The 41,948-nt window shown below is 71.3% G+C and carries 45 protein-coding genes and 1 pseudogene (1 of these 46 running past the window's edge); 27 read left to right on the forward strand and 19 right to left on the reverse strand.

What is annotated here, in order from left to right; translation table 11 throughout:
• Positions 1 to 306, forward strand: the 3' end of a protein-coding gene (locus ACFVWW_RS13265; protein ID WP_386878403.1) for a hypothetical protein. It extends 1,752 nt beyond the left edge of the window; the window shows 306 of its 2,058 coding nt (coding positions 1,753-2,058); its start codon lies off the left edge, out of view; it ends in the stop codon at positions 304 to 306.
• 109 nt (positions 307 to 415) lie between these two features.
• Here the strand turns inward: ACFVWW_RS13265 and ACFVWW_RS13270 are convergent, their stop codons facing one another.
• Positions 416 to 1,246 carry a transglutaminase-like domain-containing protein gene (locus tag ACFVWW_RS13270; protein ID WP_386878402.1) on the reverse strand — a complete coding sequence of 277 codons (831 nt, stop codon included), beginning with the start codon at positions 1,244 to 1,246 and terminating at the stop codon, positions 416 to 418.
• A 17-nt stretch (positions 1,247 to 1,263) separates the two neighbouring features.
• Entirely contained in the window at positions 1,264 to 2,271 is a 1,008-nt protein-coding gene (locus tag ACFVWW_RS13275) for a GNAT family N-acetyltransferase (RefSeq protein ID WP_386878401.1), read from the reverse strand.
• Between the two features lie 140 nt (positions 2,272 to 2,411).
• Between ACFVWW_RS13275 and fdxA the strand changes: the two genes are divergently transcribed.
• A complete protein-coding gene (gene fdxA / locus ACFVWW_RS13280) occupies positions 2,412 to 2,732 on the forward strand; it encodes a ferredoxin (RefSeq protein ID WP_003985062.1) in 321 nt (106 codons plus the stop codon).
• Between the two features lie 79 nt (positions 2,733 to 2,811).
• A complete protein-coding gene (gene dapC, locus ACFVWW_RS13285; protein WP_386878400.1) occupies positions 2,812 to 3,930 on the forward strand; it encodes a succinyldiaminopimelate transaminase in 1,119 nt (372 codons plus the stop codon).
• A 104-nt stretch (positions 3,931 to 4,034) separates the two neighbouring features.
• On the opposite strand, the gene ACFVWW_RS13290 is transcribed toward dapC, so the two are convergent.
• Complete coding sequence (locus ACFVWW_RS13290) at positions 4,035 to 4,397, reverse strand: ATP-binding protein (protein WP_384189919.1); 363 nt, start codon at positions 4,395 to 4,397, stop codon at positions 4,035 to 4,037.
• Between the two features lie 286 nt (positions 4,398 to 4,683).
• Positions 4,684 to 5,628, reverse strand: a complete 945-nt coding sequence (locus ACFVWW_RS13295; RefSeq protein WP_386878399.1) for a hypothetical protein — start codon at positions 5,626 to 5,628, stop codon at positions 4,684 to 4,686.
• A gap of 82 nt (positions 5,629 to 5,710) precedes the next feature.
• Between ACFVWW_RS13295 and dapE the strand changes: the two genes are divergently transcribed.
• The gene (gene dapE, locus ACFVWW_RS13300; RefSeq protein ID WP_384189913.1) at positions 5,711 to 6,790 is read left to right on the forward strand and encodes a succinyl-diaminopimelate desuccinylase; all 1,080 of its coding nucleotides are present in this window, start codon (positions 5,711 to 5,713) and stop codon (positions 6,788 to 6,790) included.
• A gap of 91 nt (positions 6,791 to 6,881) precedes the next feature.
• A complete protein-coding gene (locus tag ACFVWW_RS13305) occupies positions 6,882 to 7,631 on the forward strand; it encodes a TIGR00730 family Rossman fold protein (RefSeq protein ID WP_384189910.1) in 750 nt (249 codons plus the stop codon).
• Positions 7,632 to 7,666: 35 nt separating this feature from the next.
• Here the strand turns inward: ACFVWW_RS13305 and folP are convergent, their stop codons facing one another.
• A complete protein-coding gene (gene folP, locus ACFVWW_RS13310) occupies positions 7,667 to 8,539 on the reverse strand; it encodes a dihydropteroate synthase (RefSeq protein ID WP_384189907.1) in 873 nt (290 codons plus the stop codon).
• A 139-nt stretch (positions 8,540 to 8,678) separates the two neighbouring features.
• Here folP and ACFVWW_RS13315 point away from each other — a divergent pair, with 139 nt between their 5' ends.
• Positions 8,679 to 9,032 (forward strand): hypothetical protein, encoded by a 354-nt coding sequence (locus ACFVWW_RS13315; protein ID WP_384189904.1) that lies wholly within the window; start codon positions 8,679 to 8,681, stop codon positions 9,030 to 9,032.
• On the forward strand, positions 9,029 to 9,613 hold the full coding sequence (locus ACFVWW_RS13320) for a DNA-3-methyladenine glycosylase I (protein WP_386878398.1): 585 nt from the start codon (positions 9,029 to 9,031) through the stop codon (positions 9,611 to 9,613). Before ACFVWW_RS13315 ends, ACFVWW_RS13320 begins: the two co-directional genes overlap by 4 nt.
• A gap of 70 nt (positions 9,614 to 9,683) precedes the next feature.
• Here ACFVWW_RS13320 and ACFVWW_RS13325 read toward each other — a convergent pair whose 3' ends face one another.
• Positions 9,684 to 10,487: an enoyl-CoA hydratase/isomerase family protein gene (locus ACFVWW_RS13325; protein ID WP_386878397.1), complete on the reverse strand. Its 804-nt coding sequence runs from the start codon at positions 10,485 to 10,487 to the stop codon at positions 9,684 to 9,686.
• A gap of 310 nt (positions 10,488 to 10,797) precedes the next feature.
• On the opposite strand from ACFVWW_RS13325, the gene ACFVWW_RS13330 reads away from it, so the two are divergent.
• Positions 10,798 to 10,965 carry a DUF3117 domain-containing protein gene (locus tag ACFVWW_RS13330; RefSeq protein ID WP_003966491.1) on the forward strand — a complete coding sequence of 56 codons (168 nt, stop codon included), beginning with the start codon at positions 10,798 to 10,800 and terminating at the stop codon, positions 10,963 to 10,965.
• A 124-nt stretch (positions 10,966 to 11,089) separates the two neighbouring features.
• On the opposite strand, the pseudogene ACFVWW_RS13335 reads toward ACFVWW_RS13330, so the two are convergent.
• Positions 11,090 to 11,756, reverse strand: a pseudogene (locus ACFVWW_RS13335) (O-methyltransferase).
• 141 nt (positions 11,757 to 11,897) lie between these two features.
• On the opposite strand from ACFVWW_RS13335, the gene sigE reads away from it, so the two are divergent.
• The 5 genes from sigE to ACFVWW_RS13360 all read left to right on the forward strand — a co-directional run bounded on the left by sigE (position 11,898) and on the right by ACFVWW_RS13360 (position 16,707).
• Positions 11,898 to 12,656 carry an RNA polymerase sigma factor SigE gene (gene sigE / locus ACFVWW_RS13340; RefSeq protein ID WP_384189896.1) on the forward strand — a complete coding sequence of 253 codons (759 nt, stop codon included), beginning with the start codon at positions 11,898 to 11,900 and terminating at the stop codon, positions 12,654 to 12,656.
• Complete coding sequence (locus tag ACFVWW_RS13345; protein WP_384189893.1) at positions 12,653 to 13,531, forward strand: zf-HC2 domain-containing protein; 879 nt, start codon at positions 12,653 to 12,655, stop codon at positions 13,529 to 13,531. The genes sigE and ACFVWW_RS13345 overlap by 4 nt, the downstream gene beginning before the upstream one ends.
• A gap of 89 nt (positions 13,532 to 13,620) precedes the next feature.
• Entirely contained in the window at positions 13,621 to 15,309 is a 1,689-nt protein-coding gene (locus ACFVWW_RS13350; protein ID WP_386878396.1) for a S1C family serine protease, read from the forward strand.
• 151 nt (positions 15,310 to 15,460) lie between these two features.
• A complete protein-coding gene (locus tag ACFVWW_RS13355) occupies positions 15,461 to 15,925 on the forward strand; it encodes a sec-independent translocase (RefSeq protein WP_384189888.1) in 465 nt (154 codons plus the stop codon).
• A gap of 116 nt (positions 15,926 to 16,041) precedes the next feature.
• On the forward strand, positions 16,042 to 16,707 hold the full coding sequence (locus ACFVWW_RS13360) for a hypothetical protein (RefSeq protein WP_384189885.1): 666 nt from the start codon (positions 16,042 to 16,044) through the stop codon (positions 16,705 to 16,707).
• A gap of 88 nt (positions 16,708 to 16,795) precedes the next feature.
• Here ACFVWW_RS13360 and ACFVWW_RS13365 read toward each other — a convergent pair whose 3' ends face one another.
• From ACFVWW_RS13365 to ACFVWW_RS13375, 3 genes are read right to left on the reverse strand one after another with little or no spacing between them, the layout of a single operon-like run.
• Entirely contained in the window at positions 16,796 to 17,956 is a 1,161-nt protein-coding gene (locus ACFVWW_RS13365) for an Mrp/NBP35 family ATP-binding protein (RefSeq protein ID WP_386878395.1), read from the reverse strand.
• Positions 17,957 to 17,998: 42 nt separating this feature from the next.
• Positions 17,999 to 18,598: a DUF1003 domain-containing protein gene (locus tag ACFVWW_RS13370; protein ID WP_384189880.1), complete on the reverse strand. Its 600-nt coding sequence runs from the start codon at positions 18,596 to 18,598 to the stop codon at positions 17,999 to 18,001.
• The gene (locus tag ACFVWW_RS13375; RefSeq protein ID WP_386878394.1) at positions 18,588 to 19,865 is read right to left on the reverse strand and encodes a magnesium transporter MgtE N-terminal domain-containing protein; all 1,278 of its coding nucleotides are present in this window, start codon (positions 19,863 to 19,865) and stop codon (positions 18,588 to 18,590) included. The genes ACFVWW_RS13370 and ACFVWW_RS13375 overlap by 11 nt, the downstream gene beginning before the upstream one ends.
• Positions 19,866 to 20,029: 164 nt before the next feature.
• On the opposite strand from ACFVWW_RS13375, the gene ACFVWW_RS13380 reads away from it, so the two are divergent.
• Positions 20,030 to 20,818, forward strand: coding sequence for a hypothetical protein (locus ACFVWW_RS13380; protein ID WP_389679593.1), 789 nt, complete (start codon positions 20,030 to 20,032; stop codon positions 20,816 to 20,818).
• Between the two features lie 14 nt (positions 20,819 to 20,832).
• Here the strand turns inward: ACFVWW_RS13380 and ACFVWW_RS13385 are convergent, their stop codons facing one another.
• Together ACFVWW_RS13385 and ACFVWW_RS13390 are read right to left on the reverse strand one after the other, a co-directional pair.
• The gene (locus ACFVWW_RS13385) at positions 20,833 to 21,339 is read right to left on the reverse strand and encodes a hypothetical protein (protein ID WP_386878393.1); all 507 of its coding nucleotides are present in this window, start codon (positions 21,337 to 21,339) and stop codon (positions 20,833 to 20,835) included.
• Positions 21,340 to 21,374: 35 nt separating this feature from the next.
• Positions 21,375 to 22,499, reverse strand: a complete 1,125-nt coding sequence (locus ACFVWW_RS13390; RefSeq protein WP_384189868.1) for a magnesium and cobalt transport protein CorA — start codon at positions 22,497 to 22,499, stop codon at positions 21,375 to 21,377.
• Positions 22,500 to 22,929: 430 nt separating this feature from the next.
• On the opposite strand from ACFVWW_RS13390, the gene ACFVWW_RS13395 reads away from it, so the two are divergent.
• From ACFVWW_RS13395 to ACFVWW_RS13410, 4 genes are all read left to right on the forward strand, one after another.
• Entirely contained in the window at positions 22,930 to 23,526 is a 597-nt protein-coding gene (locus ACFVWW_RS13395) for a suppressor of fused domain protein (protein ID WP_384337088.1), read from the forward strand.
• Positions 23,527 to 23,647: 121 nt separating this feature from the next.
• Positions 23,648 to 24,286, forward strand: coding sequence for a DUF6758 family protein (locus tag ACFVWW_RS13400; protein ID WP_384189863.1), 639 nt, complete (start codon positions 23,648 to 23,650; stop codon positions 24,284 to 24,286).
• A 90-nt stretch (positions 24,287 to 24,376) separates the two neighbouring features.
• Positions 24,377 to 25,246, forward strand: a complete 870-nt coding sequence (locus ACFVWW_RS13405; RefSeq protein ID WP_386878392.1) for a PHP domain-containing protein — start codon at positions 24,377 to 24,379, stop codon at positions 25,244 to 25,246.
• A 92-nt stretch (positions 25,247 to 25,338) separates the two neighbouring features.
• Positions 25,339 to 25,944 (forward strand): MarC family protein, encoded by a 606-nt coding sequence (locus tag ACFVWW_RS13410; RefSeq protein WP_384337084.1) that lies wholly within the window; start codon positions 25,339 to 25,341, stop codon positions 25,942 to 25,944.
• Positions 25,945 to 26,013: 69 nt separating this feature from the next.
• On the opposite strand, the gene ACFVWW_RS13415 is transcribed toward ACFVWW_RS13410, so the two are convergent.
• Complete coding sequence (locus ACFVWW_RS13415) at positions 26,014 to 26,166, reverse strand: hypothetical protein (protein WP_327234611.1); 153 nt, start codon at positions 26,164 to 26,166, stop codon at positions 26,014 to 26,016.
• Positions 26,167 to 26,341: 175 nt separating this feature from the next.
• Here ACFVWW_RS13415 and ACFVWW_RS13420 point away from each other — a divergent pair, with 175 nt between their 5' ends.
• Positions 26,342 to 27,253, forward strand: coding sequence for an NYN domain-containing protein (locus ACFVWW_RS13420; RefSeq protein ID WP_384189853.1), 912 nt, complete (start codon positions 26,342 to 26,344; stop codon positions 27,251 to 27,253).
• Positions 27,254 to 27,443: 190 nt separating this feature from the next.
• Here ACFVWW_RS13420 and ACFVWW_RS13425 read toward each other — a convergent pair whose 3' ends face one another.
• Together ACFVWW_RS13425 and ACFVWW_RS13430 are read right to left on the reverse strand one after the other, a co-directional pair.
• Positions 27,444 to 28,286: an alpha/beta fold hydrolase gene (locus tag ACFVWW_RS13425; RefSeq protein WP_386878391.1), complete on the reverse strand. Its 843-nt coding sequence runs from the start codon at positions 28,284 to 28,286 to the stop codon at positions 27,444 to 27,446.
• 124 nt (positions 28,287 to 28,410) lie between these two features.
• Complete coding sequence (locus ACFVWW_RS13430; RefSeq protein ID WP_386878390.1) at positions 28,411 to 30,384, reverse strand: DEAD/DEAH box helicase; 1,974 nt, start codon at positions 30,382 to 30,384, stop codon at positions 28,411 to 28,413.
• Positions 30,385 to 30,890: 506 nt separating this feature from the next.
• On the opposite strand from ACFVWW_RS13430, the gene ACFVWW_RS13435 reads away from it, so the two are divergent.
• Complete coding sequence (locus tag ACFVWW_RS13435) at positions 30,891 to 31,637, forward strand: ferritin-like fold-containing protein (protein WP_384189845.1); 747 nt, start codon at positions 30,891 to 30,893, stop codon at positions 31,635 to 31,637.
• A 52-nt stretch (positions 31,638 to 31,689) separates the two neighbouring features.
• On the opposite strand, the gene ACFVWW_RS13440 is transcribed toward ACFVWW_RS13435, so the two are convergent.
• From ACFVWW_RS13440 to ACFVWW_RS13455, 4 genes are all read right to left on the reverse strand, one after another.
• Positions 31,690 to 31,956, reverse strand: coding sequence for a hypothetical protein (locus tag ACFVWW_RS13440; RefSeq protein ID WP_384189842.1), 267 nt, complete (start codon positions 31,954 to 31,956; stop codon positions 31,690 to 31,692).
• Positions 31,957 to 32,154: 198 nt separating this feature from the next.
• Complete coding sequence (locus tag ACFVWW_RS13445) at positions 32,155 to 32,382, reverse strand: DUF3107 domain-containing protein (protein WP_046500385.1); 228 nt, start codon at positions 32,380 to 32,382, stop codon at positions 32,155 to 32,157.
• Between the two features lie 144 nt (positions 32,383 to 32,526).
• The gene (locus tag ACFVWW_RS13450) at positions 32,527 to 33,168 is read right to left on the reverse strand and encodes a TetR/AcrR family transcriptional regulator (protein ID WP_384189838.1); all 642 of its coding nucleotides are present in this window, start codon (positions 33,166 to 33,168) and stop codon (positions 32,527 to 32,529) included.
• A 135-nt stretch (positions 33,169 to 33,303) separates the two neighbouring features.
• Complete coding sequence (locus ACFVWW_RS13455; RefSeq protein ID WP_384189835.1) at positions 33,304 to 33,528, reverse strand: hypothetical protein; 225 nt, start codon at positions 33,526 to 33,528, stop codon at positions 33,304 to 33,306.
• Between the two features lie 145 nt (positions 33,529 to 33,673).
• On the opposite strand from ACFVWW_RS13455, the gene ACFVWW_RS13460 reads away from it, so the two are divergent.
• From ACFVWW_RS13460 to ACFVWW_RS13490, 7 genes are all read left to right on the forward strand, one after another.
• Positions 33,674 to 34,633, forward strand: coding sequence for an alpha/beta fold hydrolase (locus ACFVWW_RS13460; protein ID WP_384189832.1), 960 nt, complete (start codon positions 33,674 to 33,676; stop codon positions 34,631 to 34,633).
• Positions 34,634 to 34,641: 8 nt separating this feature from the next.
• A complete protein-coding gene (locus ACFVWW_RS13465; RefSeq protein ID WP_386878389.1) occupies positions 34,642 to 35,967 on the forward strand; it encodes a DUF3152 domain-containing protein in 1,326 nt (441 codons plus the stop codon).
• A 75-nt stretch (positions 35,968 to 36,042) separates the two neighbouring features.
• Positions 36,043 to 36,141 carry an Ms4533A family Cys-rich leader peptide gene (locus ACFVWW_RS13470; protein ID WP_384189827.1) on the forward strand — a complete coding sequence of 33 codons (99 nt, stop codon included), beginning with the start codon at positions 36,043 to 36,045 and terminating at the stop codon, positions 36,139 to 36,141.
• A gap of 199 nt (positions 36,142 to 36,340) precedes the next feature.
• Positions 36,341 to 38,065 carry an ABC transporter substrate-binding protein gene (locus tag ACFVWW_RS13475; protein ID WP_386878388.1) on the forward strand — a complete coding sequence of 575 codons (1,725 nt, stop codon included), beginning with the start codon at positions 36,341 to 36,343 and terminating at the stop codon, positions 38,063 to 38,065.
• 14 nt (positions 38,066 to 38,079) lie between these two features.
• Positions 38,080 to 39,081 (forward strand): ABC transporter permease, encoded by a 1,002-nt coding sequence (locus ACFVWW_RS13480; protein WP_386878497.1) that lies wholly within the window; start codon positions 38,080 to 38,082, stop codon positions 39,079 to 39,081.
• Positions 39,078 to 40,067 carry an ABC transporter permease gene (locus ACFVWW_RS13485; RefSeq protein WP_384189612.1) on the forward strand — a complete coding sequence of 330 codons (990 nt, stop codon included), beginning with the start codon at positions 39,078 to 39,080 and terminating at the stop codon, positions 40,065 to 40,067. The genes ACFVWW_RS13480 and ACFVWW_RS13485 overlap by 4 nt, the downstream gene beginning before the upstream one ends.
• 26 nt (positions 40,068 to 40,093) lie before the next feature.
• Positions 40,094 to 41,812, forward strand: a complete 1,719-nt coding sequence (locus ACFVWW_RS13490) for a dipeptide ABC transporter ATP-binding protein (protein ID WP_386878387.1) — start codon at positions 40,094 to 40,096, stop codon at positions 41,810 to 41,812.
• The last annotated feature ends 136 nt before the right edge of the window (positions 41,813 to 41,948 follow it).

Below are 41,948 nucleotides of genomic sequence, written 5' to 3' on the forward strand. Positions count from 1 at the left end.
GCCAAGCCCGCGATGTCCGGCCTGATCACGATCAAGGCGGGGGACAAGCAGATCCAGTTCGGCCCCGCGAAGTCGCTGCCGAAGATCCTCTCCATGAAGGCGGTCGACGGAAAGCTCATCGACGTCTACGACAGGAACGCCATCGACCAGCTGCTCGAAGGCGTCTTCGACGGCATCACGATCACCAAGGGCGACGGCAAGCAGTACCCCGTCTCCTCCGCCGACGTGGCGCAGGCGATGCGCACGGCACTGCTCGGCAAGACCCCCGCCGAGCGCACTCAGGTGATCGAACTCAATCCCAGCTAAGAGACGCGTCTCGGAGCCCCCGCCCTCACCGGGCGGGGGCTCTGTCATGTCCCGGGGCATGTCCCGGGGCCAGCTGTGGGCCCGAGGCCCGTGCGCGACGGGGAGCCGCTCAGTTCAGCCTGGCCCGTGCCGCACGGGCCTTCCGGCGGATCGCCTCCGCCGTCGACGGTTCGACCGCCTCGACCACCCGTGCGTACTCCTCCATCTCCGCCGCCCCGTGCAGGAACTCCCCGCGCTGGACGAGCAGCTGGGCGCGGTCGTAGCGCAGCCTGGCCGGATGGGCGGGCAGCAGCAGGGACAGCTCGACCGCCCACAGCGAGACATCGGTGCGTTCCGGGCGGGCGGCGGCCCAGGCGCGGATGTTGTTCAGGACACGCAGGACGATGTCGAGGGGGTCGGCCGGCGCGAACATGGCGGGCTCCGGCGGCCCGCCCGTCGCGCCGGTGACGAGCAGCTCCGCCTCCGGGGCCGTCAGCAGCCGGCCGCCGTCGAACGGGTCCGCGAGGATCCGTTCGCCCGGATCCCCGAAGCCGACCACGAAGTGGCCGGGCAGGGCCACCCCGTACACCGGCGCTCCCGCCCGCCGGGCGACCTCGATCCAGACCACCGAGAGCAGAATGGGCAGCCCGCGTCTGCGCCGCAGCACCTCGGGAAGCAGCGAGGACTCCAGCCGTTGGTAGTCGGCGGCGTGGCCGCGGAAGCCGTGGCGCGTCCCGAGCAGTTCGCCGAGCGCGGCCGCCCAGGCACGCGCTCCCATGATGCCGAAGGGCAGCAGCCCGGCCAGCCGGTCCAGCTCGGCCTGGGCGGCGTCGAGACCGGCCTCGCCCAGGGAGGGGTCGGCCTCCGCCCCGACGAGCAGACAGAGCGTCGCCAGGTCGGGCCGCTCCGCGCGGGCTTCCTCGGCGAAGCGCCGGTGCCGGTCGCTGTTTTCCGGGAACATACGCGCCTCGTACCCGCTCAGGAGGATCGGAAGTGGTGGTAGCGGTGATGGACGGCGAAGCCCATGCCCTCGTACAGCGCGCGCGCCGCGTCGTTGTCCGACTCGACCTGGAGCCAGGCGGCGGACGCGCCCTCCTCCAGCGCGCGGCGGGCGAGGGCGGTCATCACGGCCGTGGCCAGGCCCTGGCGCCGGTGGGCGGGGTCGACCTCCACCGCCATGAACCCCGCCCAGCGTCCGTCGACCACACAGCGGCCGATCGCCGCCGGGACGCCCGTCTCCCCGGGCACCGAGGCGAACCACACCGAAGGGCCGCTGCTCAGTACGTGGAGCACATGGGGCCCGGGCACACCGGACCGCTGGTAACGCTGGAGCCATGGGGGGTCACAGCTCCGGTCGAGCCGCACCCGGGAGACGGCGCTCTCGCCGGGGCCTTCCTGGTCCCCGAGCCGCGCGAGCGCGCCGACGCGCAGCTCCGCGGTCACCTCCGGCCACCAGTCGCGCTTCTCCAGCTCCGCGCACAGCTGCTCCTGGGTGCCCTCGGCCCCGGTCGCGGTCTGGACGTACGGGGGCAGGCCCCGCTCCCCGTACCACCGCCGTACCCGGGCCAGCGCCTCGTCGAGCGGCACTCCGGGATCGCCGAGGGGCAGGACGGAATTGGCCCGCCGGGTGAATCCGGACGAGGCCCTGAGCCGCCACTGCCCGAGCGGCTCGCTCTCCACCGGCTGCCAGGCGCGGGCGCAGACCCGCGTCAGCTCCTCGAATGTCGCCGCGGGGCCCCGCCGTCTGGCCGGTGCGGCCGGCACCACCTTGCCCGCGACGACCGCCGCCTCGGGGATGCGGACGCTCTCACCGGTGCGTCGTGTGATCAGCAGCACACCGTTGTCCCAGGATGTGAGAACACCCACCGTGTCGGTGAACTTCTCGCTGCCGGGACCGCCCCCCGTCAACTGTCTGACTGATACACGTTTGCCCACGTCAGCCCGTGTCATTCGGACCTCGAACCGTCCGCCGGCAGTGAATTCCACAGCTCTGTACGCCCCTCCTGTTCGGATCGTGCCCAAGAACGGAGATACTAGGTGCGGGCATCGACGACGCCGCGCTCCCGCGCGCCCGTGGACGGAGCCGCAGATCGGCCCGCCGCGCCCTATCGAGGAGGAACGACAGCGTGACCTACGTCATCGCGCAGCCTTGTGTCGACGTCAAGGACAAGGCGTGCATCGAGGAGTGCCCGGTCGACTGCATCTACGAGGGCTCCCGGTCCTTGTACATCCACCCGGACGAATGCGTCGACTGTGGGGCTTGTGAGCCGGTATGCCCGGTCGAGGCCATCTTCTACGAGGACGACACCCCGGAGGAGTGGAAGGACTACTACAAGGCGAATGTCGAGTTCTTCGACGAGCTCGGTTCGCCCGGTGGTGCTTCCAAGCTCGGCCTGATCGAGCGTGACCATCCCTTCATCGCCGCGCTGCCGCCCCAGAACGGCTGACAGTGCGCCCCCGGTCCCGTACGGCTTCCCCGCCGTGCGGGACCGTGGTGTTTCATCCGCACGAGAAAGAGTGAGCACCGTGTCCGCAGTCTCTTCGCGCCTTCCCGACTTCCCCTGGGACAAGCTGGAGCCGTACAAGGCGACGGCCGCGGCCCATCCGGACGGGATCGTCGACCTGTCCGTGGGCACTCCGGTCGACCCGGTCCCCGCCCTGATCCAGCGAGCCCTGGTCGCGGCCGCGGACTCGCCCGGCTATCCGACGGTGTGGGGGACGGCCGCGCTGCGCGACGCGCTGACCGGCTGGACCGAGCGGCGGCTCGGCGCGCGTGGGGTGACGCACGCGAACGTGCTGCCGGTGGTCGGCTCGAAGGAGCTGGTGGCGTGGCTGCCGACGCAGCTCGGCCTCGGCGCCGGCGACCGGGTCGCGCACCCGCGGCTCGCGTACCCGACGTACGAGGTGGGCGCGCGGCTCTGCGGCGCCGAGCCGGTCCCGTACGACACGGACACATTTGCGGCTGACGCCGCGGGCACCGAGCTGGACCCCGCCGGTCTGAAGCTCCTCTGGCTCAACTCGCCCTCCAACCCCACCGGACAGGTGCTGGACCGGGACGAGCTGACGCGGATCGTCGCCTGGGCGCGTGAGCACGGCGTGCTGGTCTTCAGCGACGAGTGCTACCTGGAGCTGGGCTGGGAGGCCGAGCCCGTCTCCGTACTGCACCCGGACATCTGCGGGGGTACGTACGAGGGGATCGTCGCCGTCCACTCGCTCTCCAAGCGCTCCAACCTGGCCGGGTACCGCTCGGCCTTCCTGGCGGGTGACGCGGCCGTCCTGGCGGAGCTGCGGCACATCCGCAGGCACAGCGGGATGATGACGCCGGCGCCGGTGCAGGCGGCGACGGTCGCGGCGCTCGGTGACGACGCGCACGTACAGGAGCAGCGGGAGCGGTACGCGGCCCGCCGCGCGGCGCTGCGGGGCGCGCTGGAGGCGCACGGCTTCCGCATCGAGCACAGCGAGGCGAGCCTGTATCTGTGGTCGACACGCGACGAGCCGTGCTGGGACACGGTGGCGCACCTCGCGGAGCTGGGCATTCTGGTCGCGCCGGGCGATGTCTACGGTCCGGCGGGCGAGCGGCATGTGCGGGTGGCGCTGACGGCCACCGATGAGCGGATCGGGGCGGCGGTCAAGCGGCTGCGCTGAGGCCGGTTCCGTACGGCGCTCCACAGGAAGGGGCCCGGGGGCATGTGCGCCCCGGGCCCCTTCCGTGTGCGTCCTTCCGCGTGCTTCGTGGGTCGGCTCGTGGGTCAGCCGAGCGGCAGGCCCTTGCCGGGCAGCTGGCCGGTCGGCAGACCGCCACCGAGCGCGTCGGCCGGCGCGGCGGCCTTCTTGGCGCCCTTCGTCGCGGTCGAGGCCGTCTTGCTCAGCACCTCACCGGCGCTGCCCGCGGTGTCGCCGGCCATCTTCTGCGCGACGGGCGTCGTGGTCCTGCCGGCCGTGCCGACGGTGTCGCTCACGGCGGCGCCGTCGAGCGCGGTGACCGCGCTCAGGTCGGTGGCCTGCGGAAGCGCCGCCGCGTGCGCGAAGCCGGCCGCACCGACCACGGGGGCTGCGCCCGCCGCGACGATCAGCGCGGCACGGGCGATCCGACGGGTCAGGGGGAGGGACATGGTGCTCCTTTGACGGGAGAGAAACAGTGCTTGTCCGTCGATCGGACGCAGTGACAACCCCTCGAAGGGCGGTGAAGGATGCGGTGGGCCAGGGTAAAGACTTTGCAACGCGTCGCATTATCAACTACGGATAAAAGCGGACAAACGCTGCCGTTCGGGAAGTCCCGGTGAACCGTCACTTCGCCTGATGCGCAGGGGATTCGGCGCCTCGGACCGCCATGTCGAATCATCGGAAGAAATGCTGTTCCGGACGGGCGGAACTCCCCCGTCCGGGCGATGCGTCGTACTACTGCGCGGTGCGCATGCGGACTTCTCCCGCACCCTGTTTCGTGATCCCGCCGCCGGCCTTCCGCCAGCCCCTGTGCGCTTCCTTCGCGCTCCACACCCGGCCCGCGTAGGAAACCTCGTCGATCCGCAGCGCGTCCGCCTGGGCCACCGCCCAGTGCGCCAGTTCCCAGCCGCGCCGCGCCCCCGGACCGCCGCCGTCCGCGCCCGTCATGGCCGCCACCGGTACGGACACCTCGGCGGTCGCGCCCGGCGCCCCCGCGCCGTCGGCCGCCGGGTCCGCGGGCAGCACCTCGGAGCCGAAGGCCCGTACCAGCGCGGCCCGTACCTTCGCCGGGTCACCCGGCACGCTGCCGCCGTTCGGCGCCGAACAGGTGAGTGAGGCGCTGGACCGGCCGGTCAGCGCCGCGGCCAGCAGCGTGGCGTCCGGCTCGTGCTTCGCGTACGCCTGCGGGAAACCGCTGCGCTGGACGCGCTGCGCCGCCACCGTGAGCGGCAGCCGTGAATAGCCGGGGACCTTGGCGAGATGGTCGTAGAACTGGCCCGCCGAGTAGACCGGGTCCTGGATCTGGGCCGCGGTGCCCCACCCCTTCGAGGGACGCTGCTGGAAGAGACCGAGCGAATCCCGGTCGCCATGGTCCAGATTGCGCAGCGTGGACTCCTGGAGGGCGGTCGCCAGCGCGATCGTGACCGCACGCTCGGGCAGCCCGCGGGTGGTGCCGACCGCGGAGATCGTCGCCGCGTTCGCGGCCTGCTCAGGGCTCATCTCGTACGTCGGGCTGTCGCCGCCCCGCCCGTCTGCGGCCTTGACCACACAGCGGGGAGCGCCTCTGCCGCCGGTCTCGTACTGCATGAGGACATACGCGCCCAGGGCCAGCAGCACGACGAAGGCGGCCGCGGTACGCAGGAGGCGGCCGTGACGGGAGGGAGAGGCGGTCTCGGACACGAGGCCACCGTACTGGAGACGGACCGCACCGGCGCGAGGGTGCGGACGCCGCGACGCACTGGGCAGGACCTAGAGTCGGATCATGTCTGAGACCCTGCTCGACCTCACCCTGGATGGCCCGGCGCTCACTGCCCGTCTGGTCGACTTCCCGTCGGTCAGCGGCGAGGAGAAGCCGCTCGCCGACGCGATCGAGCAGGCGCTGCGCACCCTGCCGCATCTCACCGTCGACCGGTACGGCAACAATGTCGTGGCCCGTACGCACCTGGGGCGCGGTGAGCGGATCATCCTGGCCGGGCATATCGACACCGTCCCGATCGCCGACAACGTGCCCTCCCGGCTGGACTCCGACGGGGTGCTGTGGGGCTGTGGCACGAGTGACATGAAGTCCGGGGTCGCCGTACAGCTGCGGATCGCCGCGACGGTCCCGGAGCCCAACCGCGACCTCACCTTCGTCTTCTACGACAACGAGGAAGTCGCCGCACATCTCAACGGACTGGGCCATCTGGCCGAAGCCCGTCCGGACTGGCTGGAGGGTGACTTCGCCGTCCTGCTGGAGCCGTCCGACGCCCAGGTCGAGGGCGGCTGTCAGGGCACCCTGCGGGTCTTCCTCCAGCTGGCGGGGGAGCGGGCACACTCCGCGCGCAGTTGGATGGGTTCCAACGCCATTCACGCCGCCGCGCCGATCCTGAACCGCCTCGCCGCGTACGAGCCGCGGCGGCCGGTCATCGACGGTCTGGAGTACCGGGAGGGCCTCAACGCCGTACGGATCGAGGGCGGCGTCGCCAACAACGTCATCCCCGACGCGTGCACGGTCGTCGTCAACTACCGCTACGCGCCGGACCGCAGCGAGGAGGAGGCCCTCGCCCATGTCCACGAGGTCTTCGCGGACTGCGGGGTCGTGGAGTTCGTCGTGGACGACCACTCGGGTGCGGCCCTGCCGGGCCTCTCGCACCCCGCCGCGGCCGCGTTCATGGCCGCCGTGGGCGGTACGGCGCAGCCCAAGTTCGGCTGGACGGATGTCTCACGGTTCGGCGGGCTGGGGGTGCCCGCGGTCAATTACGGCCCCGGTGACGCGCTGCTCGCCCACAAGCGCGACGAGCACGTGGCCGTCGAGCGGATCACCCACTGCGAGAACCGGCTTCGTCAGTGGCTCACCAAGTGAGGGCCTGACGGACTGCCGCAATTTCGCCTTTTGTCACGTCCGTGGACCTACCCTTGCCGAGAATGAGGCACAGCAGCGGAGGGAGCAGGTCATGGGCATGCCTGACGGGGCGCAGAGGCCGGAGGAACAGAGGATCGGACCGGTGATCCGCCGCCGGGAGCAGGTGCAGCCCGGTACGACCGATCAGCGGCTGCTGGACACCGAGGGTGACTCGGAATGGGTGCACACCGATCCCTGGCGGGTGATGCGCATCCAGTCGGAGTTCGTGGAGGGCTTCGGTGCCCTCGCCGAACTTCCCAGCGCCATCAGCGTCTTCGGTTCCGCCCGTACGCCGGTCGGTTCCCCGGAGTACGAGGCAGCGACCCGTATCGGCGGGGCGCTCGTCGACGCGGGATTCGCGGTGATCACGGGCGGCGGTCCCGGCGCGATGGAGGCCGCGAACAAGGGGGCGCGGGAGGCGGAGGGCGTCTCCGTGGGCCTCGGGATCGAGCTGCCCTTCGAACAGGGGCTCAACCCGCATGTCGACATCGGCGTGAACTTCCGCTACTTCTTCGTCCGCAAGACGATGTTCGTGAAGTACGCGCAGGGCTTCGTGGTCCTGCCGGGCGGCCTCGGCACGCTCGACGAACTGTTCGAGGCGCTCACGCTGGTCCAGACCCGCAAGGTCACCCGCTTCCCGATCGTCCTGTTCGGCACGGCGTACTGGGGCGGCCTCGTCGACTGGCTGCGCGACACGGTCGTGGCGCAGGGCAAGGCGTCCGAGAAGGACCTGCTGCTCTTCCATGTCACGGACGATGTGGACGAGGCGGTCGCGCTGGTCACGAAGGAGACGGGCAAGTAGCGGCCGGGGCGGCCGCTCCGGCGACGGAGCGGCCGTCAGGCCAGGCCCCGGCGGGCCACCGCCGGGGGGCGGTGGCCCGCGAGGCTGGCGACCATGTCCAGCACCTGCTTCGTCTCCGCGACCTCATGGACGCGGTAGACCCGGGCCCCGAGCCACGCCGACACCGCGGTCGTGGCGAGCGTGCCGATCACCCGCTCCTTGACCGGCTTGTCGAGCGTCTCGCCGACGAAGTCCTTGTTGGACAGGGAGACCAGCACCGGCCAGCCGGTCTCCGCCATCTCGCCCAGCCTGCGGGTCGCCTCCAGCGAGTGCCGGGTGTTCTTCCCGAAGTCATGACCGGGGTCGATCATGATCCCGTCCCTGCGGACGCCCAGCTCCAGCGCGCGCTCGGCCAGTCCGAGCGTCACCCGCAGGATGTCCTCCATCACGTCGTCGTACGCGATCCGGTGCGGCCGGGTCCTCGGCTCGGCCCCGCCGGCGTGCGTACACACCAGTCCCGCGCCGTACCGCGCTGCGACCTCGGCGAGCCGGGGATCCACCCCGCCCCACGCGTCGTTGAGCAGATCGGCGCCCGCCGCGCAGACCGCCTCGCCCACGTCGTGCCGCCAGGTGTCCACGCTGATCACCACGTCCGGGTGGCGACGGCGCACCTCGGCCACGAAGCCGACCGTACGGCGGGCCTCCTCCTCGGCCGTGACCTCGTCGCCGGGGCCCGCCTTCACCCCGCCGATGTCGATGATGGCGGCCCCCTCGGACACCGCGCGCTCGACGCGGTCGAGGGCCGGTTCGTCGCGGAAGGTCGCGCCCTGGTCGTAGAAGGAATCCGGAGTGCGGTTGACGATCGCCATGATCACCGGCTCGTGCGCGGCGAATTCCTGACGGCCCAGCCGCAACGTCCCGCTGCGCATCCCCTGTGTCCTCCTCGCGATGGCCCGCCTGCGACCTTAACCGTCTTCACCAACCGTCTTCACCGCCGGCGAGCGTCCGCACGGCCGGCAGCTCATGGCACGATCGGCACCGGACGTTTTCCTGCCCGGGGAGAAGCTCGTGTTCTTGTTCTTGCTCATCGCGATGGTCGTGGTCGTCGCCGCGGTCACGCTCGCGGTCGTCGGCGGCGGCGACAACGCGGTCCTGCCGGAGACCGCTCCGGAACAGCTGGTGGACCCCCTGCCCGTGAACCGCCCGGTCGGCCGCGCCGATGTCGAGGCGCTCCGGCTGCCGGTCGGCGCGCGCGGCTACCGGATGGCGGATGTCGACGATGTGCTCGGCCGGCTCGGCGTGGAGCTCGCGGAGCGGGACGCGCGGATCGCGGAGCTGGAGGCGGCGCTGGCCGGCGCCCAGGCGACGGCGATGTCCTCCCGCGACCTCTTCAAGAAGCCGGGAGAGGAGACGGGCCGGTGACCGACGGGACCGCTGTGGCGGGTCCTGACGGGCGGCTGCGCTGCCCCTGGGGCCTGTCGACCGAGGACTATCTCGCCTACCACGACTCCGAATGGGGCCGTCCGGTCCGGGGCGACGACGCCCTCTTCGAACGGCTGTGCCTGGAAGCCTTCCAGTCCGGTCTGTCGTGGATCACGATCCTGCGCCGGCGGGAGGGCTTCCGCGCTGCCTTCGCCTCGTTCAAGATCGCGTCCGTGGCGGAGTTCACCGACGCGGACCGGGAGCGGCTGCTCGCCGACCCGGGCATCATCCGCAACCGTGCCAAGATCGACGCCACGCTCGCCAACGCGCGCGTCCTCGCCGACTGGTCCCCCGGCGACCTGGACACCCTGATCTGGTCGTACGCCCCCGACGCGGCGAAGCGCCCGGCACCCAGGACCACCAAGGACGTCCCGGCGGTCACCGACGAGTCCACGGCGCTGTCCAAGGCCCTCAAAGCGCGTGGCATCCGCTTCGTGGGCCCCACCACGGCCTACGCCCTCATGCAGGCCTGCGGCCTGGTCAACGACCATCTGGCCGACTGCGCCTCGCGCGACGTCTGAGGACGGCCCACGCAGGCCGCGCCGGGGGGCAGGGGGCCGAACCCCCGGCCCCCTGCCCCTGGTGGAACCCTCAGCGGCCCACGTACCGCGGCTTCTCCTTCGCCAGGAACGCACGCACCGCGATCGTGTGATCCTCCGACCCGCCGGCCCTCGACTGGAGTTCGTCCTCCTTCTCCAGCGTCTGCGCCAGCGAGTGCTCCGCGCCGTACGCCAGGGACTCCTTGAGCGCCGCGTACGCCAGCGTCGGGCCCTCGGCCAGGGACCGGGCCACGGCGAGGGCCTCGGCCGGCAGGTCGGCCGTGGGGACGAGGCGGTTCACCAGCCCCAGTTCGTACGCCTCCGGCGCGGCCACCGAGCGCGGGAACAGCAGCAGATCCGTGGCGCGGCCGCGCCCGACCAGCCGGGGCAGCGTCCACGAGACCCCGGAGTCCGCGGTCAGCGCCACCCCCGCGAAGGACGTGTTGAACGCGGCCGTCTCCGCCACGATCCGGTAGTCCGCGGCGAGGGCGAAGCCGAATCCCGCGCCCGCCGCGACCCCGTTGACCCCCGCCACGACCGGCTTCGGCATCTGCGTGATCGCCCGGAGAATCGGGTTGTAGTGCTCGCGCACCGTGCTCATCGTGTCGCCGGAGCCCGACTCCCGGTCCGCTTCGAGCAGGGCCGTGTGCTCCTTGAGGTCCTGTCCCACACAGAAGGCCCGGTCGCCCGCCGCGGTCAGCAGTACGGCCCGCACGGCGGAGTCGGCCGCCGCGTCCGTGAGCGCGTCCCGGAGCGCGACCTTGGCCTCGGTATTCATCGCGTTCATGGCCTCGGGCCGATTGATCGTGATCGTTGCGAGTCCGTCACTCACCTCGTACAGCACGGTGTCGGCCATGATCGGTCCCTTCGCGGCTCGGGCAGTCTGTCCGGCCCCAGCATGGCGGAGATCCCCGGCGCCGGGCATGTGACCTGCGTCTAAGAAAGTGGGGCCCTCGCGGAGCGTACGGCGGCGAAGTATCGCAGGCGGATCGCCGAATTGAGTGGTTTTGCGAGAGCGCGTTGCGCAAGCGATGCCGGCCGATGTTGGTCATCGGGTCCAGCCATGCGGGATAATGGGCTTGAAGCAACGTGTTCGATGCCGGTGACACAGCGCCTGTCATGGGGCCGCCGGCTGCGATGAGCTGGTTTCAGGAAGGGGAACGAGCATGGCGGCCATGAAGCCGCGGACGGGCGACGGCCCGCTCGAGGTGACCAAGGAGGGGCGGGGCATCGTCATGCGCGTTCCGCTCGAAGGCGGCGGTCGGCTTGTCGTCGAGTTGACTCCGGACGAGGCGGACGCACTCGGCGACGCGCTGAAGAAGGTCGTCGGCTGAGCGGAACGCTCACAGTCTTCGGGGTCGAGGGTCACCCCCGGATCGACACCGACGCTGCCCCGGTACGGACCAGTCCGTACCGGGGCAGCGTTCTGTTTTCAGGGGGGCCGGGGCCGGGTACGACTCAGCCGCGCCGGACCGCGCAGAGCAGCCCGTCGCCCACCGGCAGCAGGGACGCCAGCAGCTCCTGGCTCTCCCGTACCGTCCGCAGCAGCTCCCGCAGCCGGAGGACCTCCGCGGGCTGGGCCGAGGAATCCACCGTCCGGCCGTCCGCGAACACGCCTTCGAAGCAGACGAGACCGCCGGGCCGGAGCAGACGCAACGATTCAGCGAGGTAGTCGAGGCACTCCAGCCGGTCGCCGTCGCAGAAGACGAGGTCGTACCCGCCGTCCGCCAGCCGGGGCAGCACATCCAGGGCGCGGCCGGGGATGAAGCGCGCGCGGTTCCCGGTGAAGCCGGCGGCCCGGAAGGCCTGCCGGGCGAACTGCTGGCGCTCCGGTTCGGTGTCGACCGTGGTCAGGACGCCGTCCGCGCGCATGCCCTGCAGCAGATACGTCCCCGAGACGCCGGTGCCCGTTCCGATCTCCGCGACCGCTTTCGCACCCAGCGTGGCGGCGAGCAGACGCAGCGCGGCACCGGTGCCTGGTGACACCGGGCGAAGACCTGTCTCCCGGGCCCGGTCACGGGCCCAGCGCTGTGCTTCGTCCTCGGCGACAAAGGCGTCGGCGAACGCCCAGCTCGTCTGCCGGTTGGCGGTAATGACCCTCTCCTTGTCCCCGTTGGCGGCGCAACGGTGACTGTATCCGCTGCACCCGGGAACCCGCAGATGGGACCAGGCGTTATCCCGGCACGGGGAACACAGGGATCACGACCTGGGACCGGCCCCAAACTCGCGTAAAGATTCTTATCCGGAGCTAACGGGCGGAGTGGCTATGGTAAGGGCTCCACTGGACACCACCAGAGCCGATAGGGGAGGTGCGGCTGCGCCTGCGGACCGGGGAGGAGTGCTCAGGCGCTGTCTCAGGTCCTTTGGTGAGCCGAAATCCGTGACCAACACTGCTGACCGTTCTCGCTCCATCGACTCCGCAGTTACGGCGACCTTCGCATCGGATGCGGAATCGCAGGCGTGGACGCCTCCCACCTGGGAGGAGATCGTCAGCACGCACAGCGGACGCGTCTACCGCCTCGCCTACCGGCTGACGGGCAACCAGCACGACGCCGAGGACCTGACCCAAGAGGTCTTCGTCCGGGTCTTCCGCTCGCTGTCGACCTACACCCCCGGCACCTTCGAGGGCTGGCTGCACCGCATCACCACCAACCTCTTCCTCGACATGGTCCGGCGCAAGCAGCGGATCCGGTTCGACGCGCTCGGCGACGACGCGGCGGAGCGGCTGCCAAGCCGTGAGCCGTCGCCGCAGCAGGTCTTCCACGACACGCACTTCGACGCGGACGTCCAGCAGGCGCTGGACACCCTCGCCCCCGAGTTCCGGGCCGCCGTGGTGCTCTGCGACATCGAGGGACTCTCCTACGAGGAGATCGCGGCCACGCTCGGTGTGAAGCTCGGCACCGTACGCAGCCGGATCCACCGCGGCCGCTCTCATCTGCGCAAGGCCCTGCAGCACCGTTCGCCCGAGGCCCGGGCCGAGCAGCGCGCCTTCGTGAGCGTGGCCGGGGAGGGCGGACCGGCGTGAGTGGCTCAAGCCCGACCCCTGCCGAGCAGCATCTGGGGGACCGACTCGCCGCCTTGGTCGACGGGGAGCTGGACCATGACGCGCGCGAGCGTGTGCTGGCCCATCTGGCGACCTGCGCCAAGTGCAAGGCCGAGGCCGACGCCCAGCGCCGGCTGAAGAGCGTTTTCGCGAAATCCTGTCCGCCACCGCCCTCCGCGGGGCTCCTCGCCAGACTGCAGGGGCTGCCCGGGGGACCACCCGGCGACGACGACAACGGCCGAGGGCTGTTCGACGCGGGACACTTCGGTGACGGCGTCTTCGGAGTGCGCACGGACGGCTTCGGTTACGTGCCGGCCATCGCCCATGGCGGGGTGCTTCCCGGTGGTTCCGGCTTCCGGATCCATGAGGTCGGCCGCCAGGAGGCCGAGCGCTCGCCCTGGCGCGGCAAGCGGTTCGCCTTCGCGGCCGCCAGCGCGGTGTCGTTCGCCGCGATGGCCCTGGGCGGCACGATGCCGCTCGGTACGGCGGCCGATGCCCTGCCCCGCGGCGCGGGCAGCAATGTCACCCCCATGCGGGCCCCGGCCGGCACCTCGGCCCAGGCCTCCGCCGGTACGGAGTCCACCCGCCGCCACGGCGGGGCGAGCGGAATCCTGCCGCAGTCCGTCGACCGCCCGGCCGCCGCCGCTCCTCCCGGCCTGCTCCAGGCGCAGACGCTCACCGAGTGCCCGTTCGCGCCCGGCGCGCTCAGCGGCTCGTCGCTGGCGCCGTTCATCCGGCCCACGGGCACGGCGCTCCAGATCGACGCGGTGTCCGGGACCGGTCCCACGGCCACCCCCGACCCCACTCAGCTCGCGGCTCCCACGCTGCCCGCCGCGCCGCTTTCGTACCGTCGCTGACCAGGTCCCTGCGCGGACATTCGTAAACCTGGTTGAATCCCCTGCAGGGGTGCCCCAGCGGGGCGCGGAGCAGCAGTTGCGGGGAGAGCATGGACGACGGGAAGCCCAGCGGGTCCAAGGCGAAGTGGTGGAGCCGTCCCACGACGGGACGCGCGGTGCCGCAGGAGTCCGAGGTACCGCCGTCCCGCAGCGGCGAGGCGACGGCGGAGCTGTCCCCCGTCGTTGACGGCCCGTCAGGCTTCCCCGGCCCGGCTCCGCTGCCCGCTGATCCGGCGCCGCCGCTCGCCGACGAGGTTTCCGTACCGCAGGGGCGGCCGCAGCCGCTGCACGAGCCCGACGCCTACAGCACCCCGCCCTACGGCGGTCCTGGCCCCTGGGCGCCCGCGCCTCCCGTACAGCGCCCGACCCCGGCGCACGGCACCCTCCTGCCGCCGCAGTACGCCGGGCCGCACGGTCCGAACGGCGGCCATGTCCCGCCTCCCGGCTATCCGGCCCCGCCGCAGGCCCAGGTGGACCCCCAGCCCCTTCCGCAGCCCCTCGCCCAGCTCCCGCACCAGTCGCTGCCGCCGACGCCGCCCCAGCCCCTTCCGCAGCCCTCGCAGTGGCTCCAGTACGACCCGTGGAACGCCCCGGGCCGGCAGCCCCTGACCCAGTACGCGGAGCCGCGGCGCACGCGACGGCGGGCCGGTCTCGCCGCGGCCGTGGTGCTGGCGCTCGCCACCGGCGTGCTGGGTGGCGCGGTCGGCGCGTACGTGGAACGCAACGGCGGGCTCACCACCGTGGAACTTCCGCAGGCCGGCCAGGACGCCGGCGGCCGCGCGCCCGACAGTGTCGCGGGCATCGCCGCCAGCGCCCTGCCCAGCGTGGTCACCCTGCATGTCAGCGGCGGTGGCGAGCAGGGCACCGGCACCGGGTTCGTCCTGGACCGCCAGGGCCACATCCTGACGAACAACCATGTCGTCCAGCCGGCGGGCTCCTCCGGCGAGATATCCGTCACGTTCAGCGGCGGCCAGACCGCCCGGGCGAAGCTCGTGGGCAAGGACAGCGGCTACGACCTCGCCGTCGTCAAGGTTACCGGAGTCTCCGGGCTCAAGCCGCTGCCGCTGGGAAACTCCGACAATGTCCGGGTCGGCGACCCCGTCGTGGCCATCGGCGCCCCCTTCGACCTGTCCAACACGGTGACCTCCGGGATCATCAGCGCCAAGGAGCGCCCCATCACCGCCGGCGGCGAGAAGGGCGACGGCAGCGATGTCAGCTACGTGGACGCGCTGCAGACCGACGCCCCCATCAACCCCGGCAACTCGGGCGGCCCGCTGGTGGACGCCAGGGCCCGGGTCATCGGCATCAACAGCGCGATCCGCGCCGCAGACAGCGGCGACGGTGTCGACGGCGGACAGGCGGGGTCCATCGGGCTCGGCTTCGCCATCCCCATCAACCAGGGCAAGCGGGTCGCCGAGGAGCTGATCAACACGGGCAAGGCCACCCATCCCGTGATCGGGGTCAGCCTCGACATGGAGTACGCGGGCGACGGCGCCCGGGTCGGCGAGAAGGCGGCCGACGGCGGTCCCGCGGTGACCGTCGGCGGCCCCGGCGCCACGGCCGGTATCAAGCCGGGGGACGTGATCACCGAGGTGAACGGACAGCGGGTGCACGGCGGGGAGGAACTGATCGTCAAGATCCGTGCCCACCGGCCGGGTGACCGACTGGAGCTGACCGTGGTCCGCTCGGGCAAAGAGCGGACCATGACGGTGACCCTGGGCTCTGCGGACGGCACCTGACGTCCACCGGAAGGTACCCCCAGGACAGTTACGGCAGGTACCGTGGAGCGGCCCGGGCCTCGGCCCGTCTCGGGCCAGGATGACGTCGTCCGGTCCGCGGGCACGGAGAACGCAACCGGAGAACGTAACCGGAGAACACAAGGAGCAGCAGGTGTTCAATGACATTGGCGCACTCGAGCTGGTCACGCTCGTGGTCCTCGCCATACTTGTCTTCGGCCCGGAAAAGCTGCCCAAGGTCATCCAGGACGTCTCCCGCTTCGTCCGGAAGATCCGCGAGTTCTCCGAGAGTGCCAAGGAAGACATCCGCTCCGAGCTGGGCCCCGAGTTCAAGGACTTCGAGTTCGAGGACCTCAACCCCAAGGCGTTCATCCGCAAGCAGCTGGCGGACAACGACGATCTGGGGCTGAAGGAGATCCGCAGCAGCTTCGATCTCCGCAAGGAGATGTCCGACGTCGCGGACGCGGTGAACGGCCATGAGAGTGGCTCCGCCGTGTCGGACACACCGGTGGCTCCCGTCAGTTCCGCGAAGGGCTCCTCCGGTACTCCCGACCTGCTCAAGAAGGGCGAGAAGCCCGATCAGGGTGCCCGCGCGCCCTTCGACGCAGACGCCACCTGAACACGATCAATCCCTACGAGTCGGGACTGGGTGGCTATCCTCCATCTGTCCGGCAGTGAGGCGCCCGTCGGGGGCGGGCCGCTCCGGACACTCGAGATCGAGGAGGCGCCGGCCAGATGGAGACCACGAGTCCGGTAGGGACACGGAGCGCTGACAGCTCATCCGGCGACCAGGGTGCGCGGGTGGCCCGGCGCAGCGTCGAAGGCTATCTGCGGGCGCCGTTCCCCTGGTACGGACTGGATGAGGCGTTCACCGGGCCACGCTGGCTGATGAAGGTCGGCGCCACGGCCGACGGCGCGGTGCAGCACGGCGCGACGGGCCACGGCGACGAGCCGTCGATAAGACCGGACGCGTCAGGCGCGGACAGAGAACGCTTCGCGGTGGTCGTGACCGTGGCCACCAGCCCCGTACGCCGCAGCGGTGACGGCACGGGGCATCTGGACGCCACCACGGCCTCCTCGGCGGCCTGGCTGGCCGGGTCGGGGCTGCTGACCTCCACCTGGCCCGCGCAGCTGGACCACACCCTGCGCGACGAATGGCTGGGCCAGCAGATCGAGACCGCGTTCGAGCTGGCCGACGATCTGCACGGGTCCGCCTGGTCGGCGCTCTCGCTGCCGGTCGACGGGGTGCCGACGCCCTTCCACTACCGCGAGTCCGAGTTCGGCTGGGTGCTGGCCGGCTCGCCGAAGGGCAGGGTGCACCTGGGGGCGTACGGCCGCGGGATGAGCGCCTACGGCCTCGGGTTCTCGGTGATCGACGACATCGCCTCGTACGCCTCGTAGCAGCGCGTACGCCGGCGCACGGCGCATCTCGCGCGGGTCAGGGGCGACCGCGGCAGCGGCCGCCCCTTCATGGACCTCGGAGCGGACCTCAGAACTTGTTGCGCGGGGTGATCCCCAGCGACATGCCCGACAGACCGCGCTGCCGGCCGCCCAGCTTGCTCGCCACCTCGCGCAGCGCGATGGCCGCCGGCGAGTCCGGGTCGGACAGCACGATGGGCTTGCCCTCGTCGCCGCCCTCCCGCAGCCGTACGTCGATCGGGATCGAGCCCAGCACCGGCACCGTCGCGCCGGTCGTCTTCGTCAGCCCCTCGGCGACCAGCTTGCCGCCGCCCGTGCCGAAGACGTCGATCATCTCGTCGCAGTGCGGACACGGCAGGCCCGACATGTTCTCGACGACGCCGACGATCTTCTGATGCGTCTGTACCGCGATCGAGCCGGCCCGCTCCGCGACCTCGGCCGCCGCCTGCTGCGGGGTGGTGACCACCAGGATCTCGGCGTTCGGCACGAGCTGCGCCACCGAGATCGCGATGTCGCCGGTGCCCGGCGGCAGGTCCAGCAGCAGTACGTCCAGATCGCCCCAGTAGACGTCCGCGAGGAACTGCTGGAGCGCGCGGTGCAGCATCGGCCCGCGCCACACCACCGGCGCGTTGCCCGGGGTGAACATGCCGATGGAGATCACCTTCACGCCGTGCGCCGACGGCGGCATGATCATGTTCTCGACCTGGGTGGGCCGGCCGTCCGCGCCGAGCATCCGCGGCACGCTGTGCCCGTAGATGTCCGCGTCGACGACACCGACCTTCAGCCCGTCGGCCGCCATCGCCGCCGCCAGGTTGACCGTCACCGACGACTTGCCGACGCCGCCCTTGCCCGAGGCCACCGCGTACACCCGGGTCAGCGAGCCGGGCTTGGCGAACGGCACCTCGCGCTCGGCGGTGCCGCCGCGCAGCGAGGACGCCAGCTCGCGCCTCTGCTCGTCGCTCATCACATCCAGCGTCACGTCCACCCGGGTGACGCCCGCGACCCGCGCGACCGCCTCCGTCACGGTCCGCGTGATGGTGTCGCGCATCGGGCAGCCGGACACCGTGAGATACACCGTGACGGCCACCGCGCCGTCCGCCCCGATATCAACCGATTTGACCATGCCGAGTTCGGTGATCGGCCGGTGGATCTCGGGGTCGTTCACCGTCGCCAGCGCATCGCGCACCGCGTCTTCCGCGGGAACGGCGGTTCCGTACGTATCGGTAGCCATACCGAGATGGTACGGCGCTCCGTGCCGCCTCCGGAAAGCCCGTCAGTGGTCGGCTTCCTCGCGTCCGTGCCCGCTCTCCAGGGGAAGCACCAGGTGGTGGTCCGCCATGTCCCTCACCAGGTCCTGGAGCTCCGAGCGCAGCCAGTCGCGCGTGGCGACCTCGCCCAGGCCGATCCGCAGCGCCGCGATCTCCCGTGTCAGGTACTCGGTGTCCGCAATCGCGCGCTCGTTCTGCTTGCGCTCCTGCTCCTGGGTCACCCGGTCACGGTCGTCCTGGCGGTTCTGCGCCAGCAGGATGAGCGGCGCGGCGTACGAGGCCTGGAGGGACAGCACCAGCGTCAGGAAGATGAACGGGTACGGGTCGAAGCGCAGCTCGCTGGGGGCGGTGACGTTCCAGATGAGCCAGACGATGATGATCAGGGTCATCCAGACGATGAAGCGGCCCGTCCCCAGGAAGCGCGCGATCCGCTCCGAGAGCACCCCGAAGGCCTCGGGGTCGTAGTCGGGCAGCAGCTTGCGGCGCGGGGCCAGCGGCTGGTCCAGCCTGGCGCGGCCGCCGCGGGCCAGCGCGGTCGACCCGGCCGGGAAGCCGGTCCGCTGACGCTCCCGACCGCCGTCCCTGTCCGGGCGGTCAGCTGCCACCGGCCGCCTCCTCCACGTCGTGGAACCCGCTCTCCCGCCAGTCGTCGGGCAGCATGTGGTCGAGCACGTCATCGACCGTGACCGCGCCGAGCAGTGAGCCGCGGTCGTCCACGACCGGCGCCGAGACCATGTTGTACGCCGCGAGATGGCCGGTGATCGCCGTCAGCGGGGTGTCCGGGGCGAGCGGCGGCAGATCGCTGTCCACGATCGAGCTGACCAGGGTGAACGGCGGATCCCGCAGCAGCCGCTGGAAGTGGACCGTGCCCAGGTACTTGCCGGTCGGCGTCTCGTCCGGCGGCCGGCACACATAGACCTGCGCCGCGAGCGCGGGGGAGAGGTCCTGCTGCCGTACCCGGGCCAGCGCGTCCGCCACCGTCGCGTCCGGGCGCAGCACGATCGGCTCGGTCGTCATCAGACCGCCGGCGGTCCGCTCCTCGTACGACATCAGCCGCCGTACGTCCGCCGCGTCGTCGGGCCGCATCAGCGTCAGCAGCCGCTCCTTGTCCGCCTCGGGCAGCTCGGAGAGCAGATCGGCCGCGTCGTCCGGGTCCATCGCCTCCAGCACGTCGGCCGCGCGCTCCTCCTTGAGCTTGCCGAGGATCTCCACCTGGTGGTCCTCGGGCAGCTCCTCCAGGACATCCGCGAGCCGGTCGTCGTCGAGGGCCGCGGCGACCTCCGCCCGCCGTTTCGGCGTCAGATGGTGCAGTGCGTTGGCGAGATCGACCGGGCGCAGCCGCTCGAACGTGGCGACGAGATTCTCCGCGCCCTGTCCCTCCTCCTCCAGGGAGAAGCCGGTGACCGCCGACCAGTCGACGGTCAGCGCCTCGCCCCGCCGGCGCAGCGCGCCGCCCTTCCTGCCTCGCCGTACGAAGACCTTGGCGATCTCCCAGTCGCGGCGGGCGGGCAGCTGCTGGATGGCGACATCGAGGACCGTCACCTCCTCGTCGCTCTCCACGAGCCGCACCCGGCGGTCGAGCAGCTCGCCGAGCACGAGGCGTTCGGTGGGCCGCTGTTCGAAGCGCCGTACGTTGACCACACCCGTGGTGATGACCTGACCCGACTCGATGCCGGTGACCCGCGTCATGGGCAGGAAGATCCGGCGCCTGCTGAGCACTTCGACGACCAGGCCGAGCAGCCGCGGCGGGCGGCTGCCGACACGCAGCATCGCGACCAGGTCGCGGACCCGCCCGACCTGGTCGCCGACGGGATCGAAGACCGGCGCACCGGCCAGATGCGAGACAAAGACCCGTGGGGCGCCTGCTGCCATGCCGAGCGCCTCCTTGCCCTTGATTGTCCATTTATCCGGCGGGATAACGGGTTCAGGCTAGCCCGTACCGCTGCGGTACGCCCTGGCGGATCCGTCCGTCCGGCTCTCTGTCGAGCGGTGCCTCCGGCCCGGGTACGCTGCGGTCTGCCACCCCCCATCCTCGTATGAGAGGCAGTGCGTCTGTGACCCTTTTCCTGTCGTCCGACCGTGCCCGCCGGGCCGCTCTTCCTGTCGCGATCTGCGCCGGACTGGCCACGGTACTCACGGCGTGCGGCGAGGATCCGGACGAGGGGACGAACATGGTGGGCAAGCTCTCCGCCACCGAGATCGAGAGAAAGGCGCAGACGGCCGCGGGCAGCGCGGACGCGGTACGCCTCTCCGGCTCCCTGGTCAGCAAGGGACAGACGTACAAGCTCAATATGCGGCTCAAGGAGAACGGCGGCATAGGGTCCGTCACCTCGAAGAACACCACCTTCCAGCTGCTGCGCATCGAGGACGCGCTCTTCCTGAAGGCCGACGCCGACTTCTGGAGCCACGCGGGCGAGGACGGCAAGGAGAGCGCCGAGCCCAGCAAGGCGGACGCCGAGGTCGCGGACAAGCTCCAGGACAAGTACGTGAAGGTGCCGGAGGACGACCCGTCGTACAAGCAGCTGAACAGCTTCACGGACATGAAGGTGCTGCTCGATGGGCTGCTGACGCTGCACGGCAAGCTGAGCAAGGGCAGCCGGGACACCATCGGCGGCGTACGGACCATCAAGATCAGTGGCGGCGAGGGCGACGGCGGGACGCTGGACGTCTCGCTCGAAGGCACGGCGTACCCGCTGCAACTGGTCCGCGCGGGCGGCGCGGGGACGCTCACCCTCGCCGACTGGGGCCAGGACTTCCCCCTGGAGGCCCCGGCCAAGGGCCAGACGGTCGACTACGGCAGCCGGCTCCCGGGCGCCGGAGACTGAACCCGGTCCGTCGGTTAACGCTTCGTACGGCGGAGCAGCAGGCGTCCCAGCGAGGCCGGGGCGGGCTGACGGGTCGTCGCCCCGGTCGCCAGCGGCGCGGCCGCCAGAGAGCCCTGTGGCAGCTCGGTGATCACGTCCTGGGGCGTCAGCCGCAGTACCCGGCACTCACGCGCCCAACGCTCCGTCATCACCTCGGCGTCCGGCGCGTTGAGCCGCTTGCCCTTGAGTTCGGCGACGGCCGCCTCCCAGGCATCGGAGTGCGGCGCGAGTTCCGTGACGGCCGCCGTCCAGCCGACCAGCCGGCCGCCCTTGTCCTTGCTCCGTACGGTCACCTCGGCGGCGGAGCCGTCGGCGAGCTCCGGCAGCGGCTGCTCCCCGGGGCCGTCCCCGACCAGATACGCGGCGCCGTCGTGCCAGATGTGCCACAGCGCGCGGGCGGGTCCTGGACCCCGCACCCAGATGAGGCCCGACTTCTTGGTGGCCTCCTCGACAAGCAACTGGCCAAGCTGCGGTTCTGTCATGCCCGCAGCTTAACCAGCGCTATGCAGCAGACTTCCTAGAGCCACCCGTTGCGCTTCAGGGTGCGATGGATCGTCAGACAGATGACGCCGATGGCGACGAGCACCATCGGATAGCCGTACTTCCACTGCAGCTCCGGCATGTGATCGAAGTTCATGCCGTAGATCCCGCAGACGGCCGTCGGTACGGCGATGATCGCCGCCCAGGACGTGATCTTGCGCATGTCCTCGTTCTGCGCGACGGTCGCCTGCGCCAGATTCGCCTGGAGGATCGAGTTCAGCAGTTCGTCGAAGCCGATGACCTGCTCGTGCACCCGGGCCAGATGGTCCGCGACATCGCGGAAGTACTTCTGGATGTCGGGGTCGACCAGCCGCATCGGCCGCTCGCTCAGCAGCTGCATCGGCCGCAGCAGCGGGGAGACGGCCCGCTTGAACTCCAGCACCTCACGCTTGAGCTGGTAGATCCGCCCGGCGTCCGAGCCGCGCGGGCTGCCCTTCGCCGGGGCGGAGAACACATCGATCTCGACCTCGTCGATATCGTCCTGCACGGACGCCGCCACCGCGATGTACCCGTCGACGACATGGTCGGCGATGGAGTGCAGCACGGCCGAAGGCCCTTTGGCGAGCAGCTCGGTGTCGTCCTCCAGGCGGTGGCGCAGATTGCGCAGCGAGCCCTTGCCGCCGTGCCGGACGGTGATGACGAAGTCCCGGCCGGTGAAGCACATGACCTCGCCGGTGTCGACGACCTCGCTGGTCGCGGTCAGTTCGGTGTGCTCCACGTAGTGGATGGTCTTGAAGACGGTGAACAGGGTGTCGTCGTACCGCTCCAGCTTCGGCCGCTGGTGCGCGTGCACCGCGTCCTCCACCGCCAGCGGGTGCAGCCCGAACTCGGCCGCGATACCGGCGAACTCCTCCTCGGTCGGCTCATGGAGGCCGATCCAGGCGAATCCGCCGCCCTCGCGCACCCGCAGCATCGCTTCGTGCGGGGTGACACAAGGGCCTTTCACCACCCGCCGGCCTTCGCGGTAGACCGCGCAGTCGACCACCGCGCTCGACGCGGACGGGTCGCGGGTGGCGTCGTACGTCTCGTACTTGTTGTAGGCGGCGCTGCTCTTGCGCAGGGACGGGCGGACCGCTGCGCGCAGGTCACGGATCATCGACATGACGGGCTCCTTCACGGAGAGGCCGTCGGCGAGGCGTGGCACAGCCCGGAATGGGGACGTGATGCGTACGTCCGCAAAGCGGGCGGCACCGCGGAGTCGCGGTGACGGCGTTCGCTTCAGACAGGCAAAGACACAGGCAAAGAAAAGAAGTGCTCTTCCGTCGTGCGACATGCCGCGGGGCTGGGCGGAAAGGGCCTCAGACCACAGAGAAAAGGCGTCGTGCGGAAGAGCGGCTGGTACTGGCCGGGTGACTTCGATCCACCGCAGCCCCACCTCCTCCGGCCGGTCCCCCGTAGGGGATGACGTGTCGTCGGGACTCGAGAGCGACGCTTCAGCTCAGCGTGCTGCCCCGACCAGCGGCCAAGACTATCAGCTGACAGCAGGCCAATCCTTTCCCTTGCCCCATTCACGCGCGATCTATGCTCCCGGCATGGGAGAAATTCTTGCTCTGGTCGAGGCCCGGCTCTGTACGGCGCTGGGTGAACCGGACGCGCGCGCGGCGGTGACCTTCCTGGGGACGGACCGCATCGAGGTGCTGCGCTTCACCGACTCCCGCGGCGGCTCGGACGTGGTGCGCTACGCCACCCTGGGGATGTCGGCGCAGCCGATGGCCGATCCGGCGGCGCTGCTCGCCGACCCGGTGAAGGGCCCGCGGGCCGAGCTGGTCCTGACCGTACGGTCCGGGCCGGCCGCGACCGACCAGGTACTGCGTCCGCTGGCCGTGCTGGCCGCGTCCCCGCAGGTCGAGGGGGTGGTCGTGGCTCCGGGCAGTTCCCTCGACCTGGGGGAGCCGCTGTGGCCGCAGGCGCCGTTCAGCTCCGTACTCGTCGGGGAGTCCGGCGGCCTGGTCGAGGACCTGGAGCTGGACGAACCGCTGGAGCCGGTGCGGTTTCTGCCGCTCCTGCCGATGACGCCCAACGAGGCGGCGTGGAAGCGGGTCAGGGGCGCGCGGGAGCTGCACGAGCGATGGCTGGCGCACGGCACGGACCTGCGCGATCCGCTGCGCCGCTCCGTCCCGCTGGACTGAGCCGGCCGGTCCCGTCTGCCCCGGCTCGCGCGTGCGCCTCGCACCGGCCGCCCGCCGCGGCCCGCGCCGGACGGCCGACCGTCCTTGACGCGGCGACGCCCGGGGAGGACCGTGGGGGACTATGAGGGGCCAACCCAGTTGCCCGAAGTGCGGTGGCCGGGTCAGGGCGCCCGGCCTCTTCGCCGATTCCTGGCAGTGCGACCTACACGGCACGGTGTATCCGCTCCAGCCGGTGATACCGCCCAGTTCCGAAGCTCTCGACGTCGTGGTGCACCGCGCCGTTGTTCCGGTGTGGATGCCCTGGCCCCTGCCCGTCGGCTGGCTCTTCACCGGCGTCGCGTACGCGGGCGACGACCGCAGTGGTGGCCGTGCGACCGCCGTGGCCTGCTCGGGCCCTGGACCGCTCGGCGGCACCGGTGAGCTGCTGCTCGTCGCCGAGGAGCTGGGGGTCGGTCTTGGCGCGCGCTACGCGGGTATCGACGGCCCCGACCCGGGGCCCGCCATCTGTGTCGACAAGCCACCGCAGACCAAGCTGCTCGCCGCGGGGCGGCCCACCCCGCTCTGGCATGTCCCCGAGGCGCCGAAGGACCGCGCGGTCTTCGCGGGCGAGGCGCTCGGGCTGTGGCTGTGGGCGATCGTCTGGCCTGAGCAGTCGGGGCTGCTGCTCTACGACGAGCTGGTGCTGACCGATCTGCGGGACGGCGGCGCCGACGTGGAACTGGTGCCCTGCGGTCCGCTGTCACCACGGTTGCTGTCCTGACGGAGACGCCCGGACGGCCGGGACGGGGTGTTCGAATCTCCCGTTATCCTGAAGCGTCCCCTGTCCGCCCCGAGCCCCGGAGTACGCGTCGTGCGCATCGACCTGCACACCCACTCCACGGCCTCGGACGGTACGGACACCCCGGCCGAGCTGGTCCGTAACGCGGCCGCCGCCGGGCTCGACGTCGTCGCGCTGACCGACCACGACTCCACCCGGGGCCACGCCGAGGCGATCACCGCGCTCGCGGACCTCGACCGGGACCTCACGCTCGTCACGGGCGCCGAGCTCTCCTGCCGTCTCGACGGCGTCGGGCTGCACATGCTCGCGTACCTCTTCGACCCGTACGAGCCGGAGCTGCTGCGCGAGCGCGAGCTGGTACGGGACGACCGCGTCCCGCGGGCGTGGACGATGGTGTGCAAGCTCCAGGAGCTGGGCGTCCCGATCACCTGGGACCAGGTGGCGCGCATCGCGGGCGACGCCTCCCTCGGCCGGCCGCACATCGCCACCGCGCTCGTGGAACTGGGCGTCGTCGGCACCGTCTCCGACGCCTTCACACCCGAGTGGCTCGCGGACGGCGGACGCGCGTACGCCGAGAAGCACGAACTCGATCCCTTCGAGGCGATCCGCCTGGTGAAGGCCGCCGGCGGCGTCACCGTCTTCGCGCACCCCGGGGCCGTCAAGCGCGGTGAGGTCGTGTCCGAGGCCGCCGTCGAACGCCTTGCCGCCGCCGGCCTCGACGGCATCGAGGTCGACCACATGGACCACGACGAGCCGACGCGTGCCCGGCTGCGCGGGCTGGCCGCCGCACTCGGGCTGCTGACCACCGGGTCGAGCGACTATCACGGCAGCAGGAAGTCCGTGGAGCTCGGGGCGTCCACCACGGACCCGGAGATCTACGGCGAGATCACCCGGCGCGCTTCCGGCGCGTTCCCGGTGCCGGGCGCGGGCGGACGCGCCTAAGTCCGGCCGTACCGCCGTATCCGTACTGCCTTTCGCCGTATCCGTACCGCTCGTTCTTCCGCTCTCTTCTCTCTTCTCGCAAGGCCCTCACTGTGTTCGACTTTGCCGTTTTCGGATCCCTCTTTCTCACCCTTTTTGTGATCATGGACCCTCCCGGGATCACACCGATCTTCCTCGCCCTCACCTCCGGCCGCCCCGCCAAGGTCCAGCGCGCCATGGCCTGGCAGGCGGTGGCCGTGGCCTTCGGTGTGATCGCCGTCTTCGGCATCCTCGGCCAGCAGATCCTGGACTATCTCCATGTCTCCGTGCCGGCGCTGATGATCGCCGGCGGTCTGCTTCTGCTGCTCATCGCGCTCGATCTGCTGACCGGCAAGAACGACGAGCCCCAGCAGACCAAGGACGTCAATGTGGCGCTCGTGCCCCTGGGCATGCCGTTGCTCGCGGGGCCCGGTGCGATCGTGTCCGTCATCCTCGCCGTGCAGCACGCCGACGGCGCCTCGGCGCAGGTCTCGGTATGGGCCGCGATCGTCGCGATGCATGCCGTGCTCTGGCTGACGATGCGCTATTCGCTGCTGATCATCCGGCTGATCAGGGACGGCGGGGTGGTGCTGGTGACCCGGCTGGCCGGGATGATGCTGTCGGCCATCGCCGTCCAGCAGATCATCAACGGCGTCACCCAGGTCGTCCAGGGCGGCTGACGCGGCAGCGCCCCCGTACGGGTGATCCGTACGGGGGCGCTTCGTCAGTCGCGTCAGGTGCGATAAGGGTTACGAGGCCGAGGTCTCGGCCGGACGGATATAGATGCGCTGGCCCATCGCGGCGGCCTGCTGCACGATCCGATTGACGGAGGCGGCGTCCACAACGGTGCTGTCCACGGCGGAACCGTCGACATCGTCGAGACGCATGATTTCGAAGCGCAAGGCTTCTCCCTTCGTCTGATCCTCCTGCTGGAGAACTATGGGTGACGGGCACGTCCGTCGTCGTTACATGTCAGTACAACGGCTTGCCCTCTGCAAACATTCCCTACGCTAAGGAAAATTTGTGGGTGGCTAACTACTGGCGGGTACAATGTCGTCCACGGAGAATGAACGGCGTATGAACGAGGCAGAGATCAACCCAGAGGCCAGCGATATCGGCGCCCGTCTGGAGCACACCAACGAGCTGCTCCAGCGCATGCTCGCCGAGGTCGCCAAGACCCCGTCCACACATGCCATCTTCGTCGACGCCGGTTACGTCTATGCTGCGGCCGGGTTGCTTGTAGCGGGCACGGAAGACCGGCGCTCCTTCGATCTCGACGCCGAGGGGCTCATCGAGGCCTTCATCGACAAGGCGCGGATCATCTTCGCGGACAGCAGACTGCTCCGCGTCTACTGGTACGACGGGGCCAGACGCCGGATCCACACCTCCGAGCAGCAGTCCATCGCCGAGCTGCCCGACGTCAAGGTCAGGCTCGGCAACCTCAACGCCAACAACCAGCAGAAGGGCGTCGACTCCCTGATCCGTACGGATCTCGAATCGCTCGCCCGGCACCGCGCCATCAGCGACGCGGCGCTGGTCGGCGGCGACGAGGACCTGGTGTCCGCCGTCGAGGCGGCACAGGGGTACGGCGCACGGGTCCACCTGTGGGGCATCGAGGCCGGCGAAGGGCGCAACCAGGCCGAGCCGCTGCTGTGGGAGGTCGACAGCCAGCGGACCTTCGACCTCGACTTCTGCAAGCCGTATGTCACCCGGCGCCCGGTCACCACGTACGAAAACGAGGGCGAGCCGCCGCCCTCCCGTGACCAGGTGCGGTTCATCGGCGCGCAGATCGCCGCGACCTGGCTGGCCGAGCGCGGCCGGGACGCGATGGCGGAGCTTCTGCCGGGCCATCCGTATCTGCCGGGCCCGGTGGACCAGGACCTGCTGATCGAGGCGGAGAAGCTGCTCCAGCGCTCACTGAGAGGCCATGCGATGCTGCGGCGGTCGCTCCGGGACGGCTTCTGGCACCACCTCCAGTCCCAGTACTAGACGAGTTATTCCGAAGTAGCGTCGTCCGCCCGGAGGGCGGGCCCGGCGGTGTCCGGTGCGTGCGATCGCAAGGCGCCGAGGTGCCCTCGTAGCGGAGCTACTAGGGCATTTCGGCAACGCCGCGAGCGTGCGTGCTGGGCGCCGCCGGGCAGACGGGACTTCGGAATGACTCGTCTAGTCCCTGTCCCGATCAGTGGCCGCCGTCCCAGAAGTCCGTCAGCGCGGTGGCGGTCTCCTGCGGCCGGTCGGTGTTGGGTGAGTGCTGCGCGCCCCCGACGACCGTCCTGCGGGCCCCGAGCCGCTCCGCCATCGCGTCGAGCAGCGGCACCGGCCAGGTGTCGTCCTGCTCGCCGGACACCACATGCTTGGGCAGCGGCTGTACGGCGGCCAGCTCGGCCACCCGGTCGGGCTCCACGGTCAGCTGGCGGCCGGTGGCGATCAGCTGCGCGGCACTGGTCCGCAGCCAGCGCCTTTGCAGGTCGGCCCCGTCGACGGGGGTCTCCTCGGGTGGGTCCATCGCCCGCATGGCCTGCCAGACCTGCTCCATCGTCATGGTCACGAGCGCGTCGCTGAGCAGCTTCACCCGCTCCCGCTGGACCGGGCTGACCTGCGCGGGCCCCGAGGACATCAGCGTCAGTGAGACGAACGGGCTCCGGTCGAGCAGGACGGCGGCGCGGGCGATCTGCCCGCCCAGCGAGTGCCCGAGCAGGTGCACGGGCGTGCCGATGGCCTCGGCCTGAGCCAGTACGTCCGAGGCCAACTCACTTTGCGCGTAAGCCTCTTGGGTGTCCGGGCCCTCGGTCTCGAACTGTCCGCGGCCGTCCACGGCGACGGCGCGGTAGCCGGCCTCGGTGAACGGCTCCAGCAACGCGATGAAGTCCTCCTTGCTGCCGGTGAAACCGGGCAGCAGGAGCACGGTCCCCTGCGGCTCCCCGGCCGGCCGCGCGTCGAGCACGGCGAAGCGCCCGCGACGGGTCGACAGGAAGCGGGCGCGGGCGCAGGAGGGCGGGGTGAAGGTGGGCGGCCGACTCATGCGACGAGGCTAGCGGTCCGGCCGGCCCTCGTACGCCGATGGGGCCCGGGCATGCCGATGGCCCGGCACCCCCCTGAGGGGGCGCCGGGCCATCGGTCGGTGCGTCGGCCCGTCGGGCGGCGCGTCAGCCCTCGGTCGGGGCCGTGGTCGTACGGGCGCGGCGGCGGCGCGGCTTGGGTACGGCCTCGCCCTCCGGTGCGTCCGCGGCCGTCTCGGCCGTCTCCACCGCTTCGGCGACGGGCTTGGCGACGCGGGTGCGGCGGCGCGGCTTGGACTCCGCGACGGGGGCCTCGGCAGCGGCCTCGACGGCCACAGCCTGCTCCGCCGTGTCCGCCGCCTCGGCGACGGGCTTGGCGACGCGGGTGCGGCGGCGCGGCTTGGACTCGGCGACCGGGGCCTCGGGGGCGTCGACGGCCACGGCCGTCTCGGCCGGCACGACGTCTTCGGCCGCGGGCTTCGCGGCCCGCGTGCGACGACGGCGCTTGGGCGCGGCGTCGGCCTCAGGCTCCGTCACCACGGACTCCGTCAGCACCTCCGTGCCAGGGGTCTCCAGGACCGATGCCTCGGCCCCGACGGCAGCGGCGTCACCGGCACCGGTACGGGTCCGCCGACGACGGCGCGGAGTGCGGGGTCCGGCCGGCCGCTCCGCGGTGTCCGGCGGTACGGCTGTCTGGAACTGCGGTTCCACGGCCGTCTGGAACTGCGGCTCGACCGCCGTCTGGAACTGGGGCTCGACCGCCTTCCTGGGCTGCGGCTCGACCGCCGTCCCGGACTGCGGCTCCGCGCCGTCCAGCGAGGTCCCGCCGCGGGTACGGCGGCGCTGGCGCGGGGCGCGCGTACGGGCCGGGCGCTCTTCCCGTACCGCGGTGGCGGTGGGGCCGGCGGCGGACTTGCGGCCACGGCCGCCCGTCTCGCCGAGGTCCTCGACCTGCTCCGCCGAGAGACCGGCACGCGTCCGGTCCGCACGCGGAAGGACGCCCTTGGTCCCGGCGGGGATGTTCAGCTCCTCGAACAGGTGCGGGGACGTGGAGTACGTCTCCGGCGGGTCCGGGAAGCCGAGGTCCAGCGCCTTGTTGATCAGCTGCCAGCGCGGGATGTCGTCCCAGTCGACCAGCGTGACGGCGGTACCGGACGCGCCGGCCCGGCCGGTGCGGCCGATGCGGTGGAGGTAGGTCTTCTCCTCCTCCGGCGACTGGTAGTTGATGACGTGGGTCACGCCCTCGACGTCGATACCGCGGGCGGCGACGTCGGTGCAGACCAGCACGTCCACCTTGCCGTTGCGGAAGGCGCGCAGCGCCTGTTCGCGGGCGCCCTGGCCCAGGTCGCCGTGGACCGCGCCGGAGGCGAAGCCGCGCTGGGCGAGCTGGTCGGCGATGTCGGCGGCCGTGCGCTTCGTACGGCAGAAGATCATCGCGAGTCCGCGGCCCTCGGCCTGCAGGATGCGCGCGACCAGCTCCGGCTTGTCCATGGAGTGGGCGCGGTAGATACGCTGCGTGGTGTTGGCGACGGTCGCGCCCGCGTCGTCCGGCGAGGTGGCGCTGATGTGGGTGGGCTGCGACATGTAGCGGCGGGCGAGGCCGATGACCGCGCCCGGCATGGTCGCGGAGAACAGCATCGTCTGGCGCTTGGGCGGCAGCAGCTGGATGATCTTCTCGACGTCGGGCAGGAAGCCCAGGTCGAGCATCTCGTCGGCCTCGTCCAGGACGAGCCCGCGCACATGGGAGAGATCGAGCTTCTTCTGGCCCGCCAGGTCGAGCAGCCGGCCCGGGGTGCCGACAATCACATCGACGCCCTTCTTGAGGGCCTCGACCTGCGGCTCGTAGGCACGGCCGCCGTAGATCGCCAGCACGCGGACGTTACGCACCTTGCCGGCCGTCAGCAGGTCATTGGTGACCTGCGTGCACAGCTCGCGGGTGGGAACGACCACCAGGGCCTGCGGGGCGTTGGTCAGCTGCTCGGGCACGGCCCGGCCCGCCTCGACGTCCGCGGGGACGGTGACGCGCTCCAGCAGGGGCAGGCCGAAGCCGAGCGTCTTGCCGGTGCCGGTCTTGGCCTGTCCGATGACGTCCTTGCCGGAAAGCGCGACGGGGAGGGTCATCTCTTGGATGGGGAACGGAGACATGATGCCGACGGCTTCAAGCGCCTCGGCTGTCTCGGGAAGGATTCCGAGCTCTCGGAAAGTCGTAGTCAGGGTGCTGCCTCTTCTGTGAGACGCGGCGCGAGGCGAACGCTGGGGGTCGTACCGCACCTGGGTACTCGGCCGGCCGTGGATTGGCCGGATGGCGCGGGACCACTGCCGTCGCTCGAGCGCTCGTGCCGCTGAGGGGGCCCCTCACTGCAGGTCGTACGCAGCTGTGCGTACGGTCCGCGCGGAGGGCGGTCGGGGGCGGAGCCGATCGGGCCACCGACCGGGCATCCTCATAAGGCCTGTCCGAGGGAACGCCCCTCGGTCAAACACTGCGATGCCCGCCGAATAGTCGGCAGGCGCATTACCACTGTACCCCGGAATCGCGCATGTGTGTCGGGCGAATTCGTCGGAACGGTGTGGCGGCACTGTCTGACCAGGCCCTTCCGCGGTGCGCGGAGCGGGCTATTGTGCCGTCCATGGAGACGCCCGACACCGCCACCACGTCCGCATCCGCAGCCGAGGAACCCACTGGAATCGCCGCCCAGGACTGGGCCACGGCCTCCGCCGAGCCGCAGTACCGCGCCGCGGTCGTGGATCTTCTGGGAGCGCTCGCCTATGGCGAGCTGGCGGCCTTCGAACGGCTCGCCGAGGACGCCAAGCTCGCGCCGACCCTGGCCGACAAGGCCGCGCTGGCGAAAATGGCCACCGCGGAGTTCCACCACTTCGAGCAGCTGAACGACCGGCTGCGGGCGATCGACGCCGAGCCGACCGGCGCGATGGAGCCGTTCGCCAAGGCGCTGGACGACTTCCACCGGCTGACCGCGCCCTCGGACTGGCTGGAAGGCCTGGTCAAGGCGTACGTCGGTGACTCGATCGCCAGCGACTTCTACCGTGAGGTGGCCGCCCGGCTGGACACCGACACCCGTGCGCTGGTGCTGGCCGTGCTGGACGACACCGGACACGGCAACTTCGCCGTGGAGAAGGTCCGCGCCGCGATCGAGGCGGAGCCGCGGGTCGGCGGACGGCTCGCGCTCTGGGCGCGGCGGCTGATGGGCGAGGCGCTCTCGCAGGCCCAGCGTGTGGTGGCCGACCGGGACGCGCTCTCGACGATGCTGGTGGGCGGGGTGGCCGGCGGCTTCGATCTCGCGGAGGTCGGCCGGATGTTCTCCCGGATCACCGAGGCGCACACCAAGCGGATGGCCGCACTCGGACTGGCCGCCTGACCGCACCCGGGGAGCCCGGGCCACGCGTCCGCGCCGACCGGCCGGACACGCCCTACGGCATGGCCCGGTGCAGCCTGCGGCCCGCGGGACGGAGCAGCAGGGACAGCACCACCGCTCCCACCAGCAGGGCGCCGACGAGCGTGGCCATGACATGGCCCGCGCCAAGCGCCATATGCGTCAGATAGGCACCGAAGAGGGCGCCGAGCGGACCTGTCGTGAACACCGTCCGGCGCGCGGGGAGCCGGTGGGACAGCCCATGGGCCGCGGCCCACGAGAGACCGAGTCCGAGCAGGACCGATCCGAGAGCTTCGAAGATCACTGCTGATCACCTCATCGCCGGGGGTGGGTACGTCGGTACGGGCGCTGTCCGGCCCAGCACGTCACTACCCGGAGTGCACGGAACGCAACCCTCCCCCGGCGCACCCGCGAAGATCGACCGGACAGGGCCTGGGCGCACAGCGGAATGGCCCGGCGGGAATCCCGCCGGGCCATTCCCGGTGTCGGTGGACGGCTGTGACTACAGCGCGCCGAACCCGACCCGTCGTGTCGTGGGCTCACCGATCTCCACATACGCGACCCGCTCGGCCGGTACGAGGACCTTGCGCCCCTTGTCGTCCGTGAGGCTGAGCAGCTGTGCCTTGCCGGCCAGCGCGTCGGCCACGGCGCGCTCGACCTCCTCGGCGGACTGCCCGCTCTCCAGAACGATCTCCCGGGGCGCGTGCTGCACGCCGATCTTGACCTCCACGGCTATGTCCCTCCGAACGGTCTGTGCGTTGCGCGGTCAGCCGCGCGGTACGCAGCACACATTAGCCCGGAGAGACCACGCGGAAGACGCGGCGGTGAACGCCCGCAGCGAACACGCGCCGCTCAGAGGTCACCCGACAGGCTCTCAGTGCTGTTCGGTGCCGTGCAGCGGGAAGCCGGCGATACCGCGCCAGGCCAGTGAGGTGAGGAGCTGGACCGCCTGCTCGCGGGGGATGACGGACTCGCTGGAGAGCCAGTAGCGGGCGACCACCTGAGAGACGCCGCCGAGGCCGACGGCCAGCAGCATGGACTCGTCCTTGGACAGCCCGGTGTCCTCGGCGATCACGTCGGAGATCGCCTCCGCGCACTGCAGCGCGACCCGGTCGACGCGCTCACGCACCGCCGGCTCGTTCGTCAGGTCCGACTCGAAGACCAGGCGGAAGGCGCCGCCCTCGTCCTCCACGTAGGCGAAGTACGCGTCCATGGTGGCCTCGACGCGCAGCTTGTTGTCCGTCGTCGACGCCAGCGCCGTACGGACGGCCAGCAGCAATGCCTCGCAGTGCTGGTCCAGCAGCGCGAGATACAGCTCCAGCTTCCCGGGGAAGTGCTGGTAGAGGACCGGCTTGCTGACGCCGGCCCGCTCCGCGATGTCGTCCATCGCGGCGGAGTGATAGCCCTGCGCGACGAATACTTCCTGTGCCGCGCCCAGCAGCTGATTGCGTCGGGCGCGGCGAGGCAGGCGCGTGCCTCGTGGGCGTGCTGCCTCGGTCTGCTCTATGGCTGTCACGCCGCCTCCCAAAAATCGTTCCGTGCGCGCGGTGCGCCGCTCCGCCATCGTACTTTTGGGTAACCCGGCGGTGCGTGGTGCGGACGCAGAATTTCACGGACCGGACGGCCGCGGTAGCCGCTGCCCCCCGGCAGCTCAGCGGTAGTCGTCCTCGTCCTCGTCCAGAGGGACGGCCCGAGCCTGTTCCGCGGCGTCCGCCTCATTGGCCTTGTCGGGGTCGACGCGCGTCTGCGGTTCGGCGCCGCGCCGCCGCACGTCGGCCTTCTGCTCCGCGGCGTCGGCCTCGGGGGTCTCCTCGTCCAGCTCGGCATCCTCGTCGTTCGCTTCGAAGGTGTCCGGGTCCGTCGGGTCTACCGACATACAGTGCCCTTTCTCCTCGCGACGGAAGGGGGGCCGGGGCGAGCGCCCCTCCCTCCGAGCGTAGGAGCCCCCGATGCGTCACGCCATATGGCCTGTGATGGCGAACACACGAACAGGGGGCGTGATCGTCTCGTAACATTGCCGCATGTCTTCGACCGAGCTGCCGGAAAACCTTGCCGCCACCGTGGCTCCGAAGGTGAGTCCCGTACGGGTCGCGGAGGGGGAGACGCTGCGTTCCGTGGAGCTGCCCGGGCTCACGCTGGCCGTACGGTCACGGCCCGCGGCCCGTACCGGAGCGGCCCCCGCGCTCTATGTGCACGGGCTCGGCGGCTCCTCGCAGAACTGGTCGGCGCTGATGCCGCTCCTGGAGGACAGGGTCGACGGAGAGGCCGTCGATCTGCCCGGCTTCGGGGACTCACCGCCGCCGGACGACGGCAACTACTCGGTCACCGGTCACGCCCGCGCGGTGATCCGGCTGCTGGACGCGGGCGGGCGCGGGCCCGTCCATCTCTTCGGCAACTCCCTCGGTGGCGCGGTCGTCACCCGGGTCGCGGCCGCCCGCCCCGATCTGGTGCGCACCCTGACCCTGGTCTCGCCGGCGCTGCCCGAGATCCGGGTGCAGCGCACGGCGGTGCCCACCGCGCTGATGGCGGTGCCCGGTGTCACGGCGCTGTTCGGCCGGCTGACCCGGGACTGGACCCCGGAGCAGCGCACCCGCGGGGTGATGGCGCTCTGTTACGGCGATCCGACGCTGGTCACCGAGGAGGATGTGCGCCACGCGGTGCACGAGATGGAGCGGCGGCTCCAACTGCCGTATTTCTGGGACGCGATGACCTGTTCGGCGCGCGGGATCGTCAACGCGTACACCCTGGGCGGCCAGCACGGACTGTGGCGGCAGGCCGAGCGGGTGCTCGCGCCGACGCTGCTCATCTACGGCGGGCGGGATCAGCTCGTTTCGTACCGTATGGCGCGAAAAGCGTCGGCCGCTTTCCGTGATTCACGCCTCCTGACGCTCCCCGACGCGGGGCATGTTGCCATGATGGAGTACCCGCGGCAGGTCGCCCAGGCATGCCGGGACCTCATCGATGACTACGGCAGGAGCTGATCCGGCGCGTGGGACGACACAGCCGCAAAGGCCCCGCTTCCCAGGGCTCGCGGAGCACGGCCGGGCCCGTGCCCGGCGAGCCCGTCCCGGAAGCGCGGGGTGCGGGCAACGGGCGGCGCCGGCGTTCCGCGGCCGGCCAGGGCCCGGAGCAGCACGCGGGCCCGGACGGCACCCCCGCGCGCGGCGTGCCGCAGGTGCGCGGCGGCCACCCCGAGCAGCGTGAGTCCGGGGGCGGCTGGGGTTTCCCGCAGAGTCAGGGCGACGGGCGGACCGGCCCCCGTGCCGCGGTCCCGCCGCGCCAGACACGGGCGCCGGGCGGCGGAGCGCCACTGATCCCGGGGCCGCGGCGCGAGTTCGTGGACGCGTTCGACGCGTTCGACGCGTTCGACGCGTTCGAGCCCCCGCCCTCCCGGGCCGTCTCGCGGGAGACCGCGCCCGCTCCCTCTCCCGCCGTCGGCGACGATGACGGGATGTCGGGTGGCGCCGGGGCCGGGCCGGACGCGGAACAGCCCGCCAGGGGCGGCAAGGGACGCGCGCTCACCGGGATCGCCGCGGCGGCGGTGACCACGGTTCTCGCGGTCATCGTGGCCGGACAGGTCGCCGACGGTGGTACGGAACCGGCCGACGCGAAGGCGGCCGGCGGTCTCGACCGCACCGGTGAAGGCGAGGTCGCCTCCCGCTCGGACGGCAGGGTCACGCCCGCCCAGAAGCCGGTCGCGGTGCCCCCGCCCGCCACCTACGCGCAGTTGATGGCCCGGCAGTTCCCGCTCGACCCCGAGCTGAAGGCCTCGGGCGACTTCACGGCTGTGCCCGGTCTGGACAAGGCGCCGGGCAAGGGGCAGAAGTACCGCTACCGCGTGGACATCGAGAACGGGCTCGGCCTGGACGGCACGCTGTTCGCTGACGCCGTCCACAAGACCCTGAACGACGACCGGAGCTGGGCGCACAAGGGCGCCATGACCTTCGAACGGGTCTCCAGCGGCAGGCCCGACTTCGTGATCACCCTGGCGAGCCCCGGGACGACGGGCGAGTGGTGCGCCAAGTCCGGTCTGGACACGACCGTCGACAATGTGTCCTGCGACTCGGCCTCGACCGACCGCGTGATGATAAACGCCTACCGCTGGGCACTGGGGGCGAAGACCTTCGGCGACAAGGCGATGCTCGCGTACCGGCAGATGCTGATCAACCATGAGGTCGGACACCGGCTCGGACACAACCATGTGAGCTGCCGCACGCCCGGCGCGCTCGCCCCGGTGATGCAGCAGCAGACCAAGTCACTGGACATCGGCGGGATCGCCTGCAAGCCCAATCCCTGGGTGTACCCCAAGAGCTGAACCCCGTCCCACGAGGTGAGACGCCCGTCTCGAACCGCGTTGACATCGGAGACGGGGTCGTTCATATTTCTCCGCATGTCACCCCGCCGCGCCGCCGCCTTCGGTCATGCCGCCATTGAGCTGACGCTCATCGGCGTGACCGCGCTGTGCGTGGCAGACATTCTCTGTCGCTGACGCCTGCCCGAGCGCGCGTCGGCCGTCCCTTTTCGCCGTGCTTCCCCGCGCCTGGGCGTATGTGGTCCGTACGTGGGCGCGGCATGCCGGTCTTTTCTTCCCCTCTCCGTCGCTGCCTGTGCGGGCTCTGGGCGTTTCGCGCCTTTTCTCCCCTTCCCGCTTGACTCTGCCTGTGCAGCACACCGAGAGGCTTCTTCCGATGCGTCAACCGTCCGTCATATCCCGCCGCGTGGCAGCGGCAGCCGTCAGCCTGGTCGTGGCAGCGGGCGCCGCCGCCTGCGCCGGCCCGCAGGACAACGATGCCAAGGCCGGCGCCACGGACAAGGGCAAGCCCCAGAAGGGCGGCGCGCTCTCGGTGCTGAACACCGAGCCGCAGACCGACTTCGACCCGGCGCGCCTCTACACCTCCGGCGGCGGCAACGTCCCCTCGCTCGTCTTCCGTACGCTGACCACCCGCAACCGCGAGGACGGACCGGCCGGCACTCAGGTCGTCCCCGACCTCGCCACCGACACCGGCCGCCCCAACGCGGACGCCACGGAGTGGACGTACACCCTCAAGGAAGGGCTGAAGTTCGAGGACGGCAACCCGATCACCAGCGCCGACATCAAGTACGGCATCGAGCGCTCCTTCGCCGCGGAACTCTCCGGCGGCGCACCGTATCTGCGCGACTGGCTGATCGGCGGCTCCGCCTACCAGGGTCCGTACAAGGACAAGAAGGGCCTCGACTCGATCGAGACGCCCGACGCCAGGACCATCGTCTTCAAGCTCAACAAGCCCGAGGGCGACTTCCCCTTCCTCGCCACCCAGACGCAGTTCGCGCCGGTGCCCAAGGCGAAGGACACCGGGGCGAAATACGAGGAGCACCCCGTCTCCTCGGGGCCCTACAAGGTCGTCAAGAACGAGGGCGACGGCCAGCACCTGGTCCTGGAGCGCAACCCGCACTGGTCGGAGAAGACCGACCAGGAGCGCCACGCCTACCCGGACACCATCGACGTGAAGGCGGGTCTCGACGCGGCCGTCATCAACCAGCGGCTGTCCACCAGCTCGGGCGCCGACGCCGCCGCCGTCACCACCGACACCAACCTCGGCCCGGCCGAACTCGCCCAGATCGGCAGCGACAAGGCGCTCGCCTCCCGCGTCGGTACCGGCCACTTCGGCTACACCAACTACCTCGCCTTCAACCCGAAGGTGAAGCCGTTCGACAACCCCAAGGTGCGCCAGGCGATCTCGTACGCCATCAACCGCACCAGTGTCATCAACGCGGCGGGCGGCTCCGCGCTCGCCGAGCCCGCGACCACCTTCCTGCCCGAGCAGAAGGCCTTCGGCTACACGCCGTACGACCACTTCCCGGCCGGGAAGACGGGCGACCCGGCCAAGGCCAAGGAGCTGCTGAAGGAGGCCGGGTACGCCAAGGGCCTGACCGTCACGCTCACCCACTCCACGGTCCAGAACCGGGAGACCAGCCCCGAGGTCGCCACCGCCGTCCAGGAGTCGCTCAAGCAGGCCGGGATCACGGTCAAGCTCCAGGGCCTGGAGGCCAACGCGTTCAACGAGGCGCGCTGGACCGTCAAGGGTGAGCCCGGCTTCTTCCTCTCCCGGTGGGGCGCGGACTGGCCGTCCGGCGGCCCGTTCCTGGCGCCGATCTTCGACGGCCGGCAGATCGTCAGGGACGGCTCCAACTACAACCACGCACAGCTGGACGACCCGGCGGTCAACAAGGAGATCGACGAGATCAACAAGCTGACCGACCCGGCGGCCGCCGCCCAGCGCTGGGGCGCGCTCGACAAGAAGATCGGTGAGCAGGCGCTCGACGTACCGCTCTTCCACCCGGTCTACAAGCGGCTGTACGGCAAGGACGTCAAGAACATCGTGATCAGCGACTGGACCGGTGTCCTCGACATCTCGCAGGTCGCGGTCAAGTGAGCACCGTTCCCGATCTGCCGGCGCCCGGGGCGGTGGCGGCGACGCCCGCCGCCCCGGGCGCCCGCCGGGTGTGGCGGCGGCTGCGGGGGCGCCCCGCGGCCGTCGTGGCCGCGGGCGTCCTCGCCCTGCTGGTGGCCATGGCGCTCGCGGCGCCGCTGCTCGCCGCCGTCGAGGGCCAGGACGCGAACTCGTACCACGACGCGCTGGTGGACTCGGCGCGCGGCGGCGTGCCCCTGGGGTCGTTCGGCGGGGTGAGCGGCGACCACTGGCTCGGTGTCGAGCCGGGCACCGGGCGCGATCTGTTCGTACGGCTGCTCTACGGAGCCCGGATCTCGCTGCTCGTCGCGGTGGGCGCGACCGTGGTCCAGGTGGTGATCGGGGTCGCGGTCGGCCTCGCCGCCGGCCTCGGCAACCGGCTGCTCGACAGCTTTCTCAGCCGGGTCACCGATGTGATGGTCGCGCTGCCGATGCTCGTCCTCGCCATCGCGCTGACAGCCGTCGTCCCTGCCGGCTTCCCCCGCCCGCTGCTGCTGATCCTGGTCATCGGGCTGCTCAACTGGGGCGGTACGTCGCGGATCGTACGGGCGCAGACGCTGACGCTGAAGCAGCTCGACTTCGTGGCGGCCGCCCGGCTCGGCGGCTCCGGACGGTGGCGGGTCGCACGGCGCGAGCTGCTGCCGTCGCTCGCGGCGCCCGTCATCACGTACGCGGCGATCCTGCTGCCCTCGAACATCGTGATCGAGGCGTCCCTGTCCTTCCTGGGGGTCGGGGTCAAGCCGCCGACGCCGTCCTGGGGACAGATGCTGTCGACCGCGCAGACCTGGTTCCGGGCGGATCCGATGTATGTGCTGCTGCCCGCCGGGCTGCTGTTCGTGACCGTCCTCGCCTTCACGGTGCTGGGGGACGCGGTGCGCACCGCGCTCGATCCGCGGGAGGCCAGCCGGCTGCGGATCGGGACAAGGGCGTCGCGCCCCTCCCGTAAGACCCGTACCCCGATCGGGGATTCCGCCTCATGACCCGCTATCTGCTCAAACGGCTCGGCGGCGCGCTGCTCGTCCTGCTCGTGCTGTCCGTCGTGATCTACGCGCTCTTCTATGTCGCGCCGGGCGACCCGGCAAGGCTCGCCTGCGGCGACCGCTGCTCCCCGCAGCAGATCGCCCAGGTGCGGGACCAGCTCGGTCTGGGCGACTCGGTGTACGTGCAGTACGCGCACTTCCTCCAGGGGATATTCGCCGGGCGCGACTACTCCACCGGCACGGCCCTGCTGCACTGCGACGCGCCCTGCCTCGGCTTCTCGTACCAGACCGACCAGCAGGTCACCCAGCTGATCCTGGACCGGCTGCCGGCGACCGTCTCCCTCGCGCTGGGCGCGATGGTGCTGTGGCTGGTCATCGGGGTGGGCACGGGGCTGCTGTCCGCGCTGCGGCGCGGCGGATTCACCGAGCGCGCGCTGACGGTGCTCACCCTCGCCGGGACCGGCACGCCCGTCTTCATCCTCGGGCTGCTGCTTCTGATGGTGGTGTGCGCGTATCTCCAGTGGCTGCCGTTCCCGACGTATGTGCCCCTGTCTGAGGATCCCGAGCAGTGGGCGTGGAACATGCTGCTTCCCTGGCTCACGCTGGGCTTCTTCGAGAGCGCCAAATACGCGCGGCTGACGCGCAGCTCGACGCTGGAGACGCTGGCCGAGGACCATATCCGGACGTTTCGCGCGTACGGCGTCGGGGAGCGGGCGGTCGTCGGACGGCACGCGCTGCGCGGCGCCGTACCGCCGGTCATCGCGCTCAGCGCGCTGGACCTCGGCACGATGATGGGCGGCGCGGTGCTCACGGAGTCCCTCTTCGGCATCCCCGGTATCGGCAAGACGCTGATCGACGGGGTGCGGGAGATCGATCTGCCGGTGGTGGTGGGGGTGGTGCTGGTGATCGGCGCGGCCGTCGTCCTGGCGAATGTGGTGGCCGATCTGCTGTATGCCGCGGCCGACCGAAGGGTGGCCCTCCTGTGACGGAGCAACGGGTGACGGAGCAACGGGTGACGGAGCGTCCGGAGCCGGAGCGACTGCTCGTGGTGAAGGACCTGACAGTCGACTTCTCGTCGGGGGAGCCGGGAGCGTCGGGGAAGCCGGGTGAGTCGGGGGCGGAGAGCGTACGGGCCGTGGACGGCCTGTCCTTCACGCTCGACGCCGGCCGGGCGATCGGCCTGGTCGGCGAGTCCGGCAGCGGCAAGAGCACCGTCGCGGGCGCGCTGCTCGGCCTGCACCGCGGGACCGGCGCGCGCGTCGGCGGCACGGTGCGCGTGGGCGGTACGGATGTGGGCGCGGCCTCCGACCGCGAACTGCGCGCGCTGCGCGGCGCGGTGGCGGCGATGGTCTTCCAGGACCCGCTGTCGTCCCTGGACCCGTACTACGCGGTGGGCGACCAGATCGCCGAGGTGTACCGGGTCCATACGGACGCCTCACGACGGGCGGCCCGCGCGCGGGCCGTGGAGGTCCTCGACCGGGTCGGCATCCCGGACGCGGCGCGCAGGGCCGGTGCGCGGCCGCACGAGTTCAGCGGCGGTATGCGCCAGCGCGCGCTCATCGCGATGGCCCTGGCGTGCGAACCGCGCCTCCTGATCGCCGACGAACCGACCACGGCCCTGGACGTCACGGTCCAGGCCCAGATCCTCGACCTCCTCCACGACCTGCGCCGCGAAACGGGCATGGGGCTCCTGCTGGTCACCCACGACGTGGGCGTCGCGGCGGAGAGCGTGGACGAGGTCCTGGTCATGCGGCACGGACGGGAGGTGGAGCGCGGGCCGGTGGCGCGGGTGCTGGGAGCTCCGGCGGCCGGCTACACCCGCACGCTGCTGGCGGCGGTACCCCGGGTGGACGGCCCGGCGCCACGCGTACCCTCGCCGCGAGCCGCCTCCGGTGGCGCGGACGAGGTGCTGCTCGAAGCCACGGACCTGCGGCGGGAGTTCCGGCGGGGGCGGCGGACCGTCACGGCGGTCGACGGCGTCTCGCTCACCGTCAGGCCCGGCGAGACGCTCGGCATCGTCGGGGAGAGCGGCAGCGGCAAGACCACCCTGGGGCGGATGCTCGTACGGCTGCTGGATCCGACCGCCGGGCATCTGCGGTACCGGGGCGCGGAGATCGGGGCGCTGTCCGAGAAGCAGCTGCGGCCCTACCGGCGCGAGCTGCAGATGGTCTTCCAGGACCCTGTCTCCTCGCTCAACCCGCGCCGGTCCGTCGGCGAGTCCGTCGCCGACCCGCTGCGGGCCGCCGGGGTGCTCGACGAGGCGCGGATCGTCGCGCGGGTACGGGAGCTGCTGGAGCGGGTCGGGCTCGATCCTGACCGGTACGGCCGGTATCCGCACGAGTTCAGCGGGGGACAGCGCCAGCGCGTCGGGATCGCGCGCGCCCTCGCCGCCGAACCACGGCTGATCGTCTGTGACGAACCCGTCTCCGCGCTGGATGTGACGACCCAGGCCCAGGTCACCGGGCTCCTCGCCGAACTCCAGCGGGAGCTGGGCCTCGCCCTGGTCTTCATCGCCCACGACCTCGCCGTCGTACGGCAGGTCAGCCACCGGGTCGCGGTCATGCGGGACGGCAGGATCGTCGAACAGGGCACGGTGGACGAGGTGTACGGGGCGCCCGCCGACCCGTACACCCAGCAGTTGCTGGCCGCCGTACCCGCGCTCGATCCGGCGCTCGCCGCCGCGCGTCGCTCGGCCCGCAGGGCCCTCCCCGAGGCCGTGGCCGCGGTCTGACCTTCCGTAATCGGAACGCTCCGTAGCGCGACGGAACGCCGCCGGTACGGGAAAGTTACGCGCATTCACCCCTTCTGGTGGCGCGCGCGGCCAACCCCCCCCCCGCGACCGCCCTAGCCGCGGACCGGCGGGGCCC

The sequence above is a fragment of the Streptomyces sp. NPDC058198 genome (genome assembly GCF_042882605.1).
Taxonomy (GTDB): Bacteria; Actinomycetota; Actinomycetes; order Streptomycetales; family Streptomycetaceae; genus Streptomyces.

Coding starts and splice junctions, on each gene's coding strand:
- ACFVWW_RS13270 (WP_386878402.1), bottom strand. CDS start 1,246: ATGTTCCCGGAAAACAGCGACCGGCACCGGCGCTTCGCCGAGGAAGCC.
- ACFVWW_RS13290 (WP_384189919.1), bottom strand. CDS start 4,397: ATGTCCCTCCCCCTGACCCGTCGGATCGCCCGTGCCGCGCTGATCGTC.
- dapE (WP_384189913.1), top strand. CDS start 5,711: ATGTCTGAGACCCTGCTCGACCTCACCCTGGATGGCCCGGCGCTCACT.
- ACFVWW_RS13305 (WP_384189910.1), top strand. CDS start 6,882: ATGGGCATGCCTGACGGGGCGCAGAGGCCGGAGGAACAGAGGATCGGA.
- folP (WP_384189907.1), bottom strand. CDS start 8,539: ATGCGCAGCGGGACGTTGCGGCTGGGCCGTCAGGAATTCGCCGCGCAC.
- ACFVWW_RS13325 (WP_386878397.1), bottom strand. CDS start 10,487: ATGGCCGACACCGTGCTGTACGAGGTGAGTGACGGACTCGCAACGATC.
- ACFVWW_RS13330 (WP_003966491.1), top strand. CDS start 10,798: ATGGCGGCCATGAAGCCGCGGACGGGCGACGGCCCGCTCGAGGTGACC.
- sigE (WP_384189896.1), top strand. CDS start 11,898: ATGGTAAGGGCTCCACTGGACACCACCAGAGCCGATAGGGGAGGTGCG.
- ACFVWW_RS13350 (WP_386878396.1), top strand. CDS start 13,621: ATGGACGACGGGAAGCCCAGCGGGTCCAAGGCGAAGTGGTGGAGCCGT.
- ACFVWW_RS13360 (WP_384189885.1), top strand. CDS start 16,042: ATGGAGACCACGAGTCCGGTAGGGACACGGAGCGCTGACAGCTCATCC.
- ACFVWW_RS13365 (WP_386878395.1), bottom strand. CDS start 17,956: ATGGCTACCGATACGTACGGAACCGCCGTTCCCGCGGAAGACGCGGTG.
- ACFVWW_RS13375 (WP_386878394.1), bottom strand. CDS start 19,865: ATGGCAGCAGGCGCCCCACGGGTCTTTGTCTCGCATCTGGCCGGTGCG.
- ACFVWW_RS13380 (WP_389679593.1), top strand. CDS start 20,030: ATGAGAGGCAGTGCGTCTGTGACCCTTTTCCTGTCGTCCGACCGTGCC.
- ACFVWW_RS13385 (WP_386878393.1), bottom strand. CDS start 21,339: ATGACAGAACCGCAGCTTGGCCAGTTGCTTGTCGAGGAGGCCACCAAG.
- ACFVWW_RS13390 (WP_384189868.1), bottom strand. CDS start 22,499: ATGTCGATGATCCGTGACCTGCGCGCAGCGGTCCGCCCGTCCCTGCGC.
- ACFVWW_RS13395 (WP_384337088.1), top strand. CDS start 22,930: ATGGGAGAAATTCTTGCTCTGGTCGAGGCCCGGCTCTGTACGGCGCTG.
- ACFVWW_RS13400 (WP_384189863.1), top strand. CDS start 23,648: ATGAGGGGCCAACCCAGTTGCCCGAAGTGCGGTGGCCGGGTCAGGGCG.
- ACFVWW_RS13420 (WP_384189853.1), top strand. CDS start 26,342: ATGAACGAGGCAGAGATCAACCCAGAGGCCAGCGATATCGGCGCCCGT.
- ACFVWW_RS13425 (WP_386878391.1), bottom strand. CDS start 28,286: ATGAGTCGGCCGCCCACCTTCACCCCGCCCTCCTGCGCCCGCGCCCGC.
- ACFVWW_RS13430 (WP_386878390.1), bottom strand. CDS start 30,384: ATGACCCTCCCCGTCGCGCTTTCCGGCAAGGACGTCATCGGACAGGCC.
- ACFVWW_RS13435 (WP_384189845.1), top strand. CDS start 30,891: ATGGAGACGCCCGACACCGCCACCACGTCCGCATCCGCAGCCGAGGAA.
- ACFVWW_RS13455 (WP_384189835.1), bottom strand. CDS start 33,528: ATGTCGGTAGACCCGACGGACCCGGACACCTTCGAAGCGAACGACGAG.
- ACFVWW_RS13460 (WP_384189832.1), top strand. CDS start 33,674: ATGTCTTCGACCGAGCTGCCGGAAAACCTTGCCGCCACCGTGGCTCCG.
- ACFVWW_RS13470 (WP_384189827.1), top strand. CDS start 36,043: ATGTCACCCCGCCGCGCCGCCGCCTTCGGTCATGCCGCCATTGAGCTG.
- ACFVWW_RS13475 (WP_386878388.1), top strand. CDS start 36,341: ATGCGTCAACCGTCCGTCATATCCCGCCGCGTGGCAGCGGCAGCCGTC.
- ACFVWW_RS13485 (WP_384189612.1), top strand. CDS start 39,078: ATGACCCGCTATCTGCTCAAACGGCTCGGCGGCGCGCTGCTCGTCCTG.